This window comes from Humitalea rosea (genome assembly GCF_003253705.1).
Classification (GTDB): domain Bacteria; phylum Pseudomonadota; class Alphaproteobacteria; order Acetobacterales; family Acetobacteraceae; genus Humitalea; species Humitalea rosea.
In genome coordinates this window covers 115,343-172,152 of record NZ_QKYU01000006.1, presented here as the reverse complement: position 1 = coordinate 172,152, position 56,810 = coordinate 115,343, and the positions used below count along the sequence as shown (strand labels likewise).

General features: G+C 68.7%; 53 protein-coding genes (1 of these 53 cut by a window edge). 22 read left to right on the top strand and 31 right to left on the bottom strand.

Annotated features, from left to right (window positions below; translation table 11 throughout):
• Nucleotides 1–397 (top strand): hypothetical protein (locus C8P66_RS23760; RefSeq protein ID WP_456303636.1); only part of this gene is annotated, 397 nt, incomplete at its 5' end.
• Nucleotides 398–425: 28 nt separating this feature from the next.
• A complete protein-coding gene (locus tag C8P66_RS07090; protein WP_111397536.1) occupies nucleotides 426–2,459 on the top strand; it encodes an O-linked N-acetylglucosamine transferase, SPINDLY family protein in 2,034 nt (677 codons plus the stop codon).
• 8 nt (nucleotides 2,460–2,467) lie between these two features.
• Here the strand turns inward: C8P66_RS07090 and C8P66_RS07085 are convergent, their stop codons facing one another.
• Together C8P66_RS07085 and C8P66_RS07080 are read right to left on the bottom strand one after the other, a co-directional pair.
• The gene (locus C8P66_RS07085) at nucleotides 2,468–3,448 is read right to left on the bottom strand and encodes a UDP-glucuronic acid decarboxylase family protein (protein WP_111397535.1); all 981 of its coding nucleotides are present in this window, start codon (nucleotides 3,446–3,448) and stop codon (nucleotides 2,468–2,470) included.
• A gap of 70 nt (nucleotides 3,449–3,518) precedes the next feature.
• Nucleotides 3,519–4,211, bottom strand: a complete 693-nt coding sequence (locus C8P66_RS07080; RefSeq protein ID WP_146422746.1) for a hypothetical protein — start codon at nucleotides 4,209–4,211, stop codon at nucleotides 3,519–3,521.
• 109 nt (nucleotides 4,212–4,320) lie between these two features.
• On the opposite strand from C8P66_RS07080, the gene C8P66_RS07075 reads away from it, so the two are divergent.
• Entirely contained in the window at nucleotides 4,321–6,528 is a 2,208-nt protein-coding gene (locus C8P66_RS07075) for a hypothetical protein (RefSeq protein WP_146422744.1), read from the top strand.
• Here C8P66_RS07075 and urtE read toward each other — a convergent pair whose 3' ends face one another.
• The 5 genes from urtE to urtA are packed head-to-tail and all read right to left on the bottom strand — an operon-like array spanning nucleotide 6,529 to nucleotide 11,829.
• The gene (gene urtE / locus C8P66_RS07070) at nucleotides 6,529–7,221 is read right to left on the bottom strand and encodes an urea ABC transporter ATP-binding subunit UrtE (protein WP_111397532.1); all 693 of its coding nucleotides are present in this window, start codon (nucleotides 7,219–7,221) and stop codon (nucleotides 6,529–6,531) included.
• 3 nt (nucleotides 7,222–7,224) lie between these two features.
• Entirely contained in the window at nucleotides 7,225–7,962 is a 738-nt protein-coding gene (gene urtD / locus C8P66_RS07065) for an urea ABC transporter ATP-binding protein UrtD (protein ID WP_111397531.1), read from the bottom strand.
• Nucleotides 7,959–9,011 carry an urea ABC transporter permease subunit UrtC gene (gene urtC / locus C8P66_RS07060; RefSeq protein ID WP_111397530.1) on the bottom strand — a complete coding sequence of 351 codons (1,053 nt, stop codon included), beginning with the start codon at nucleotides 9,009–9,011 and terminating at the stop codon, nucleotides 7,959–7,961. Before urtC ends, urtD begins: the two co-directional genes overlap by 4 nt.
• Nucleotides 9,008–10,549, bottom strand: coding sequence for an urea ABC transporter permease subunit UrtB (urtB, locus tag C8P66_RS07055; RefSeq protein ID WP_245903282.1), 1,542 nt, complete (start codon nucleotides 10,547–10,549; stop codon nucleotides 9,008–9,010). The genes urtC and urtB overlap by 4 nt, the downstream gene beginning before the upstream one ends.
• Nucleotides 10,550–10,581: 32 nt before the next feature.
• A complete protein-coding gene (urtA, locus tag C8P66_RS07050; RefSeq protein ID WP_111397528.1) occupies nucleotides 10,582–11,829 on the bottom strand; it encodes an urea ABC transporter substrate-binding protein in 1,248 nt (415 codons plus the stop codon).
• A 215-nt stretch (nucleotides 11,830–12,044) separates the two neighbouring features.
• On the opposite strand from urtA, the gene C8P66_RS07045 reads away from it, so the two are divergent.
• From C8P66_RS07045 to acnA, 8 genes are read left to right on the top strand one after another with little or no spacing between them, the layout of a single operon-like run.
• Complete coding sequence (locus C8P66_RS07045; protein ID WP_158537135.1) at nucleotides 12,045–12,875, top strand: urease accessory protein UreD; 831 nt, start codon at nucleotides 12,045–12,047, stop codon at nucleotides 12,873–12,875.
• 24 nt (nucleotides 12,876–12,899) lie between these two features.
• Nucleotides 12,900–13,202, top strand: a complete 303-nt coding sequence (locus C8P66_RS07040; protein WP_111397526.1) for an urease subunit gamma — start codon at nucleotides 12,900–12,902, stop codon at nucleotides 13,200–13,202.
• A complete protein-coding gene (locus C8P66_RS07035) occupies nucleotides 13,199–13,504 on the top strand; it encodes an urease subunit beta (RefSeq protein WP_111397525.1) in 306 nt (101 codons plus the stop codon). Before C8P66_RS07040 ends, C8P66_RS07035 begins: the two co-directional genes overlap by 4 nt.
• Nucleotides 13,501–15,210, top strand: a complete 1,710-nt coding sequence (gene ureC / locus C8P66_RS07030; RefSeq protein ID WP_111397524.1) for an urease subunit alpha — start codon at nucleotides 13,501–13,503, stop codon at nucleotides 15,208–15,210. The genes C8P66_RS07035 and ureC overlap by 4 nt, the downstream gene beginning before the upstream one ends.
• Nucleotides 15,210–15,734, top strand: coding sequence for an urease accessory protein UreE (ureE, locus tag C8P66_RS07025; protein ID WP_111397523.1), 525 nt, complete (start codon nucleotides 15,210–15,212; stop codon nucleotides 15,732–15,734). The genes ureC and ureE overlap by 1 nt, the downstream gene beginning before the upstream one ends.
• A complete protein-coding gene (locus tag C8P66_RS07020) occupies nucleotides 15,667–16,407 on the top strand; it encodes an urease accessory protein UreF (RefSeq protein ID WP_111397522.1) in 741 nt (246 codons plus the stop codon). Before ureE ends, C8P66_RS07020 begins: the two co-directional genes overlap by 68 nt.
• Nucleotides 16,404–17,015 (top strand): urease accessory protein UreG, encoded by a 612-nt coding sequence (ureG, locus tag C8P66_RS07015; RefSeq protein WP_111397521.1) that lies wholly within the window; start codon nucleotides 16,404–16,406, stop codon nucleotides 17,013–17,015. Before C8P66_RS07020 ends, ureG begins: the two co-directional genes overlap by 4 nt.
• A complete protein-coding gene (acnA, locus tag C8P66_RS07010; RefSeq protein WP_111397520.1) occupies nucleotides 17,012–19,552 on the top strand; it encodes an aconitate hydratase AcnA in 2,541 nt (846 codons plus the stop codon). The genes ureG and acnA overlap by 4 nt, the downstream gene beginning before the upstream one ends.
• 25 nt (nucleotides 19,553–19,577) lie before the next feature.
• Here acnA and C8P66_RS07005 read toward each other — a convergent pair whose 3' ends face one another.
• From C8P66_RS07005 to C8P66_RS06940, 14 genes are all read right to left on the bottom strand, one after another.
• The gene (locus C8P66_RS07005) at nucleotides 19,578–20,528 is read right to left on the bottom strand and encodes a Bug family tripartite tricarboxylate transporter substrate binding protein (RefSeq protein WP_111397519.1); all 951 of its coding nucleotides are present in this window, start codon (nucleotides 20,526–20,528) and stop codon (nucleotides 19,578–19,580) included.
• Nucleotides 20,529–20,549: 21 nt separating this feature from the next.
• Entirely contained in the window at nucleotides 20,550–21,596 is a 1,047-nt protein-coding gene (locus tag C8P66_RS07000; RefSeq protein WP_111397517.1) for a CaiB/BaiF CoA transferase family protein, read from the bottom strand.
• Complete coding sequence (locus C8P66_RS06995; protein WP_111397516.1) at nucleotides 21,586–22,578, bottom strand: CoA transferase; 993 nt, start codon at nucleotides 22,576–22,578, stop codon at nucleotides 21,586–21,588. Before C8P66_RS06995 ends, C8P66_RS07000 begins: the two co-directional genes overlap by 11 nt.
• Before the next feature lie 8 nt (nucleotides 22,579–22,586).
• Nucleotides 22,587–23,567: a Bug family tripartite tricarboxylate transporter substrate binding protein gene (locus C8P66_RS06990; RefSeq protein ID WP_158537134.1), complete on the bottom strand. Its 981-nt coding sequence runs from the start codon at nucleotides 23,565–23,567 to the stop codon at nucleotides 22,587–22,589.
• Between the two features lie 52 nt (nucleotides 23,568–23,619).
• Nucleotides 23,620–24,399, bottom strand: coding sequence for an enoyl-CoA hydratase/isomerase family protein (locus C8P66_RS06985; protein WP_111397513.1), 780 nt, complete (start codon nucleotides 24,397–24,399; stop codon nucleotides 23,620–23,622).
• On the bottom strand, nucleotides 24,396–24,815 hold the full coding sequence (locus C8P66_RS23495; RefSeq protein WP_158537133.1) for a Zn-ribbon domain-containing OB-fold protein: 420 nt from the start codon (nucleotides 24,813–24,815) through the stop codon (nucleotides 24,396–24,398). Before C8P66_RS23495 ends, C8P66_RS06985 begins: the two co-directional genes overlap by 4 nt.
• Nucleotides 24,812–25,963, bottom strand: coding sequence for a thiolase C-terminal domain-containing protein (locus C8P66_RS06975; RefSeq protein WP_211314062.1), 1,152 nt, complete (start codon nucleotides 25,961–25,963; stop codon nucleotides 24,812–24,814). The genes C8P66_RS23495 and C8P66_RS06975 overlap by 4 nt, the downstream gene beginning before the upstream one ends.
• 26 nt (nucleotides 25,964–25,989) lie before the next feature.
• Nucleotides 25,990–27,018, bottom strand: coding sequence for an NAD(P)H-dependent flavin oxidoreductase (locus C8P66_RS06970; RefSeq protein WP_111397511.1), 1,029 nt, complete (start codon nucleotides 27,016–27,018; stop codon nucleotides 25,990–25,992).
• Between the two features lie 107 nt (nucleotides 27,019–27,125).
• A complete protein-coding gene (locus tag C8P66_RS06965; RefSeq protein WP_158537132.1) occupies nucleotides 27,126–28,001 on the bottom strand; it encodes a LysR family transcriptional regulator in 876 nt (291 codons plus the stop codon).
• A gap of 73 nt (nucleotides 28,002–28,074) precedes the next feature.
• The gene (locus tag C8P66_RS06960) at nucleotides 28,075–28,527 is read right to left on the bottom strand and encodes a MaoC family dehydratase (RefSeq protein WP_111397508.1); all 453 of its coding nucleotides are present in this window, start codon (nucleotides 28,525–28,527) and stop codon (nucleotides 28,075–28,077) included.
• Nucleotides 28,524–30,071, bottom strand: a complete 1,548-nt coding sequence (locus C8P66_RS06955) for an acyl CoA:acetate/3-ketoacid CoA transferase (RefSeq protein WP_111397507.1) — start codon at nucleotides 30,069–30,071, stop codon at nucleotides 28,524–28,526. Before C8P66_RS06955 ends, C8P66_RS06960 begins: the two co-directional genes overlap by 4 nt.
• Complete coding sequence (locus C8P66_RS24310; protein ID WP_245903279.1) at nucleotides 30,068–32,110, bottom strand: ABC transporter ATP-binding protein; 2,043 nt, start codon at nucleotides 32,108–32,110, stop codon at nucleotides 30,068–30,070. Before C8P66_RS24310 ends, C8P66_RS06955 begins: the two co-directional genes overlap by 4 nt.
• A gap of 5 nt (nucleotides 32,111–32,115) precedes the next feature.
• Nucleotides 32,116–32,982, bottom strand: a complete 867-nt coding sequence (locus C8P66_RS06945; protein WP_111397504.1) for an ABC transporter permease — start codon at nucleotides 32,980–32,982, stop codon at nucleotides 32,116–32,118.
• Nucleotides 32,979–33,989, bottom strand: coding sequence for an ABC transporter permease (locus C8P66_RS06940; RefSeq protein WP_111397503.1), 1,011 nt, complete (start codon nucleotides 33,987–33,989; stop codon nucleotides 32,979–32,981). Before C8P66_RS06940 ends, C8P66_RS06945 begins: the two co-directional genes overlap by 4 nt.
• 80 nt (nucleotides 33,990–34,069) lie before the next feature.
• Here C8P66_RS06940 and C8P66_RS06935 point away from each other — a divergent pair, with 80 nt between their 5' ends.
• Entirely contained in the window at nucleotides 34,070–34,837 is a 768-nt protein-coding gene (locus C8P66_RS06935; protein WP_111397570.1) for an enoyl-CoA hydratase/isomerase family protein, read from the top strand.
• 2 nt (nucleotides 34,838–34,839) lie between these two features.
• Here C8P66_RS06935 and C8P66_RS06930 read toward each other — a convergent pair whose 3' ends face one another.
• The gene (locus C8P66_RS06930) at nucleotides 34,840–36,453 is read right to left on the bottom strand and encodes an ABC transporter substrate-binding protein (RefSeq protein ID WP_158537130.1); all 1,614 of its coding nucleotides are present in this window, start codon (nucleotides 36,451–36,453) and stop codon (nucleotides 34,840–34,842) included.
• 103 nt (nucleotides 36,454–36,556) lie between these two features.
• Here C8P66_RS06930 and C8P66_RS06925 point away from each other — a divergent pair, with 103 nt between their 5' ends.
• Together C8P66_RS06925 and C8P66_RS06920 are read left to right on the top strand one after the other, a co-directional pair.
• Nucleotides 36,557–37,588, top strand: a complete 1,032-nt coding sequence (locus C8P66_RS06925) for a Gfo/Idh/MocA family protein (protein ID WP_281271337.1) — start codon at nucleotides 36,557–36,559, stop codon at nucleotides 37,586–37,588.
• On the top strand, nucleotides 37,585–38,388 hold the full coding sequence (locus tag C8P66_RS06920; RefSeq protein WP_158537129.1) for a shikimate dehydrogenase family protein: 804 nt from the start codon (nucleotides 37,585–37,587) through the stop codon (nucleotides 38,386–38,388). The genes C8P66_RS06925 and C8P66_RS06920 overlap by 4 nt, the downstream gene beginning before the upstream one ends.
• Nucleotides 38,389–38,396: 8 nt before the next feature.
• Here the strand turns inward: C8P66_RS06920 and C8P66_RS06915 are convergent, their stop codons facing one another.
• The 5 genes from C8P66_RS06915 to C8P66_RS06895 form a co-directional block, all read right to left on the bottom strand.
• Complete coding sequence (locus C8P66_RS06915; protein WP_111397495.1) at nucleotides 38,397–39,263, bottom strand: amidohydrolase family protein; 867 nt, start codon at nucleotides 39,261–39,263, stop codon at nucleotides 38,397–38,399.
• 10 nt (nucleotides 39,264–39,273) lie between these two features.
• Nucleotides 39,274–40,284, bottom strand: coding sequence for a Bug family tripartite tricarboxylate transporter substrate binding protein (locus C8P66_RS06910; RefSeq protein ID WP_111397493.1), 1,011 nt, complete (start codon nucleotides 40,282–40,284; stop codon nucleotides 39,274–39,276).
• 114 nt (nucleotides 40,285–40,398) lie between these two features.
• A complete protein-coding gene (locus tag C8P66_RS06905; protein WP_111397491.1) occupies nucleotides 40,399–40,932 on the bottom strand; it encodes a 4-vinyl reductase in 534 nt (177 codons plus the stop codon).
• Between the two features lie 21 nt (nucleotides 40,933–40,953).
• Entirely contained in the window at nucleotides 40,954–42,066 is a 1,113-nt protein-coding gene (locus tag C8P66_RS06900; RefSeq protein ID WP_211314061.1) for an Ldh family oxidoreductase, read from the bottom strand.
• A gap of 213 nt (nucleotides 42,067–42,279) precedes the next feature.
• Nucleotides 42,280–43,266 (bottom strand): Bug family tripartite tricarboxylate transporter substrate binding protein, encoded by a 987-nt coding sequence (locus C8P66_RS06895; RefSeq protein WP_158537128.1) that lies wholly within the window; start codon nucleotides 43,264–43,266, stop codon nucleotides 42,280–42,282.
• A gap of 102 nt (nucleotides 43,267–43,368) precedes the next feature.
• Here C8P66_RS06895 and C8P66_RS06890 point away from each other — a divergent pair, with 102 nt between their 5' ends.
• Nucleotides 43,369–44,175 (top strand): GntR family transcriptional regulator, encoded by an 807-nt coding sequence (locus tag C8P66_RS06890; protein WP_111397487.1) that lies wholly within the window; start codon nucleotides 43,369–43,371, stop codon nucleotides 44,173–44,175.
• A 17-nt stretch (nucleotides 44,176–44,192) separates the two neighbouring features.
• On the opposite strand, the gene C8P66_RS06885 is transcribed toward C8P66_RS06890, so the two are convergent.
• Complete coding sequence (locus C8P66_RS06885; RefSeq protein ID WP_158537127.1) at nucleotides 44,193–45,614, bottom strand: MmgE/PrpD family protein; 1,422 nt, start codon at nucleotides 45,612–45,614, stop codon at nucleotides 44,193–44,195.
• A 125-nt stretch (nucleotides 45,615–45,739) separates the two neighbouring features.
• Between C8P66_RS06885 and C8P66_RS06880 the strand changes: the two genes are divergently transcribed.
• The 7 genes from C8P66_RS06880 (at nucleotide 45,740) to C8P66_RS06850 (ending at nucleotide 53,810) form a co-directional block, all read left to right on the top strand.
• Nucleotides 45,740–46,528: an enoyl-CoA hydratase/isomerase family protein gene (locus tag C8P66_RS06880; RefSeq protein WP_211314060.1), complete on the top strand. Its 789-nt coding sequence runs from the start codon at nucleotides 45,740–45,742 to the stop codon at nucleotides 46,526–46,528.
• Between the two features lie 14 nt (nucleotides 46,529–46,542).
• On the top strand, nucleotides 46,543–48,627 hold the full coding sequence (locus C8P66_RS06875; RefSeq protein ID WP_158537126.1) for an acetate--CoA ligase family protein: 2,085 nt from the start codon (nucleotides 46,543–46,545) through the stop codon (nucleotides 48,625–48,627).
• 32 nt (nucleotides 48,628–48,659) lie between these two features.
• Nucleotides 48,660–49,826, top strand: coding sequence for an acyl-CoA dehydrogenase family protein (locus tag C8P66_RS06870; protein ID WP_111397481.1), 1,167 nt, complete (start codon nucleotides 48,660–48,662; stop codon nucleotides 49,824–49,826).
• Between the two features lie 239 nt (nucleotides 49,827–50,065).
• Nucleotides 50,066–50,815, top strand: coding sequence for a GntR family transcriptional regulator (locus C8P66_RS06865; RefSeq protein WP_111397479.1), 750 nt, complete (start codon nucleotides 50,066–50,068; stop codon nucleotides 50,813–50,815).
• Between the two features lie 139 nt (nucleotides 50,816–50,954).
• The gene (locus C8P66_RS06860; RefSeq protein WP_111397477.1) at nucleotides 50,955–51,806 is read left to right on the top strand and encodes a fumarylacetoacetate hydrolase family protein; all 852 of its coding nucleotides are present in this window, start codon (nucleotides 50,955–50,957) and stop codon (nucleotides 51,804–51,806) included.
• A gap of 2 nt (nucleotides 51,807–51,808) precedes the next feature.
• Entirely contained in the window at nucleotides 51,809–52,795 is a 987-nt protein-coding gene (locus C8P66_RS06855) for a VOC family protein (RefSeq protein ID WP_111397476.1), read from the top strand.
• A 58-nt stretch (nucleotides 52,796–52,853) separates the two neighbouring features.
• On the top strand, nucleotides 52,854–53,810 hold the full coding sequence (locus C8P66_RS06850) for a Bug family tripartite tricarboxylate transporter substrate binding protein (protein WP_111397474.1): 957 nt from the start codon (nucleotides 52,854–52,856) through the stop codon (nucleotides 53,808–53,810).
• 354 nt (nucleotides 53,811–54,164) lie between these two features.
• Here C8P66_RS06850 and C8P66_RS06845 read toward each other — a convergent pair whose 3' ends face one another.
• The 3 genes from C8P66_RS06845 to C8P66_RS06835 form a co-directional block, all read right to left on the bottom strand.
• Nucleotides 54,165–55,217, bottom strand: a complete 1,053-nt coding sequence (locus C8P66_RS06845; RefSeq protein WP_111397473.1) for an aldo/keto reductase — start codon at nucleotides 55,215–55,217, stop codon at nucleotides 54,165–54,167.
• Nucleotides 55,218–55,240: 23 nt separating this feature from the next.
• The gene (locus C8P66_RS06840; RefSeq protein ID WP_158537125.1) at nucleotides 55,241–55,858 is read right to left on the bottom strand and encodes a TetR/AcrR family transcriptional regulator; all 618 of its coding nucleotides are present in this window, start codon (nucleotides 55,856–55,858) and stop codon (nucleotides 55,241–55,243) included.
• 78 nt (nucleotides 55,859–55,936) lie between these two features.
• Nucleotides 55,937–56,810, bottom strand: the 3' portion of a protein-coding gene (locus tag C8P66_RS06835) for a Bug family tripartite tricarboxylate transporter substrate binding protein (RefSeq protein ID WP_111397470.1). The gene runs 149 nt beyond the window's last position; only the last 874 of its 1,023 coding nucleotides appear in the window; its start codon lies beyond the right edge, outside the window; it ends in the stop codon at nucleotides 55,937–55,939.

The window sequence follows — 56,810 nt, the reverse complement described above, 5'->3', positions numbered from 1 at the left end:
CTCCGCCTCCCAGATCGGCGCGCTTTCGGCGAGCAGCCTCTCGGCCCTCGATGCCACCCAGGCCGGCGCGCTCACCGAGACCCAGATCAAGGGCGTGACCACCACACAGATCAAGGGCCTCTCGGAGACCGATGTCGCCGAGCTCTCCGCCACACAAATCGGCGCGCTCAACGCCTCCCAGGTCGGCGCCCTCTCGGCCGAGGCTGTGGATAGCTTCACGACCACTACCATCGGCGCCCTCAGTGCCACCCAGATCACCGGGCTGACGACCACGCAGATCGACTACCTCTCCACCACCAATATCTCCGCCCTGTCCGACACCCAGCTTGCCGGCTTCAACCAGACGCAGGTCGGCAGCATGTCGGATGAGCAGATCAACGCTTTCCTGCACCTCTGATCTGCACCCCATCATCCGCGAGGACAAAATGTCCGACCACATGCATCTCGCCTTCGGGCCGCTGCCCGACCTCGTGGCCACCGCCAGCCAACTCGTCGCCGCCGGACGGCAGCACGACGCCGAGCCCCTCTACCGCCAGTGGATCGAGGCCAGCACTGGACATCCGCAACTCTACCTCGCCTGTTTCAACCACGCCTGCTTGCTGGGGGAGATGGGGCAGAACACCGACGCTGCCGCAGCCCTGACCCGGGCACTCGCGCTCAACCCGGATTTTCTTCCCGCCCGCATCAACCTCGGCGGGCTGCTGGAACGCGGTGGCGCGGTCGAACGCGCCCTTGAACAATGGCGCGATGTGGCGCAGCGCATGGTGGCCGTCACCGGCCCGGCCATCACCTACAAGACGACCGCCCTGCGCCAAATGGGGCGGGTGTTGGCGGCGCATCAAGATCTCGCGGCCGCCGAGGCGGTCTTGCGGCAATGCCTCGAACTCCGCCCCAACCAGCGCGACGTCATCGAGCAGATCCTCGCGCTCCGCCTGGCCCAGTGCCACCACCCGGTGCTCGCCCCCATTGAGGGCACCGATCGCCGCAGCCTGCTGCGCGGGATGAACCCGCTCTCCCTGCTCGCCTTCTCCGACGATCCGCTGCTGCAACTCGGCCTCGCGCATGATTACGCGCGCAGCCTGGCCAACGAACATGCCGACCTCGGCCGCCACGATCGCCGGGACGCACGGATCGACTTGCGGGGCAGGCGACTGCGGCTGGGCTACGTGTCATCCGACCTGCGCGACCACGCGATCGGTTCCCTGATGGCCGAGGTCTTCGAGCTGCATGATCGCGGCAAGGTCGAGGTCTTCGCCTATGATTGCGGCCCTCACTCCGACAGCGCGATGCAGCACCGAATCCGCACCGCGACCGAACATTGGGTGAATATTCGGCGCCTGGACGACGATGCCGCTGCCGCCCGGATTTCGGCGGACGGGATCGACATCCTGATAGATGTCAACGGCCACACCCGCGATGCCAGGACCGCGATCTTCGCCCGCAGGCCAGCACCGATCCAGGTCAACTGGCTCGGCTTTCCGGGCACGCTCGGCACGCCGTACCACCACTACATCATCGCCGACGACTGGATCATCCCTCCCGAGCACGAGATCTATTTCTCGGAAGCTGTGGTCCGGCTCCCCTGCTACCAGCCGAACGACCGCAAGCGGGCGATCGGCGCGATGCCGACCCGCCGCGACGCAGGGCTGCCGGAGGATGCCTTCGTCTTCTGCTGCTTCAACGGATCACAAAAGATCTCGCGTTTCACCATGGCGCGCTGGCTCGACATTCTGCGCCGCGCGCCTGGCAGCGTGCTCTGGCTCCTGGACTCTGGGGAGGACATGCGGCGCAACCTGAAGCGCCTTGCCACCGAACAAGGCATCGCGGCCGAACGCATCATCTTTGCACCGAAGCGCGCCAATTCCGACCATCTGGCGCGGTATCGGCTCGCCGATCTGTTCCTGGATTCGGCACCCTATGGCGCGCATACCACCGCCTCGGATGCGCTCTGGCTCGGCGTGCCGGTACTCACGCTCAGCGGCCGCAGCTTTGCCGCCCGCGTCTGCGGCAGCCTGGTTCGCGCTGCCGGATTGCCGGACCTGGTCTGCGATGCGCCCGAGGCCTTCATCGCCCGCGCCGTAGCGCTCGCCAAGGACCGGGATGGCATCTCCCAGCTTCGGCAGAGGCTGAGCGACAATCGTGAAAGCTGTGACCTGTTCAACATGGAACGACTTGTCGACGCCTTGGAGACGCGTCTTGCGGCCATGGTCGAACGCCACGAGGCTGGTGCAACGCCGCAACCCAATCTCCAGAACCTTGACGCCTATCTCGATATCGGCCTCGGACTGGACCACGAAGCCAAGGAATTGCAGGGCTGCGTCACCTATCACGACCTCTACCGCGACGGGCTGCGGCGCCGTGATCGCGTCCGGCCCATTGCGCAGGATGGTCGCCTGTGGACGGCGCCGGCAGCAAGGCGGCGTGTCCGTAAACACGCCGCCGTAAAACTACCGGGCTGATCGGGCGCTCAACCCGCCAGCCGCAGCCCCTGCAGGCCCCAGGCATTCGTCTGTCGGCGAAAATAGGCGATGGTGCGCTCCAGCCCATCCACCAGGCGGATTGTCGGCGACCAGTTCAGCAGGCTTCGCGCCATCGCGATATCCGGACGGCGTTGCCGCGGATCATCCTCCGGCAGCGGCAGATGCGTGAGCTCAGACCGCGACCCGGTCAGTTCGACCACCAGCCGCGCGAGATCCCGCATGGTGAACTCCTCGGGATTTCCGAGATTCACCGGCCCCGTCACATCGCCGGGTGTGGCCATCAGCCGCATCAAGCCATCGACGAGATCATCGACGTAGCAGAAGGAGCGTGTCTGCGCGCCGTCGCCATAAAGGGTGAGCGGCTTGCCCGACAGCGCCTGCACGATGAAGTTCGAGACGACGCGCCCATCATGCGGATGCATCCGCGGCCCATAGGTGTTGAAGATGCGCGCGACCTTGATCGCCACCTTGTGCTGCCGGTGATAGTCGAAGAACAGCGTCTCCGCGCAGCGCTTGCCTTCATCGTAGCAGGAGCGCGGGCCGATCGGGTTCACATTGCCCCAATAGGCCTCGGGCTGCGGATGCACCGCCGGATCGCCATAGACCTCGCTGGTCGAAGCCTGGAGGATCCGCGCCCCGGTCCGCTTCGCCAGGCCCAGCATGTTGATCGCGCCATAGACCGACACCTTGGTCGTGGCGACCGGATCATGCTGGTAGTGGATCGGTGAGGCGGGACAAGCGAGGTTGTAGATCGCATCGATCTCGACATGCAGCGGAAAGGTGACGTCATGGCGCATCACCTCGAACTGCGGATGCGGCAGCAGATGAGCGATGTTGTCATGCGATCCGGTGAAGAAATTATCCACACAGAGCACGTTGGCCCCCGCGTCGAGCAAGCGCTCGCAAAGGTGGGAGCCGATGAATCCGGCCCCGCCGGTCACCAGAACACGTTGACGCAGATGCTTCATGCTATCTTGCCCTTTTGGCAGAAGCCGGAACGCGCCGGCCCGCTGTCGCCCCACCGCCTGACCATGATTCTCATGTGCTCTTGGCGATGGTTAAATCGGCGCTTTCCTTCGCGGCCCTGGGCGCCATAGCCGCCAAACGCTCCGCGATCTCCTCAAGGCTCTCAACCGAGGATTTGATCTCCTGCGCGGCGCTGCGGGCCACGCGGGTGGCAAGGATCTCACTCCGCTCGGTCGCATTCTCAAGGCGCGCCTCCGTCTGCGCAACCAGGCGCAGGAGTTCCTCGCTACTGGCGGCAAGGCGGTTGGCGGCATCGATTGTCCCGGTGTTGGTCCTCATCAGGAGAGCGCTGCCGTCGTGCAGCAGGCTCGCGAAGACCGTGACGGTGGCACGCAACTTCCGCATGTCCTCGACCGAAGGCGTATCCGCCGGCAATGGATCGCGCCGCCGCGATCGCCCCAGCGCGAAACCCGCCAGCCCAGCCGCCAGCACGACAGCGCCCGTTAGCAGTAGCAGCACCAGATGATGCCCCGGTGGCGGCGACGGGGTAAAAGCGCCCCATTCGGACAGCGCCGCAGGGCGGGCCTCCTCCGCCGGAATGAGCGGGACAGCCCGGCCAGCACCGCCACCCGATGCCGCAACCGTCGGCATCTGCAGCAGCACGACGGCGAGGATGACAAACCACACCGGCCACCGGCTCGGCGCAGGGCGCTTACCCGGACGCATCGGTCTGCTTGCCAGTTTTTGGCGGAGGCGATCAACCATTCAAGAAGGGTGCGGCACGACACCTTACCAAATGCTTGCTGGTTCAACGTTAAGCTGATCTTCAGGTCGCGGTCGCAGGCTGCCATCGTGAGACGAGGATGCGGCCAGAATGGTCACGACAGGATACGAGCAGGCGCTGGGTCACCTATTGGCGCGGCCGGGGCCGGTTGCGGTGCTGGAAATTGGCGCCGGCCCGCCGCGCCCGCCATCTCCGGGACTCCCTGCCGGTCGGCTCCAGGGCCTGATCCTGGAAGCAACGCGGGAGGGTCTGTCGGTGGCGCGGCAGGACATGGCGGCTCAGCCGGACCTCACCTGCCTGCACCGAACCATTGCGGCCACCGAAGGCGAGCGCCAGCTCTGGCGCTTCCCGCCACGGCTGCTCGCGGCTGGCCACCTGCCTCGCCCGATTGGGGAGATGCTGGTCAGTGACCGCGCGGTGCTGGTCGCGGCGGCACGCCGGCTTTGCGGCGAAGGACCGGATGTGCTCTCCGGGCTGATCGAAGCCGTGGCGGTGCCGGCCGGCCCGATGGAACCGCTGCTCTACCGCCAGGATCTGGCGCGGATCGACCTGTTGCGCCTCCGCGGGGCACCGGCTTTGGAGGCGTTGGATCGTCTCAACCCCGAAATCATCGTCCTGGAAGCGATGGAGCCCGAGGCAATGGCCCTGGCGGCGCCCCTGCTCATCCGCGCCGGCTATCGGCTGGACACGGTGGCGCATGGCGCCATCGGCCACCGCCAAGGCCCGCAGCGTCCCGGGGCGGCCGAACTGCGCCCCCTGGCGGAGATGGCGGAACGGATGCTGCGCGGCGCCTGCGCGGAGGACGGTCTGCTGCTGCTGCGGCATCTGGTCGCCCTGGACCCCAGTGACGACACCTGCCGGCGCCGCCTGGTCGAGGCCGCGACGCAGGCCGGGCATCTGCTCGAAGCCCTGTCCCATGTGCCGCGCGGCGAGGCCCTGCCCCGCCCCCTCCTGGATGCCGTCGTCGCCAGCTTCAACGCGGCGCGCGTGGCGGGTCGCCTCGACGAGGCAGAACGCTACGCCGCCGCCTTGGCCGCGGCGCGTCCGGGCAATGCGGCGGTGCTGGATCTTGCCCTCAGCTGCAACCTCGCCCTGGGCCAGCGTGGCCGAGCCCTGCGCTTTGCCCGTGAACTGGTAACAGTGGCGCCGGATCATCTGCCGGCCCAGGCGGCGTTGCTGGAGCAGCACGTCGCCCGGGGGGACCGGGCGGGCGAGCTGGCAAGCCGTCTCCGCCTCGCGCTCACCGCCACCGGAGCGCTGCACCCGCTGCGCCGGCTGCATGAGATCCACAAATCCCTCAGCCTGATCCTGCAAACACCGATGACGCCCGCCGATCGCCGATCCCTCGGCACTCTCGTCGACGCCGCGCGCGCCACCGATACCGAGGCCCTGCCGGCCGAGTTGCGGCATTGGGCGCGGCATTACCGGCTGCTCTCGCTTGCGGCTGAGCCCGCGCTGTTGGCGCAGGACTCGCCGCCGCCGCTCTCACGCCCCGGGTTCTGCGACGCCAAGGGGAAGCGGGTGGCCCTGGCCCATATCCGGCGCCGCCCGGCGGTGCGAACTGCGGAGATCGTCTTCCTGGTGGCGGCCGATGCGGCCTATGTCCGGCTCTATGGCCGCGCCTATGTCGCCTCCGTCCTGCGGCATTGCGATGTGCCCTGCGTGGTGGTCCTGCACGTCATTGGCGGCGGGGCCGGGATGCCGGAACTGGGGCTGGACGATCCGCGCATCCTGTTCAGCGCCGATGGGTTCGAGGCCGGCAAGGTCGCCTGCATCGGCCATGACAGCGACGGGCCGCGCGCGATCCCGGTCGCGCATCTCCAATCCATTCGCTTCACCTTGGGCGCGGAGATTCTCGCAGCCCTCGGGCGGCCGGTCATCATCTCCGATATCGACCTGCTGTTGCAGAGCGGCCTGCGCGACATGCTGGAGCAGCACGCCGGCGCGGATGTGGTGCTGAACCGCAATGCGGGGAGCGACAGCTTCGGCAGCCATCTGACCGCCAACCTCGCGATGATCGCACCGACCCCGGCCGGGGCCGCCTTCCTGGGCGATCTGCGGCGCTATCTGGAGCGGGCGCTGGCGGGCCCGCATGTCACGCGCTGGATCGACCAGTGTGGCTTGCAGATGTGCTGGCAGGCGCATCTGGCGTCGGCCACAACCCGCTTCGGCTGGTTCGACACCGCATCGGACATCAACAATGTGATGTACCGCAGCTATGCGCCGAACCCGTTCCGCTTCCTCTCGCTCTACCACGGCTTCGACATGGCGAGCCTGCCCGAGGCGATGCGTGGCTGATCAGACCGTCAGCAGCTTGCGTACCGCGGCCTCATCCAGCGCATCGGTCTTGCCGGCCAGGGCGACCTCGCCCCGCACCATCACCGTGATGGTATCCGCCAGGTCGCGGGCGAATTCGAAATATTGCTCGACCAGCACCACGGCGAAGCCGCGGTCGCGGGCCAGGTATTGGATGACCTTGCCGATGTCCTTGATGACATTGGGCTGGATGCCTTCGGTCGGCTCATCCAGGATCAGCAGCCGCGGCCGCGCGGTCAGCGCGCGGGCAATTGCAAGCTGCTGCTGCTGCCCGCCCGAAAGATCGCCGCCACGGCGCCGCAGGAAATCGCGCAGGATCGGGAACAGGTCGAAGACCTCGCCCGGCACCTTGCTGCCGCGCGGAGCGGCGGCCAGCGCCGTTTCGAGGTTTTCCTGCACGGTCAGGAAGGGGAAGATCTCCCGCCCCTGCGGCACGTAGCCGATGCCGCGCCGCGCCCGTTCGGAGGGTGCCAGGGTGCTGATATCCGCCCCCTCCCAGCTGATGCCGCCGCCGCCGATCCGCTCCAGCCCCATGATCGAGCGCAGCAGCGAGGATTTGCCGACGCCGTTGCGCCCCAGAACCGCGGCGACCTTGCCCGGCTCGACGCTGAGCGAGACCCCACGCAAGCAGCGGCTGGCGCCGTAGGAGAGGTCGATGGCGCGGACATCCAGCATGGTTCAGCGCCCCAGATAGACTTCGATCACGCGCTGATCATTCTGCACATGGTCGATGGAGCCTTCGGACAGGACCGAGCCTTCATGCAGCACGGTCACCCGATGGCCGAGGGCGCGGACGAATTCGAGATCATGCTCGACCACGACGACGCTGCGGGCGCCGGCGATGCCGCGCAACAGGGTGGCGGTCAGCTCGGTCTCATGGTCGGTCATGCCGGCCACGGGCTCGTCCACCAGCAACAGCTGCGGGTCCTGCATCAGCAGCATGCCGATCTCCAGCCATTGCCGCTGCCCGTGGGAAAGCAGCCCGGCGCGGTCGCGCGCGCGTTCGGTCAGGCCGATCTCGGCCAGGGTGCGCTCGATGGCGGTGCGGGCCTCGCCGTTCAGACGCCAGCGCAGGCAGGGGATGGGGCCGCGCGGGGCCTTGAGCGCAAGTTCAAGGTTCTCGAACACCGTCAGCGCGTCGAAGACCGTGGGCTTCTGGAACTTGCGCCCGATGCCGAGCATCGCGATCGAGGCCTCGTCCATCCGCGTCAGGTCGCTCTCGCCGAAGCGGACCGTGCCCTTGGTCGGGCGGGTCTTGCCGGTGATGACATCCATCATGGTGGTCTTGCCGGCGCCATTCGGGCCGATGATCGCCCGCAGTTCGCCCGGTTCGACCACCAGGGACAGGTTGTTCAGCGCCTGGAAGCCGTCGAACACGACCGAGACGCCGTCGAGATAGAGGGAGTTCCCGCTCATTTTCCGCCTCCACGCCGCAGCAGGCCGATCAACCCGCGCGGCAGCAGCAGCGGCACCGCGATGAACAGGCAGCCGAGCACGATCAGCCAGAGATCGGGGGCGAAGGAGGTCAGCCAGGTCTTGATGGCATTGACCGAGAAGGCGCCAAGGATGGCGCCGACGAGAGTCCCGCGGCCGCCGAAGGCGACCCAGACCACGGCCTCGATCGAGTTGCCCGGGCTGAATTCACCCGGGTTGATGATGCCGACCTGTGGCACGTAAAGCGCCCCGGCCACCCCCGCCAGCATCGCCGACAGCACAAAGACGAACAGCTTATGCTGCGTCACGTCATAGCCCAGGAAGCGCACCCGGCTTTCGGCATCGCGGATCGCCGTCAGCACCCGGCCGAATTTGGTCCGCGTCAGCGCCGCGCACATCAGATAGGCCAGCACCAGCACGACCAGTGAGGCATAGAACAGCACCGAGCGCGTCGCCGGCGTGTTCAGCGGCATCCCGAGCAATTCCTTGAAATCCGTGAAGCCGTTATTGCCGCCGAAGCCCATGTCGTTGCGGAAGAAGGCCAGCATCAGCGCATAGGTCAGCGCCTGGGTGATGATCGACAGATACACGCCGGTGATGCGGCTGCGGAAGGCAAGGTAGCCCACCACCAGCGCCAGCAACCCCGGCACCACCAGTGCCATCGCAAAGGCGAAGATGAACCAGTCGAAGCCGAGCCAATACCAGGGCAGCTCGGTATAGCCGAGGAAGACCATGAAATCCGGCAGGATCGGATGGCCATAGACCCCGCGCGGCCCGATCAACCGCATCAGATGCATGCCGATCGCGTAGCCGCCAAGGGCGAAGAACGCCCCGTGTCCGAGCGAGAGGATCCCCGCATAGCCCCAGGCCAGATCCAGCGCCAAGGCCAGGATCGCGTAGCAGATCCATTTCCCGCAAATGCTGACGATGAAGTCCGAGACATGGAACGGGCTGGCATCGGGCAGCAGGTTCAGGATCGGGATCAGCGCCAGCAGGACAACGCAGGCCAGGAGGACAAGACGACGCGTCATTGATCCGCCGCCCGGCCCTTGAGCGCGAAGAGGCCTTTGGGCCGGCGCTGGATGAAGATCATGATCGCGACCAGCACCGCCACCTTGGCCAGCACCACCCCGGCATAGGGTTCCAGCAGCTTGTTGAAGATGCCGAGGCTGAAGGCCCCGATCAGCGTGCCCATCAGGCTGCCGACGCCGCCGAAGACCACGACCATGAAGCTGTCGATGATGTAGCCGGTGCCGAGGTTGGGCGAGACATTGTCGATCTGCGACAGCGCCACCCCCGCCAGCCCGGCAATGCCCGAGCCGAAGGCGAAGGTCATCGCATCGACCCGCCCGGTGCGGATGCCCATGGTCGCCGCGATCCGGCGGTTCTGCACCACCGCCCGCATTTCCAGCCCGAAGCGCGTCAGCCGGATCGCGGCCAGCGTCGCCAGCAGCACGAACAAGGCGAACAGGATGATCCAGGCGCGGTTCTGAGTGATGGTGATCTCACCCGGCAGCACCAGGGTGCCCTGCATCCAGGGCGGGCTGATGACTTCCCGGTTCTGCGCGCCGAAGGTGAGTCGCACGACCTGCTGCAACACCATGCCGACGCCGAAGGTCAGCAGCAGCGTCTCCAGCGGCCGGCCATAGAGGAAGCGGATCAGCCCCCGCTCCATCGCCGCCCCGATCAGCGCCGTCACCATGAAGGCCGCCGGTACCGCCAAAGGCAGCGACCAGGGCGATAGCCAGGGGATGTCGCGGCAGAGTTCCTGCACCACGAAGGTCGTATAGGCGCCGAGCATAACGAATTCGCCATGCGCCATGTTGATGATGCCCATGACGCCAAAGGTCACGGCCAGGCCCAGTGCCGCCAGCATCAGCACCGAGCCGAGCGAGAGGCCCTGGAATGCCGTCTCGGCCGCGCGGCGCAGGGCCAGGCGCTGGTCGATGCTGGCGATCGCCGTGTCGATATCGGTGGCGAGGTCCGGGGTCGCGATGCGTTCCTGCAGCAGCAGCGCGCGCGCCTCGGGCGAGGTCGAGCGGCCAAGGGCCAGGATCCCGATGCGCTTGCTGGCCGGATCGGCCGCGGCAAGCCGCGCGCCGCCGAGGGCCAGCGCCAGCCGGTCGCGGATGCGCGCATCGGTCTCGCGGCCAAGGGCGGCTTCAAGAATGGGAATGTCGTCGGCGCTGCGGTTGCGCAGGATCGCCTCGGCCGCGCGCAGCCGTTCTTCGGGGTCGGGGGAGCCGAGTTGCAACCGGCCCAGCGCGCCGCGCAGGGCGCCGCGCACGCGGTTGTTGATGCGGATGACGTCGGAGCCCGGCGGCGGCTGCCCGGGGCTGACGATCACGGTGCCATCGGGCCCGCGCAGCAGGCGCGTATCGCCCAGCGCGCGCAGGAGCGGCAAGGCGCGTGGGTCGCCCAGCGCACCCAGGCGCTCCACCGTCTCGGCCTGTTGGGCGAAGCCGCCGGTCAGGCCCGGCAGCAGTTCGGAAAAGGCGTCCTGCGCATGGGCCTGGGGCGCCATGAGCAGGAACAGGAGCATCAGCAGACGCAGCATGAGGGGGGTCACGGGGGCTTTCGCCCCCGCTCCTTGCGCGTCGATCAGGGACGCCGCCGGTTGGCGTTCTCGGGAATGAACGGCGACCAGTTTTCCGCGGGGATGGCGGTCGGCGTCTTGCTGATGATGTTGAACTGGCCGTCGGCCTGGATCTCACCGATCATCACCGGCTTGGACAAGTGATGGTTGGCGTGCATCTCCTCGGTGTAGCCGCAAGGTGAATTCACCTTCTGGCCGATCATCGCGATGCGGACCGGGTCCACCGCGGTGGTGCCGGCCTGGGCCACGGCCTGGGCCCACATCTTGAAGCCGGTCAGCGTGGCTTCCATCGGGTCGTTGGTCACGCGGCGCGGGTTCTTGATATAGGCGCGCCACATCGCCAGGAACTCGGTGTTGGCGGGCGACTGCACCGACATGAAGTAATTCCAGGCGGCGAGATGGCCAACCAGCGGACGGGTATCGATACCGGCCAGTTCTTCCTCGCCGACCGAGAAGGCGACGCAGGGGATGTCCTCGGCCTTGATGCCCTGGTTGCCCAGTTCCCGGTAGAACGGGACGTTGGCGTCGCCATTGATGGTCGAGACGATCGCGGTCTTCTTGCCCTGGCTGGCAAAGGTCTTCACGCGGGAGACGATGCCCTGCCAGTCGCTGTGGCCGAAGGGGGTGTATTCTTCGATGATATCGGCGTCCGCGATGCCCTTGCTGTTCAGATAGCCGCGCAGGATGCGGTTCGTGGTGCGCGGGTAGACGTAATCGGTGCCGAGCAGCGCGATGCGCTTGGCGCCGCCGCCATCGGCCGACATCAGGTATTCGACGGCCGGGATCGCCTGCTGGTTCGGCGCGGCGCCGGTATAGAAAATGTTCTTGCTCTCTTCCTCGCCCTCGTACTGCACCGGGTAGAACAGCAGCCCGTTCAGCTCCTCGAACACCGGCAGCACGGATTTGCGCGAGACGCTGGTCCAGCAGCCGAAGGTCACATCGACCTTGGACACCGCCAGCAATTCACGCGCCTTCTCGGCGAAGAGCGGCCAGTTGGAGGCGGGATCGACCACGACGGCCTCAAGCCGGCGGCCGAGGATGCCGCCACGCGCGTTCTGCCATTCGATCATCATCAGCACGGTATCGCGCAGCGCCGTCTCGCTGATCGCCATGGTGCCGGAGAGGGAGTGGAGCACGCCAACCTTGATCGGCGTCGCCTGCGCGAAGGCGGGGCGGATCGCCGGGGCCGCCAAAGCGGCGCCGAGGCCGGCAAGGGCAGTACGGCGCGTGAGCGGAGGCAGCTTGTTGATCATTCTTGGGCCCTTCTTTCAGACGTGTTGTGGCAAGGCGTGCTCAGGGATGGATCGTCACGGCTTTGCGAGGCCTGTGCCAAGCGCCTGATTGGCCCGCCTGGGGCATGTCACGACAACGACTGCCCGATTTCGATGCACTTCCCTATCGCACCGCACAAGAAATGATCGCAAGTGTCTGGCCTATCCACGCCGCTGCATCGTGGCATTCTGCACGGGTGCTTCCCTCCCCCGCCCGACACCAACGCGCCGATGGCGGCGTCCTGGCCCGCTTCACCGCCGCCCCACGCGGTGCCGCCCCGGCAAGCCTGTACCAGACCGCCCCCCTGCGGCTGCTGCTGCCCGATCCCGAGCCGGATGAGGTGACCACGGCGGCGCTGCTCAACACCGGCGGCGGCCTGGCGGGCGGCGATGCGGTGCGGATCGGGCTGGATCTGGCGGCTGGTGCGCGGCTGACGGTCGCGACCGCGGCCGCGGAGAAGATCTACCGCAGCCTCGGGCCACCGACGCGGATCGCCGTGGAGCTGACCCTTGAGCCCGGCGCCGCGCTGGAGTGGATCCCGCAGGAGACGATCCTGTTCGACGGCGCCAGCCTCGCCCGCGCCACCACCCTGCGCCTGGCGCCCGGCTCGCGGCTGCTGGCCGCCGAGACGCTGGTCTTCGGCCGCGCCGCACGGAAGGAAACCGTGACCACGCTGAATCTGCACGATGCCTGGCGGCTGCATCTGGGGGACCGGCTCATCTGGGCCGATGCGCTGCGCCTGCGCGATGGCGCGGCGCTGGCGGATCGCTTCCGCTTCGGGGCCGCCGGGGCGCTGGCGACGCTGCTCTGCGTCGGGCCGGACCCGCTGGCGCTGCTGGCGGTGTTGCGCGGCGCCCTGGCGGGCCCGGCCCGCGCCGATGCGACCCAGCCGGCACCCGGCGTGCTGCTGGCGCGCATCCTGGGCGATGCGACGGCGGTGCGCGCAACGGTCGCGGCCGCCATCCTGGCGGTGCGCGCCCCTTTGCTCGGCCTGCCGTCGCGGCTGCCTAGGCTGTGGACGACCTGACGCGCATCGGGCCATGATGCCGCCATGCATCTCACCCCCCGCGAAAAGGACAAGCTGCTGATCGCGATGGCCGCGCAGGTTGCGCGGCGTCGGCTCGATCGTGGCCTGCGCCTGAACCACCCCGAGGCCGTGGCCTTGATCAGCGATTTCGTGGTCGAGGGCGCGCGCGACGGCCGCAGCGTCGCCGAGCTGATGCGCGACGGCGGCACCGTGCTGACCGCAGACCAGGTGATGGAGGGCATCCCCGAGATGATCCCGGACATCCAGGTGGAGGCGACCTTCCCCGACGGGACCAAGCTCGTCACCGTGCATCGGCCGATCCGATGATCCCGGGCGAGATCTTCCCCGGCCCCGGCGATGTCGAACTCAATGCCGGCAGCCCGGTCACGGAGCTGACCGTCGCCAATACCGGCGACCGCCCGGTGCAGGTCGGCAGCCATTACCATTTCTTCGAGACCAACCCGGGCCTGGAATTCGACCGCGCCGCCGCCCGCGGCAAGCGGCTGGACATCGCCGCCGGCACCGCCGTGCGCTTCGAGCCAGGGCAGACGCGGGTCGTGAAGCTCGTGCCCTTCGCCGGGGACCGGATCATCCACGGGTTCCGCGGCGAGACGGAGGGCAGGCTCTGATGCGTATTTCCCGCCACGCCTATGCCGGCATGTATGGCCCGACCACGGGCGACCGCGTGCGCCTCGCCGATACCAACCTGATCATCGAGGTCGAGCGCGACCTGACGATCTACGGCGAGGAAGTGAAGTTCGGCGGCGGCAAGGTGATCCGCGACGGCATGGGCCAGTCCCAGCGCTCGCGCGAACAGGGCGCCATGGACACCGTCATCACCAATGCGCTGATCCTGGATGCCGGCGGCATCATCAAGGCGGATGTGGGACTCAAGGACGGGCGCATCGCCATCATCGGCAAGGCGGGCAATCCCGACACCCAGCCGGGCGTCACCATCATCATCGGCCCGGGCACCGAGATCATCGCCGGCGAGGGCAAGATCCTGACCGCCGGCGGCATTGATCCGCATATCCATTTCATCTGCCCGCAGCAGATCGAGGAGGCGCTGGCCTCCGGCATCACCACCATGTTCGGCGGCGGCACCGGCCCCGCGCATGGCACGCTGGCGACCACCGCCACACCTGGGCCCTGGCACATGGCGCGGATGCTCCAGGCGGCCGAATCCTTCCCCATGAACCTTGGGTTCCTGGGCAAGGGCAATGCGGCGCTGCCGGCAGCGCTGGAGGAGCAGATCCTCGGCGGCGCCTGCGGGCTGAAGCTGCACGAGGATTGGGGCACCACGCCCAAGGCCATCGACACCTGCCTCTCGGTCGCCGATGCCTTCGATGTGCAGGTCGCGATCCATACCGACACGCTGAATGAATCGGGCTTCGTCGAGGACACGATCAAGGCCATCGCCGGCCGCACCATCCAGGCCTTCCATACCGAAGGCGCGGGCGGCGGCCATGCGCCGGATATCCTGACCGTCACCGGCCTGCCCAACGTGCTGCCGAGCAGCACCAACCCGACCATGCCCTATACGGTGAACACCGCCGACGAGCATCTGGACATGCTCATGGTCTGCCATCACCTCGATTCGCGCATCCCCGAGGATGTCGCCTTCGCCGAATCCCGCATCCGGCGCGAGACGATCGCCGCCGAGGATATCCTGCACGACCTTGGCGCCATCAGCATGATGTCCTCCGACAGCCAGGCGATGGGCCGCGTCGGCGAGGTCATCATCCGCACCTGGCAGACCGCGGACAAGATGAAGCAGCAGCGCGGGCGCCTCGCGGAGGAGACCGGCGACAACGACAACATCCGCGTCCGCCGCTACATCGCCAAATACACCATCAACCCCGCGATCGCGCAGGGCATCGCCGCCCATGTCGGCAGCGTGGCACCGGGCAAGCTCGCCGACCTGGTGCTTTGGGCGCCGGCCTTCTTCGGCGTGAAGCCGGAGATGATCCTCAAATGCGGCACCATCGCCATGGCGCCGATGGGCGATCCCAATGCCTCGATCCCGACGCCACAGCCGGTGCATTACCGGCCGATGTTCGGCGCCTATGGCAAGTCGATGGTGGCGTCCTCGGTGACCTTCGTCTCCGCCGCCTCGCTGGCCAACGGGATCGGCGGCCGGATCGGCCTCTCCCGCACCTTGCTGCCCGTGCAGAACACCCGGAGCGGCATCGGCAAGAAGGACATGGTGCTGAACAGCGCCACGCCGAAAATCGAGGTGAACGCCGAGACCTATGAGGTCCGCGCCGATGGCGAGTTGCTGATCTGCGAACCGGCAAAGATCCTGCCCATGGCCCAGAGGTATTTCCTGTTCTGATGCTGCGCGCCACCACCATCCTGCCGGCCGGGTCCTGGACCATCGATGCCGCCCGCGACACCGTCACCCTGACCTTCGACGACCGGTTCCGGCGCCGCAAGGCCTATACGGCGGAGGCCGGTCTCGCCTTCCTGCTGGACCTGCCCGAGGCGACGGTGCTGCGCGATGGTGACGCGCTGCGCCTCGACGACGGCAGCCTGGTTGCCGTGCGCGCGGCGCCAGAGCCGCTGATCGAGGTCACGGCGGGCGAGGCGATCGGCCTTGCGCGCCTCGCCTGGCACCTCGGCAACCGGCATCTGCCGGCCGAGATCGATGGCGCCCGCATCCTGATCCGCCATGACCATGTCATCGAGATCATGCTGCGCGGCCTGGGTGCCGGGGTGCGTGAGGTGATGGCCCCCTTCAACCCCGAAGGCGGCGCCTATGGCGAGCACAACCGCGCCGCCAGCCACCCGCATGCGCATCACCACGACGACCACGAGCACCCGCATGACCACGGCGATGGCCACACCCATCACCACTGAGGCCGATCTCGGACGGCTGCTGGCCTGGACCTCCCCGGCCTATCCCATCGGCGGCTTCTCCTACAGCCACGGCATCGAGATGGCGGTGGAGGTGGGCGCGCTGCGCAACCGCGCCGATCTGGTCGCCTATATCGCGGCGGTGCTGGCGGATGGCGCCGCGGCGGTGGATGGGCCATTGCTGGCCGCCGCATGGCGCGCCGCGCAAGCCGGCGATGCCGAGGCATTGGACGCGGTGGCGGTCCTTGCCGCCGCCTTCCGCGGCACCGCCGAAACCGCGCTGGAAAGCCTGCAACAGGGCGATTCCTTCGCCCGCATCACGCAAAGCGCCTGGCCGGATGCGGGATTCGCGGCGTTCGTCGCGCGGCATCCCGGGCGCCTCGCCCATGCCGTGGCCTTCGGCGCGGCGGCGGGGTTTTGCGCGCTGCCGCTGCGCGCCGCCTGCTACGCCTATCTGTCGGGCTTCGTCGCCAATCTGGTCTCGGCCGGGGTGCGGCTGGTGCCGCTCGGGCAGACCGATGGGCAGATCGCCACGGCCGCGCTGATCGCCGATGTCGCCCGCGCCACCGACATGGCGCTGACCACCGCCCTGGAGGAGATCGGCAGCGCCGCGCCGATGCTCGACCTCTTCTCCATGGCCCATGAAACCCAGTACACGAGGCTGTTCCGATCATGAGCAATGGACCTTTCCGCGTCGGCGTCGGCGGCCCCGTCGGTTCCGGCAAGACGGCGCTGCTCGACCGGCTGTGCAAGCATCTGCGCGACGACCACGACATCGCCGCGATCACCAACGACATCTACACGCGCGAGGATGCCGAATTCCTGACCCGATCCGGTGCGCTGTCGCCCGACCGGATCATGGGCGTCGAGACCGGTGGCTGCCCGCATACCGCGATCCGCGAGGATGCCTCGATCAACCTCGCCGCTGTCGCCGAAATGTCGGGGCGGTTCCCCAACCTTGAAGTCCTGTTCATCGAAAGCGGCGGCGACAACCTCGCCGCGACCTTCAGCCCGGAGCTTGCGGATCTGACGATCTACGTCATCGACGTCTCGGCCGGCGACAAGATCCCGCGCAAGGGCGGACCGGGGATCACACGCTCGGATCTGCTGGTCATCAACAAGATCGATCTGGCGCCGCTGGTCGGTGCCGACCTCGGGGTGATGGATCGCGATGCGCGTAAGATGCGGGGCACGCGGCCTTTCATCTTCACCAACCTCAAGATCAACCAGGGTGTCACCGAGATCGCCGATTTCGTGTTGGCGCAAGGCGGCATCGCACGGTGACCAACCCCTTCCGACGCCCCCTGCTGCCGGGCGTCGATCATGTCTCACTGGCGGCGGCGCAGGCCGAGGGGATCGCGGATTTCACCGGCCTGCCGGCCAGCCTGCGTATCCTCGCTGAGGATGCCCTGCGCCATGGCGAGCTTGACGCTGCCGCCGCCATTGCCGCGCGCTCGGCCACGGCCACGGTGCGGTTTTGCCCGGCGCGCATCCTGATGCAGGACAGTTCCGGCGTGCCGGTGCTGGCCGATCTCGCCGCGCTGCGTGACGCGGCCGCCGATCCCGCCTCGGTCGAGCCCGCCATCCCGGTCGATCTTGTGGTCGATCACTCGGTGGAGGTGGACCGCCACGGCACGCCGGATGCCGCCGAGGCCAACCTCGCCATCGAGTTCCGGCGCAACGCCGAACGCTACCGCTTCCTGCGCTGGGCCGAGGGCGCCTTCCGCCAGCTGCGCGTGGTGCCGCCCGGCGTCGGCATCTGCCACCAGGTGAACCTCGAAACCCTGGCGCAGGGCGTGGTGCTGCGCGACGGGCTGGCCTTCCCCGACACCATGCTCGGCACCGACAGCCACAGCACCATGGTCAATGCGCTCGGCGTGTTCGGCTGGGGCGTGGGCGGGATCGAGGCGCTGGCGGCGATGCTTGGCCGTGCCGTGACCTTGCGGGTGCCGCGCGTGCTGGGCCTGCGCCTCTCCGGCCGCCTCGGCGCGGTGGTGACGGCGACCGATCTTGCCCTGACCCTCACCGAGACGCTGCGTCGCCACGGCGTGGTCGGGAAGATCGTGGAATTCGACGGGCCGGGGCTGGACGCGCTCAGCCTCGCCGACCGCGCGACGATCGCGAATATGGCGCCGGAATACGGCGCGACCATGGGGTTCTTCCCGGTGGACGACGAGACCTTGCGCTATCTGCGCCTGACCGGCCGCCCCGCCGCGCAGGTCGCGCTGGTCGAGGCCTATGCCAAGGCGCAGGGGCTCTGGCGCGCGGATGACACGCGCCAGTTCGACGAGACGCTGGGTTTCGATCTCGGCAGCGTGGAAGCCTGCATGGCAGGCCCGTCCCGCCCGACCGAGCGGCGCCGCCTGTCGGAGGTGCCGGCGAGCCTGCCGGCCCCGCGCACGCCGCCCGAGGGCGCGGGGCTGCGCGACGGCGATGTGGTCCTGGCCGCGATCACCAGCTGCACCAATACCGCCAACCCCGCCGCCATGCTGCGCGCCGGGTTGTTGGCCCGCGCGGCGCGGCGGCGTGGGCTGGTGGCAAAGCCCTGGGTGAAGGCCTCGCTGTCGCCAGGGTCGCGCGTCGTCACCGATTATCTGGCCGAGGCAGGGTTGCTGGACGATCTCGCCACGCTCGGGTTTGCGCTGGCCGGGCATGGCTGCATGAGCTGCATGGGGAATTCCGGCCCGCTCGATCCCGCCATCGAGCAGGAGATCCGCGCCGGAGAGCTGAACGTTGCCGCCGTGCTCTCGGGCAATCGCAATTTCGAGGGGCGGGTGCATCCGCTCTGCCGCCTCGCCTATCTCGCCTCGCCGCCGCTGGTCGTCGCCTACGCACTGGCCGGCACGCTGCGCCTGGATCTGACGCGCGAACCGCTCGGGCATGACGCCAAGGGCCGCCCGGTCATGCTGTCGGAGCTATGGCCCGACGACGCCACCTTGGCGGAGGCGGAGCGCGGCTTGCGCCCCGCGCTCTACCAGGCCCGCGCCGCCGACACCTTCACCGGCCCGCCCGCCTGGCAGCGCCTGGCGGCACCGGTGGGCGCCCGCTTCCCTTGGGACCCCGCAAGCACCTTCCTGCGTCCGCCGCCCTTCGCCACCGGCCCGGTCGCGGCACCGCAGCTTCTGGCCGAGGTGACCGGGGCGCGAATCCTGGCCCTGCTCGGCGATGATGTGACGACGGACCACATCTCCCCCGTCTCGCGCATTCCGCCGGAATCCGAGGCCGCCGCCTTCCTGCTCGCGCAGGGAACGCCCGCGGGGGATCTGCAATCCTACAGTGCGCGCCGCGTGAACCATGCGGTGATGGCGCGCGGCAGCTTCGCCAATATCCGGCTGCGCAACCGGCTGGTGCCGGGGCGTGAGGGCGGCTTCACCCGAAGCCTGCCGGGCGGGGAGACGACCACCATCCATGCGGCCGCCTCCGGCTATGCCGCGGCCGGGGTGCCGATGGTGATCGTGGCCGGGCGCAACTACGGGGCCGGCTCCGCGCGCGACTGGGCGGCGAAGGGCACGCGCATCCTGGGCGTGCGTGCGGTGATCGCCGAAAGCTTCGAGCGCATCCACCGCGCCAACCTCGTCGCCATGGGGGTGCTGCCGCTCGCCTTCCCCCCCGGGGTGAACCAGGAGACGCTCGGGCTGACGGGGGATGAGGTGGTGGACCTCTCCGGCCTGCCCGGGGCGCTGCATCCGGGTGGCACAGTGCGGGCGCGGTTCCGGGATGATGCGCGCTGCCTGGAGGTGGCGCTGCTCTGCCGGATCGAGACGGCGGAGGAAGCCGAGGATCTGCGCCGCGGCGGCATCCTGCCGCGCATCGCCGCTTGAGCATCGGCGCCCTCCGGCGCCCGGCTCAGCCGCCGTCGAGCCGTACCCCGGCGCGCTGAAGCACATCCACCCAGCGCCGCATATCGGCATCGATCGATTGCGCGAGGCTGTCGCCAATCTCGTAGGTCGGCTCGAATCCCCGGGCCAGCAGCCCCTGGGTCGCCGGCCCATCCTCCACGACCGCCTTCGCGCCTTCCTCGATCCTGCGCAGGATCGGGTCCGGCGTGCCGTGCGGCGCGCTGACGGAATAGGTCAACTCCGCAGCATAGCCCGGGATGAATTCCCCGACCGTGGGAAGCGCCGGCAGCAGTTGCGAACGGCGAGCCGAAGAGGTCGCGAGGGCCTTGACCTTGCCCTCCTGAATCATCGGCAGCACCGCGCTGATCGAGGCGAACATCACCTGCACCTCATTGGTGAGGATGCCCACCACCGACGGGCCGGTGCCGCGGTAGTGCACGTTCTCGAGCTTCGTCCCCGCCATGAGATCGAACATCACAGCCGCCAGGTGCTGCGATGTCAGCGGCCCCGCAGTACCATGGTTCAACTGCCCTGGACGGGCGCGGACGTAATCGATGAATTCCGGGACGGTCGAGACCGGCACCGACTCGTTCACCACGAGGATGTTGTGCGACACCGCCACCCGCGCGATGTGCTGGATGACATCGCGCGGATCGAAGCCGTCGCGAACGATCGATGCCGTGCCGTTGAACAGCAGCGTATAGCCATCGGGCGCCGCCTGCCCGACGGCCCGCGCCCCGATCATGCCGCCCGCACCGCCGCGGTTGTCGATGACGAAGGGCTGCCCGTAGACCTCGGAGAACCGCTGCCCGATCAGCCGCCCCGCGATATCCGTGCCACCACCCGGTGGGAAAGGGATGACGAAGCGCACCGGCCGATTGGGCCAGGCGGCTTCCGCAAGCGCCGGCCGGATCAACGCCGCGCCGGCAAGGCTGCCCAGAAGAGCTCTTCTGTTCATGGTGGTTCTCCCTGTTGTTTTTTATTCGGATCGGGCACGCCGCGGCTGCGTCGCAACAATACCCGCCCGTTCCATGTCATCGATGTCGGAGCCGGTGAGGCCGGCTTCCAGCAGCACGGCCCGGTTGTCCGCGCCAAGCGTTGCGGCACCATGCGCGATGCCTGCGGGCCAGGTACCAAAGCCGAACGGCGTACCCTTGGCCGGTTGGCCGTCGGGCGCGTGCAGAATGGCCGTGCCCGCGACGAACTCCGCCGCGGTGGCGAGCGTGATCCCATCGCGCACCATGGCACTCCCGCTGGCCCAGACGGCGCGCCAACCGTCGCCATCGGGCACAACCACCTCATCCGGCTCGGCGGCGGTGGCGTTGCCCAGGCGTGGCGTCGGCACGCCGGCGGCGGCGGCGATGAGCTCCTCGCCGAGCAGGAAGCTGGTCAGCTCACGCTGCGAAAGATCGAGATGGGCGCCCGAACCCGTCCTGTCCCGCTGCGCCAGCGCCGCCACGATGGCACCGGTGGCGAAGAGGCAAACCACCTGGTCCGGGTAGTTGATGTTGCGTCCTGTCACCGCCGGATCGCCGTCTGCAGGACCGGTCAGCGAGGCAAGACCCCCCGTCGCTTCCAGCGTCGATCCGAAGGAGACCATGTCGCGCTCCGGCCCGTCCTCGCCTTGGGAGGAGATGCTGGCGATGACCAGCCGCGGGAAGCGCTGGCGCAGCATCGCGGGTGCGAGGCCGAAACCCGCCAGCACGCCACGGCGGTAGTTCTCGACCAGCACATCCGCCCCCTCCAGCACGCGGAACAGCGCCGCCAATCCGCGCGGGTCCTTGAGGTCGAGGCAAAGCGAGCGCTTGCCGCGGTTGGTGAAGTTGAAGAAGGGCGAATGGTTCCACCAATCGGTCCCGGCCTCGGCACCCGTCCAGTCGCGAAAGGGATCGAGCGCGCCCGGCCCTTCGACCTTCACCACATCGGCACCGAGGTCGAGCAGCATGGTCGAACTCGCCGCCCCCGCCGTCAGCCAGCCGAGATCGACGACCCGAACGCCCGCAAGCGGGCCGCCGCTACGTGACATGATCCATCTCCGCCATCACGCATGTCAGGGCCTCGCCGTCCCAGAGGACCGGCAGCCGCGGCACGCCCTGGGTGTCGAGGAAGCCGCGGCTGCGATGCTGGCGATCATCGAGCAGTTCGAGCGGCGTCAACACCGGCCCCACCGGGACGCGCTTCCGCTGTGTCGCCGCTGTGATCTCCGCCCGGCTGCGCCGCGCGAACCAGGGGGCCATCAGCGCATCCAACTCGGCCATGTGCTCGCCGCGCGCGCGCTGCGTCGCGAAGCGGGGGTCGTGCAGCCTTGGATCGCCGAGAAGGTCCCGCAGCGCCGGCCAATCCTTGGCCATATAGACCAGCGCGACATGCCCATCGGTGGCGCGCATGGTGTGCCAATCGGCACGCTGCATCTTGTCCCGCGCCACGGCTGCGCTGCCAAGCAGCAGAACGGTCGCGACCTCCTTCCAGTTCACCCAGCAAGCCGTGTCGAAGAGCGAGATCTCGGCGCGGTCACTCATTTCCGCCCGCAGCCCGGCCGCCAGTGCCGTGAAGGCGGCAAGCCCCGTGGCATAGGCGGCCTGGTGCCCCGCCAGGCGGTGCGGCACGCCGCCCTCGGGGTGCACCGCCGACAGGATGCCGGAGAGGGCCAGCAGGCCAAGCTCGCTCATCGGCGGATCCTCGCCCGGGCCGAAAACGCTGATGCGCACGGTCAACGCGGCATCGATGCCGACCAGTGCGCCAGTATCGCCGATCGCCGCGTCGAAGCGGCCCCGCCCGTCACCGGCTGTGCGGCCAGCGAGAAGAAAGCGCGCCAAGGCACTCGATCCATCGGGCAGGATGGGCGGCAGCAGAGCGAGGCTGTCGCCTCGCTCGGGGACCGGTCGTACCACCGTCGCGCCGAATTGCGCCGCAAGCTTGGCCGCCATGGCGATGGCAAGGCCGTGCGGCTGCTGCGCGGCAAGGGCCGACAGGTCGAGCACGCGCTTGCCGGCAAAGGGGGCGATCATGGGCTCTCCTATTCCGGGGTGATGCCGATACGTTGCAGCGCCGGCCCCCAACGCGACGCATCGGCCTCAAGCGCCTTGGTCAGGTCGCGGCTGCCGAGAAATTCGGGCTCGAAGCCGCGCTCCATCAGCAGTTGTTTGAAGGCGTCATCAGCCATCACGTCGCGCGCCGATTGTTCCAGGAGGGCGATCACAGCCTCCGGCGTCCGCGCCGGCGCGGCCAGGGTGTACCAAAGCTCCGCCGCATAACCTGGCAGCGCCTCCGAAATCGCCGGCAGGTTCGGCCAGGCGCGCGCGCGTTGGGCGGAGGTGGCCGCCAGGGCCCGGAGGCGGCCATCCTGGATGAAGGCTTCGACGGCGCTGACGCTGGCGAACATCGCCTGTACCTCACCGGCCAGCAGCCCGGCGACCGAAGGTCCGGTGCCACGATAGGGTACGTGCACGATGTTGGTGCCGGCCATGTCATCGAACAGCGCGCCGGCCAGATGCTGCGACGTACCGGCGCCGGGCGTGCCGTGGTTGAGCTTGCCCGGGTTGGCACGGGCATAGGCGATGAAGCCTGCAAGGTCCTGCGCCGGCACTGCGGGATTCACCACCAACAGCATCGTAGTGCTGGCGAAGCGCGCGACATGCACGAAGTCCCGCTTCCAGTCGAAGCCCGGGTTGCGGAACAGCAGGTCGCTGATCGCGATGCCATTGCCGGTGAACAGCAGCGTGTAGCCATCGGCCGGTGCCTGCGCCACCACGGTGGCACCGATGTTCCCGCCGGCCCCGCCGCGGTTCTCGATCACCACCGATTGCTTCAAGCGCTCCGACAATTGCCGCGCGACCAGGCGGCCAAGGTTGTCGGTGCCGCCACCGGGCGTGTAGGGCACGACCAGACGCAGCGGCCGTGTTGGCCAGGTTTGGGCCAAGGCCGCCGGCGCGGCGAGCAAGACTGGCAGGGCAAGCAATGATCGACGTTCGATGCCGCTGCGGCGTGTGTTGGACATGGTGTTCTCTCCCGATGCGCCCGTTGTTCGGGCTTGTGATTCAACCGCCGGTCTAAGTCCCCTGACCGGGATTCTTGATCCCGGCAGCGAAGCGCGCATTGCCTTCGGCCTGCGCTGTGGTTTTTGAGCGAATGGTGAGGTTGACCATCTGGCCGTGGTCCATCGCTCCCTGCCAATCGGTGATCGTTGCGGGGATCCGGTCGAGCGCCTTCTTGCTTTCCGCCAAGGCCATCGGATCGAAGCGCGCGACTTGCTCGGCGAGTGCGTGTGCGCGTGGTAGCAACTGCTCCGGCACCACACATTCGTTGACGAGCCCCCATCGTTCGGCGGTGGCGCCATCGATGCGGTTGGTGGTGAGGACCAGCCAGGCCGCCTGTTTGCGCGTGACGCCCGATAGCTGGATCGCGGGGCCCGCCATACCCGGGTAGGTCGAGAACCCCATCTCGGGACAGCCGATGCTGGCCTTGGTGCTGGCGATCGCGAGGTCGCACACACCGATCAGCGTGGCCCCACCCCCAAGAGCGATGCCGTTGACGGCAGCGATGAAGATCGCCGGATGCGCGCGGATCGCCAGGTTGACGGCGATCCACTCCTCCCCCGCGCCCTCGATGCCCGCCTTGCGGTCCTCCTCGCGTTCCTTCAAGTCCATGCCAGCGCAGAAGCTGGCACCGGTGCCGGTCAGCACGATGGCGCGCATCTCACCCCGCAGCGCGGCGAAGGCCTCCAGCAGCCCGTCGCGGCTCGCACGATTCATGGCGTTGCGTTTCGCGTCGCGGTCGATCCGCAGCTCGGCCCAGCCGTCGTGGCGGGTGATGACGATCGGGCCGCTCATGCCACGCCCGCCTCCGATCCGAATTGCGGCAAGGTGATGCCCTCCGGCCCACCGGGGAAGCGCACGGCGAGGCGCATTCCGATCTCGGCCTGCGATGCCTCCATCCCGTCGAGGTTGGTGAGCAGGAAAGGACCTTCTTCCAGCTTCACCATCACGACCGGATAGGGCAGTTCATCCTTCATCCCAGGGAAGTAGCTCTGGTGGAACACCACGAAGGACCACAGCTCGCCGCGGCCAGATGCGGTGATCCACTCCCACTCCGGCCGCCCGGTGAAGGGCGAGACCGGCGCCGGCGGGAAGAAACAGCGACCGGTCGCCGTGCAGCGTTGCAGCATGAGCCGCTGCTCGTTGCAGGCGTCCCAGAAGGGCCGATTCCAGTTGTCGATCTGCGGCCTCGGCCGCGTCGCGAGGCTCATTGGTCCCTCCGGAGGATCAGGCTCTGCGCGATGTTGGTGGCGCAGATGTATTGCATGGCCTGGGCATTCGGGATCTGCCGGGCGCCGCAGTCGTCGCGTAGCTGCCGCACGCATTCGGCGATGATGCCCCAGCCCTGCATGTAGCTGTCCGACAAATGCCCGCCCGAGGTGTTCGTCGGCCAACGCCCCTGGCCAAGACGCAGCATGCCGTCATGCACGAAATCGCCGCCCTCACCCTGTTTGCAGAAACCGAGGCCTTCCAGGCTGAACAGCACCGTCGGCGAGAAATTATCGTAGATGCCGAGGCCCTGGATATCCTCGCGCCCAATGCCGGCTCGGTCATAGACGCTGCGGCACGCCGAAAGTGTCGGGTGCCAAAAATCATCCGGCGGCGCGCTGCCATAGTGGAACGCATCCTGCCGCGCATAGCCGGAGAGCAGCACCGCCGGCCGCTTCATGTCGCGCGCCCGCTCGGCGCTGGTCATGATCCAGGCGACGGCACCATCGTTGATGAGGCAGTAGTCGAGCAGCTTCAGCGGTTCGCAGATCGGCCGTGCGCCGGCATGATCCTCCAGGGTGATAGGGCGGCCATGCATCACCGCATCGGGGTTGAGGCAGGCGTGGTCACGAAAGGCGAGCGAGACATGGCCGAGATCGGCATGACTCGTACCGAATTCATGCATGTGGCGGCGCCACATCATCGCGTGGATCGCGCCTGGGCTGGTCATGCCCCAGGGGCTCCATTGGCTGTCGCCGCCGCCGTAGTTCATGCGAACGGAACGGCCGTTGTTGCCATAGACCAGCGCCACGGTCTTGGCGGCACCGCTCGCGATCGCCTGCGCCGCCAAGGCGAGGGACACGCCGGAGAACCGTCCGGGCGCCTCGGTCAACAGGCAATACTGCGGGTTGATGCCCATCATCTCCGCGAAGCGCTCATAGGTCGGGATGCGATTGACGATGAGCCCATCGATATCCGATGGCTTCAGCCCGGCATCGTCCAAAGCCGCGTTGAGCGCCTCGCACCCCAGGCCGTAGCTGTCGGTCTCGGGGAAGTTGCCGTAGCGCGTGGTTCCGATGCCGGCGAAGGCGACCTTGTCGCGCATCGGCCAGGCCTCGGCGACGGAAGGCGCGGCCAGGGGTAAGTCCAAGGGCATTCTCTGTCTTCCAGTCATGGTCATGCAGGGGCCAAGGCGGGCATCAGCCGGTCGATACGCTCACGGCACTGGACCGCTTCGGTGATGATGTGGTCGATGATCTCCGACATCGGTGCGACACGATCGACGAAGCAGGCGGCCGGCCCCATCGAGAGCATGCCGCTATCGGTATCGCCATCGCGGTAGCAGCCATCGCGGGACAGCGTGCCGCGCAGCAGATCCGAAAACACGTCGAAGCCGTCGAGCCCCGCCGCCTCGCGCGTCCGCACCGTTCGGGCTGTCGCATTCGCCATCACCCGCCATGCGCCGCCCATCGGTTGGTTCCCGGCGAAGGCAACCAGGCTGTCGTCCTCGCCGGCCGCAATGACGCGTTGCTTGTAGGCGGGATGGGCATTGACCTCGGCCGCGGCGAGGAAGCGCGTGCCGATCACCACGGCATCGGCGCCCAGCGCCAGCGCCGCGAGCAACTGCCGCCCGGTGCCGATGCCGCCCCCGATCGCATAGGGGAGCCGCAGGCGCTCCTGAGCGATCGCGCCGCCGAGCATCGCCGGGACATCGAGGTTCACCCCTGGATGCCCGCCGCATTCCATGCCGACCAGCGCCACCGCATCGACACCAAGCCGCTCGGCCGAGAGTCCGTAGCGCAGCAGCGGCACCTTGTGGATGACCAGCGCACCCGCGGCATGGATGGCGGCGATCAGCGCATCCGCCGGGGCCCGGCCGGAGGTTTCGAAGAAGCGAACCCCCTGGTCCAGCGCGGCCTGCAAATAGGCCATGAGCGGCACGTCCGTATGCCGCGAGGTCGAAAGGTTCACGCCGAAGGGCACGCCGCCGGTCAGCGCCGCGCAACGTTCGAGTTCAGCCTGAAACACCCGCACCGAGGCGAAGGAGCGGGAGGTGATGAAGCCCATCCCGCCGGCATTGACCACGGCGGCGACATAATCCGCATCCGACAGCCACATCAGCCCGCCCGCGAGGATCGGATGGCGGATCCCGAACAGCTCGGTGATGCGGGTGCGGAAGCGCTGCGGCGCGCCGGTCTGGTTCACGCTGATCCTCCCGTGGTCGCCGGTGCCCGGCGTTCCTTGGAACGGAAACTGCGCTCAGCGGCGGCGCTTGTCGCGATGGTTTCGTCGCGGGGTAGGCCAACTGGAAGTTAGGCTATGCCTGTGCCCTCCTGCTGGCTGATCTCATGCAGCAGCCAGCCCGAGAACATCGCCGCCTCAGGCCGCACCTTGCCCAGGGGGAGGAGCAGCCAATAGAAATCCTGGGTATCGAGCGGTTCCGCCCCGACCGGGATCAACCGGCCTAGGCGGACATCCTCGGCCACCAGCATGGGCGAGGCGATCACCACGCCCATGCCCTGGATCGCGGCCTCGATCGCCAGGCTGGTGCTTTCGAAGAAGATCGGCCGGTCGGCCACCGCGATCCCATGCGCCGCCCCCCAGGCGGGCCAATCCTGCGGCCGTGCCAGGCTGGCAAGCTGCGTCGCAGCGGCGGGATTCGCGCGCGCTGCTTCGGCCAGGATGGGCGCGGCATAGGGCATCACAGCGTGCCGCCACAGTCGCGTCGCGCCGGGCAACCTTGCGTCCCCAGGCGCCATGCGCACCGCGACATCGACCGCATCGGCCGAAAAATCGACCGGCAGCAGCGACGTCGTCACCTCCACCGTGTGGTCCGACTGCAGGCGGTAGTATTGCGGCAGCCGCGGGATGAGCCACCGCAGCGCCCAAGTGGTATAGGCGCGCACCCGCAATGGGCCTGTCGCCGGCTTCATCAGGGCATCCGTGGCCCCCTGCAGCACGGCAAACCCCTCGCCGAGGGTCGTCGAAAAGGCGACTCCGGCCTCGGTCAGCCTGATGCGGTTCGCACGACGCTCCAGCAGCGGCCGGCCCACCCAAGCCTCAAGTGCCCGGATACGCTTGCTGACCGCGGGCTGCGTGACGTTGAGCAAGGCGGCCGCACGGGTGAGGCTCTGGGTCTTTCCGACCAGGGCGAAGGCCTGGAGATCGGCGAGTGGAGGCAGGCGCATGGGCATGGCTTGAGCCTAACTTGTACTTGGTCTGGCCGCCAGCGCGCGGTCCGGCTGCCCAAGGCACCGGGCCTCAGCCTGAAGGCGGGGCGGTGACCCAGGCGAGGATGTGGGTCGCGACAACGCAGATGTCTCCGGCAGCATTCGTCACCTCCACCTTCGCCCGCGTCCGCGCCGCCGCGTCATCCACGGATTCGATGGTGTAGCGCACGGTCAGGGTGTCGCCGGCGAAGACCGGGCGCGTGAAGCGCACGCGGTCATAGCCCGCCGATACCGGTGTCCCGGTCGCACCGCGATCCACCGAGCGCTTCGACATCATCGAGGCCGCGGCCGAGGGCAGGCCCATGACCAAGGCGCCATGCGCGATGATGCGACCAAAGGCCGTGGTCCGCGCGAACACCTCGTCGGTATGGACCGGATCGTGATCGCCGCTGATCTCCGCGAAGATCGCGATATCGGCGGCCGAGAGCGTGCGGGTGCATTCGACCCTGTCGCCGACGGTCAGGAAGGTCGGGCCGCCGCTCATTCCGCGGCCTCCGCAAAGCGCGCCAGGGCCGAGCGTGGCGGGCGCGGGGCCAGGGTTTCGGCCAGGCCCATCGGTCCATCGACGAAGAGGCGCCCATCCATCCGCCGCAGCGCCGGTGAAACGCGAGGGCGAAAACCCATGGCGGCGATCACGTCGGCTTCAAGATCGGCGCCAGGCGCGATCTCGATCAGTTCAGGCCCCTCGGCGCCCAGCCGGAACACCGCCCGCTCGGTGACGTAAAGCACCCGTTGATGACGCTCGCGCGCGTAGGATCCGGAGAAGGTCACCTGCTCGACCTTCGCGACCGCCTTGGGTGCGCCATTGGCGCTCAAACTGCCGCCGAAGACCACGGAGCCGGCCCCTTGCGAGATATTGATGAAGCCGCCCGGCCCCACGATGCGGCCGCCGAAGCGCGAGACGTTGACGTTGCCCTCGGCATCGAACTCGGCGAAGGACAGGAAGGCGAGGTCCAGCCCACCGCCATCGTAGAAGTCGAACTGGTAGGGTTGGTCCACCTGCGCATCGGGGGAGAGCGCGGCGCCGGCCTCATTCCCGCTCGCCGGCGCGCCGCCGATGTTGCCCTGCTCGTTGGTCAGGCAGATGCGGCGCAGGATCGCTTCTTCCGCCGCCACATTGGCGATGCCTGTGGAAATTCCGGAACCGAGGTTGCAGATGGCCCCTTCAAACAATTCCATCGCGCCGCGGCGGGCGACGATCCGGCGCGGGCCTGGAGGCAGCCGGGGAATATCCTCAAGTGCCACGCGGCTATGGCCGGAATAGGCCGGGCTGTTCTCGGTCTCGAAGGTCTGCCACTGTTCGGGCGCCACCACCACCGCATCCACCAGGATGCCGGGGATCTTGACCATCTTCGGATGCAGGCTTCCTGCGGGGACGATGCGCTTGACCTGCACCACGACAATGCCGCCGGCACGCCGGGCCGCCTGGGCCATCGAGAGCATTTCCAGCGTGACTGCTTCATGCTCCATCGAGATATTGCCATTCTCATCCGCCGCAGAGCCCCGCAGGAATGCGACATCCACGGCGAAGGGCCGGTAGAACAGATAGTCCTCGCCACGGAAGGACTGCAGCTCGACCAGATCCTCGGTCGCGCACCGGCTCTGCCGCCCACCGCCGAGACGCGGATCGACGAAGGTATGCAGGCCGATCTTCGTCAGCAGCCCCGCGCGCCCCGCCGCCATCTCGCGCATCAACTGCGACATCGCGCCTTGCGGCAGCGTATAGGCCTCGATCTTCTCGTCGAGCGCGAGGCGCGCGATCCCCGGCGAATTGACGAAGGTGCCCGAGACCGCGCGCTTCAGCAGCCCCTCCTGCGCCAGATGCCCGGCGCCGCGGGTCTTGCCGTCGCCAAGGCCGACCGGGTGCACGGCGGTCAGCCCCCGCGGCGCGCCGGATGTTCGAAAGCGCGCTCCCACCGCGGCGAGCAGCGCCTCGGGCACCGCATGCCCGCCGCCCGAGCCACCGATCAGCAAGGTGTCGCCGTCACGCAGCAGGGCAGCGGCTTCCGTCGCCGTGATGAATTTCATGACAGATGTCCTGGGCGAGAGAAGGAGCCGGGGAAATGGCAGGCGACGAGGCGGCCGGGGGCGATCTCGGCGAGCGGCGGCGGCACCTCGCAGGCTGGCCTTGCCACCGGGCAGCGACCACGGAACGCGCAGCCCGTCGGCAGCGACAGGGTGGAGGGCGGCTCGCCCCCGAGGATCACACGCTCCCGCCCAGCTTCGGGAACCGCTGAGGTCAGCGCGACCGTATAGGGGTGCAGCGGCTGCGCAAAAATGTCGAGAGCCGGCCCCTGCTCCACGATGCGGCCGAGATACATCACCGCGACGCGGTCGCAGAAGGCGCGCACCACAGCAAGATCATGCGCGATGAAGAGATAGGACAGTCCGAGCCGTTCGCGCAGTTCCAGCATCAGGTTCAGCACCTGCGCCTGGACATTCACATCCAGCGCCGAGACCGGTTCATCCGCCACCACCAGATCCGGCTGCAGGGCCAAGGACCGCGCGATGGAAATGCGCTGCCGCTGCCCACCTGAAAACTCATGCGGGAAGCGGCTGGCCCATTCGGGTTTGAGGCCGACGGTCGCCATCAGCTTCAGCACGCGTTCCCGCGCCTCCGCCCGCGTCGCGGCGCGGCGATGCGCCAGCAGCGGCTCGGCCAGCGCATCCGCGACCGTCATGCGCGGGTTGAGCGAGGCATAGGGGTCCTGGAACACCATGCCCATGCGGGGGCGTAGCGGCCGCATCTCGGCCGGGCTGGCATGGGTGATATCCTGCCCTTCGAAGCGGATGCGGCCGGCGGTCGGTTCATGCAGCCGGGTCACCAGGCGCGCCAACGTGGATTTGCCGCAGCCGCTTTCGCCGACGATCCCCAGCGCCTCGCCGCGACGCAGGCGCAGATCGACGCCATTCACCGCATGCACGATGCGCGACGCCCCAAAGAAGCCGTCGCGCCCGACCGCGAAATGCTTGACCAGGCCTTCAGCCTCCAGCAGTGGGCGCTCCTCGGGCGCTGCACTGCGCGGCGCGGCCTGGGCGGGGATGGGTGGCGCGGGCAAGCGCCTGCCATCGGCGGTGACCCAGCAGCGGGCACGGCGACCGGGTGCCACCTCCATCAGCGGCGGATGATCCGTGTCGCAGCGCGCGATCTTGAACGGGCAGCGCGGAGCGAAGCGGCAGCCGGGTGGAGGGTCCAGCGCATTGGGCGGCGCGCCCTCGATCGAGGTCAGCCGTGCGCCCGCTGGGCTATCAAGCCGTGGCACCGCGTTCACGAGCGCCCAGGCATAGGGGTGCCGCGGATCGGTCAACACGGCCTCGGTCGCCGCCTCCTCCACGATCTCGCCGGCGTACATCACGGCGACGCGGCGGCAGACGGTGCCGATGACGCCGAGATCATGCGAGATGAGCACGATGGCGGTGCCAAACTCCTCATTGAGGCTACGCAGCAAATCGAGGATCTGCGCCTGGATCGTCACGTCCAGCGCGGTGGTCGGCTCATCGGCGATCAGCAGCACGGGATCATTGGCGACCCCGATCGCGAGCATCACACGCTGCCGCATCCCACCGGAGAACTGATGCGGGAAGGAAGCGGCAGCGCGTTCCGGCGCCGCGATGCCCATGCGGCGCAGCAGCTCCACAGCGCGCACCCGCGCCGTCGCCGGGCTCTGGCGGCCATGGGAGACCATATGCTCAGTCACCTGGCGCAGAATACGCAGCACCGGGTTCAGCCCCGTCATCGGGTCCTGAAACACCATGGCGGCACGATCGCCGCGCCAGCCGCGCAGCTCGTCGGGACGCATGGCCAGCACATCGCGCCCCTGGAAGCGCACGCTACCGCCGATGATCCGCGCTGGTTCCTCCAGCAGCCGCATCAGCGAGAGCGCGGTCACGCTTTTGCCCGAACCGCTTTCGCCGACGATGCCAAGCGTCTCGCCGGGGCCAACGGTGAAGGAGACCCCGTCCACCGCACGCACCGCGCCGTCATCGGTCAGGAAGACGGTGCGCAGATCCTCCACCTCAAGCACCGGCTGGGTGCTTGCGGCCGTGACGTGCTCAGGCTGGGCCATATCCATCACCGGGAACGCGTCTTCGGATCGAGCCAGTCGCGCAACCCATCGCCCAGAAAGTTGAAGCCGACGACGACGGTCAGGATCGCGAGGCCGGGAAAGGTCGCGACCCACCATTGCTCGACGAGTTCGCGCCCCTCGGCGACCATCGAACCCCATTCCGGTGTCGGCGGCACCACGCCGAGCCCAAGGAAGGAGAGCCCGGCGAAGGTGAGGATCGCATTGCCGAGATCCAACGTCAGCAGCACCGCAAGCGGGCCAAAGGTATTCGGCAGGATATGGCGGCCGAGGATACGGATCGGGCGCAGCCCCAGCACCGTCGCGGCCTCGACATATTCCTGGCTGCGTTGCACCAGAGCCAAAGCGCGTGCGAGGCGCGCGAACTTCGGCCACCACACCACAAGCATCGCGAGAATCGTGTTGGTCGCGCCGATGCCCAGCGCGGCGGCGATGGCCAGTGCCAGAATGATCGGCGGGAAGCAGAGGACGAGGTCGGTGAAGCGCATCAGCGCCTCATCCACCAACCCGCGCGACCAGGCAGCGACGACGCCCACCGCGATGCCGATCGCGGCCCCCAGCAGCACCACCGTGAACCCCGCGAGAAGCGACAGCCGCGCGCCATGCAGAAGTCGTGAGAGCACATCCCGCCCCAGCACATCCGTGCCGAGCCAATGCGTCGCGGATGGTTCCGCCAGCCGATGCACGATGTCCTGCGCATCGGGTGGATACGGCGAGATCCATGACGCCAGGAGCGCCACGAGCAGCCACAGCAGCACCAGTGCCGAACCCGCCCAGGCCGGGCCGTAGCGCCGCAGACGCCGTCGCCACCGCGGGCGCGGTGCCGGCATGAGGACGATCTGCGTGGCACTCATCGGCGCACCCGTGGATCGAGCGCGGCGTAGGAGAGATCCACGGCCAAATTGACCAGAAGATAAGTCGCCGAAACCACCATGGTGATGCCGATGATCGCGGGGAAATCGAGTGCCGCCGCCGAACGGAACGTATACCGCCCGAGCCCGGGCCAGGAGAACACCGTCTCCGTCATCACCGCGCCCGCCAACAGATTTGCATAGGCGAGCCCGCCGAGGGTGACGACCGGCACCAGCGCATTCGGCAGCGCGTGCCGCAGCACGATCACCTGCGCCCGCAACCCCTTGGCCCGCGCGACGCGCACGTAATCCTGGCCAAGGCTGTCGAGCATCGCGGCGCGCGTGGTGCGGGTGATCAGGCCAATGGTCGCGGCGGCCAGCACCACCGCCGGCAGCACCAGATGCGCCGCGGCATCATGCCAACCCTCCCAATCCCCAGCCAAAGCCGCGTCGATCAGGAACAGACCGGTCGGCCCCTCGGGCGGGAATGCGATGGGATCGATCCGCCCCGGCCCTGGTGCCCAACCGAGCCAGCCATAGAAGATCGCCAGCATGATGAAGGCGAGCCAGAAGGTGGGCGAAGAAACCCCGAGCAGCGACACGATGCGTGCGGCGGAATCCACCCAGCTATCGCGCCAGACGGCCGCGGCGATACCAAGCGGGATACCGACGCCGATCGCGAGCAGGAACGAGACGGTGGCAAGTTCCAATGTCGCCGGTGCGTATTGCGCTATGTCCTCCAACACCGGTCGGCGCGTCGCGATGGAGATGCCGAGATCCCCATGCGCCAACCCGTTCAGGAAGATGCCGTATCTTTCCCACAGCGGAAGATCGAGCCCCCATTTCGCCCGCCATTCCAGCACCGTCGCCGGGTCGGACGCCGCAATGTCACCAAGCTGCGCCAGCACCGGATCGCCGGGCACAAGCGCGGAGATAAGGAAGATCACAAGGCTTGCCAGCACCGCCATGACCACAGCGGCCGCGAGACGGGTCGCGATGTAACGCAACACCTGGATGGGACCTCCCCCTTTTGATCTATCCTGCCCCTACTGGATCGATACAATCAAGGCGGGGAATGGAGGAGACGCAAATGGACGGTGAAGCGCGGATGTCGGTCACCGACGGTGTCGCGGAGCTGGTGCTCGACCGGCCCGCCAAACACAACGCCGTCACCCCCGCCATGGCCCGGCAGATCTGGGAACATGCCGCGGCGATCGACGCCGATGACGCGGTACGCGCGGTGCTGATCCGCGGCGCCGGCGAACGCGCCTTCTGTGCTGGCAGCGACCTCAATGCACTCGCTGCCTATGCCTCCGCATGGCATTTCCGCAACCGCGTCGAATATGCCACGGCGATCCGCGGCATCCGCAAACCCGTGGTGGCGGCTTTGCAGGGATGGACGCTGGGCGGCGGTGCGGAGATGGCGCTTTCCGCCGATCTGCGCGTCGCCTCCGAGACGATGCGGCTTGGCTTCCCCGAGGTGCAGCGCGGCTGGGTCGGCGGCGGCGGCGCATCGCAGATGCTGCCACGCATGATCGGCCAGGCCCGCGCCGCGCGCCTGCTGATGCTGGGCGATCCGATCGATGCGGCGGAGGCACGGCATCTTGGCCTGGTCGAGGAGATTGTGCCGCAGGCAGCGTTGCTGGAACGCGCACGCGCCCTTGCCGGGCGGCTCGCGGCGCTCAGCCCGGTAGCGGTGCAGTCGGTGAAAGCGGCGATGCGCATGGCGATGGAGGCCCCGCTTTCCGCGGGCCTGGCCTATGAGAATGAGATGAACGTGCTGTGCTTCTCCGCCGGTGATCATCTGGAGGGCATCCGCGCCTTCAACGAAAAGCGCGGTGCCTCCTTCGAACGCTAGGCTCAGGCCGGCTTCACCTGCCCCATGTCGAGCTGCCATCCCGCCGCCGTCAGCGGGAAATCCCGCACCGAGCTGCGGACCGCGATCTGGTAGATCGGCTGGAACAGGATGAAGTGGTTGGCCTGGTCAACAACCTTCCGCTGCCACTCAATCCAGAGCAGTGCCGCCTTGGCCAGATCCGGCTCCTCTGAGGCGCGTTTCACCAACTCGGTCATGTCCGGCGGCACCGGCCAATGGACGCGTCGCGCCACGCGCTCCACCACTGCACTGGCCCACAGATCGTTGGAGACCGCAGGCGGGTTCCAGAACGTCAGCAAACCGCCGGCATGGCGGCCCTGCGTATAGGTTGTGCGCAGGTTCACCTGGTCCATCGGGTTCAACTGCACACGGATCCCGACGCGGCCAAGGTCCGCTTGCAGTTTTTGGGCCAGCACCTGATAGGAGATTCCGGCGACGGCGGCGTTGCCGTAAGCGATCTCCATCTCGAAGCCATCCGGCACACCGGCCGCTTGCAACTTCTGGCGTGCCATATCCAGATTCTGATGGAACCCCACCTCGCGCGCGACCTGCTCCGTGCTGCCATTCACTCCGATCGGCAGGAAATGCGCCGGCCGCACCGCGCCGCCGCCGAGCAGGCTGCCGAGAATGCCGTCGTAGTCGATCGCATAGCCGATGGCATGGCGTGCTTCCTTCTTCGCCAGCACAGGATTCGCCTCGACGTTCTGCGTGACTGCCATGTACACGAAGTCGAGGCTTGGAAGACGATCGATCCGAACATTGGGCTCGCTGCGCAGGGTCGCGAGCTGCTCCGGTATCAGATTGAAGGCGGCATGGATATCGCCACGCCGGACAGCGAGGATCTGGGCCGCGCTATCGGACAAATGCCGGATCACGACACGATCGAAGGCCGGCGCGCCGCGCCAGTGATGCGGATTGGCGAGGAGCTGGATCTGCCCATTGCGCTCCCACCGCGCCAGGCGATAGGGACCGGTGCCGGCAGAATTGCCGTTCAGCCATTCCGTCGCGCGATCGGTATCCTTGGCGGCCACGCCCTGAACCGCGCCGTGCTGCAGCATCACCGCCTTTTCCAGCACCGAGCATCCGGGGTTGCAAAGGATCGGCAGGATCGGCGCATCCGGCGCGCTGAGGACGAAATCCACCGTCTGCGCATCGACCACCTCCACGCGATCGACGGCCTTGATGTATTGCTGCGTCTGCTCACGCATGTTGATAAGGCGGTCGAAGGAAAATTTTACATCCTCGGCCGTCATCGTGGCACCGCTGGCGAAGCGGACGCCTTGCCGCAAGGTGAAGCGCCAGCCATCTCCGCCGGGTCGCCGTGCCCAGGCCGTCGCCAATGACGGCTTGGGATTGATCAGGTCATCCGCGTTCAGCGTCAGCAGGCTGTCATAGCAGGCGGCCAGTGTCATCGGCGGCGTGTATTGTGCCTGGCGCACGGGATCGAGCGTGATGGTGTCGGAAATGTCGATCCCGATCACCAGCGTGCTCCCGCGTGCCTGCGCCAACGCGCGGCCGCCTCGCAGCATGGGCAGGGCCGCGGCCGAGGCGCCGAGCAGCCGGACCAGGTCGCGCCTTGAGAGTGAGATGACGGTCATGGACATTTCCCCTTGGTCGCCCGATGTTTGCCGGATCGTTCTTGTGCTTGGACGGTCGTTGCCGCCTGGGCGCCAAAAACAATAGGTCGTTGCGGGGGGCGCTGTGAAGAGCGAAGCGAGACGACCCTTCGGGGTCGGGATAATCGGCCTCGGCATGGCGGTGGCGCCACATATGCTGGCGTTGCGCGACCTGGAAGCGAGCGGACGGGCCGCGGTGATCGGGGGCCATGCTCCGTCGGCAGCGCGGCGTGAGGCCTTTGCGGCCCGTTGGGGCGCCAAGGTCTTCGCGGAACAGGCGGCGCTGCTGGCGGCGCCCGGCCTTGATCTGGTGCTGGTGCTCGCACCACCCGGCGCGCATCTGCCGGTGGCGCAGGAGTGCATCGCGGCCGGCAAGCACCTGATCGTCGAGAAGCCGCTGGAGCTCACCGTCGCGCGTGGTGAGGCGCTGGTGGCGCTGGCGGAGGCCGCCGGCGTGCGATGCGGCGTTTGCCTCCAGCACCGTTTCCGCCCCGCCAGCCTGCGCCTCAAGGAGGCGATGCTGGCAGGGGCGCTGGGGCAGCCGTTGTCGGCCTCGGCCAGCATCCGCTGGTGGCGCGACGATGCCTATTTCGCGCAGCCCGGCCGCGGCAGCATGGCGCGCGACGGTGGTGGCGTCCTGCTCACCCAGGCGATCCATACGCTGGACCTGCTGCTGCATCTGATGGGGCCGGTGCGGGATGCGGCGGGCTTCGCACTGACCTCGCCGCTACGGGCGATCGATACCGAGGATGTGGTCGCCGCCGCGCTGCGGTTCGAGAATGGCGCGATCGGCGTCCTCGACGCGACCTCCGTGGCGCGGCCGGGGTTTGCCGAGCGCATCGAGATCGCCGGCACGCGCAGCTCGGCGGTGCTGACGGCGCAGCGGCTGGAACTGCACGGCATCGATGGCGGCGCCCCCGCGGTATTCGGGGATGATGGCGCGGGCGGCGGCGGGGCCGATCCGATGGCCTTCGACCATGGCCCGCACCGCGCGCTGATCACCGAGATGCTCGATGCCATCGAGAACGGCCGCGCGCCATCATGCAGCGCGCGCTCGGCGCTGCCGGTGCAGCGGCTGATCGAGGCCGTGCTGGCCGATGCGGGGCGACGCGGATGACGATCACCGGCACGACACGGCTGTTCGGCATCATCGGCGATCCGGTGGCGCCGCTGCGCTCGCCGGCGCTGTTCAATGCGGCCTTCGCGCGGCTGGGGCGGGACGCCGTCTTGATCCCCATCGCGGTGCCCGAAGGCGGCCTGGCCGAGGCCTGGCGCGGGCTGGCCCTCTTTGACAACCTCGACGGGCTGGTCGTCACCATGCCGCACAAGACGGCCATCCTGCCCTTGCTCGATGCCCTCGGCCCGACCGCCCGCGCGACCGGAACCGTGAACACGGTGCGCCGCCGTGCCGAAGGCGGGTGGGAGGGCGAGATGTTCGACGGGGAAGGTTTTCGCGACGGGCTGGAGCGCGCGGGCCATGCGCCGGCCGGCGCGTCAATCCTGCAAATCGGCTGCGGCGCCGCAGGCCGCGCCATTGCCTATGCGCTCGCCCGGGCCGGCGCCGGGCGGCTCGTGCTGCACGACACGGCGCGGGACCGCGCGGAGGCGTTGGTGGTGGCGCTGCGGGCCGCATATCCCGCCTTGCAGGTGGCGGTGGGGCCGCCCGATCCGGCGGGGTTCGGGATCGTGGTGAACGCGACCCCGCTCGGCCTGCGGCCGGGCGACCCCCTGCCGCTGGACCCTGCGGCGCTGCGTGCCGGGCAGGTGGTGGCGGATGTGATCCCGAACCCCGAAGTCACGCCACTGGTCCTGGCGGCGCGCGCGGCGGGCTGCGCCACGGTCACCGGCCGCGCGATGCATGAGGGGCAGGCGCGGCTGGCAGCCGCCTGGCTGGGGATCACCGGCTGGGAGGGCTGAGCGGCCGGTTAAGGCAGGTCGTAAAGCGCGCGCGCATTGTCCGAGAGGATGCGGTTCCGCACCCCCTCCTCCGGCGCCCAGTCGAGCATCTGGTCGAGCAGGTCGCCATCATTCGGCATCACCCGCCCCTGCATGTTCACATGTGGCCAGTCGGAGCCCCAGACCAGCCGCTCCGGCGCATGCGCGACCAGCGCGCGGGCCATGGGCGCGACCGAGGGATAGGGGAAATCCTCCTTGGTGCAGCGCATCGGCCCCGACAGCCGCACCCAGACCCGGCCGCTGTCCAGCATGCGCAGCATGGTCTTGAAGGCGGGCTGGTCGATCCCCCCCGCCGCCGGCACCGCGCCAAAATGGTCGAGCACCACCGGCCCGGGCAGCGCCATCAGCCGGTCGGCGAAGTCCACAAGATCCTGGGTCGAGGGGTAGAACTGCACCACCCAGCCCAGCTCCGCCGCCATCGCCGCCATCGTCTCGGACAGATGCGGCAGATGCGTGCCGTGATGCGGGCTGACGAAGCGCAGCCCGCGCACGCCGAGCGTGTGCAGTCGCGCCATCTCCGCCTGCGTCGTGCCCGGCGGCAGCAGCGCCACGCCCCGGAACCTGTCAGGGAAACGCTTCAGCGTATCCTCCAGGTGCCGCGTGTCCATGCCATAGCCGCCGCCGCTGACGATGACGGCGTAAGACAGGCCGAGCGCGTCCTGCATCGCGATGCTGTCCTCGGGCAGCGCATCCTCGGAGATGTATTTGCTGCCCGGATCGAAGGGATATTCGGCGGCCGGGCCGAACAGATGGACCTGGCAATCCACCGACCCCGGCGGGCAGACCAGTTTTGGCGTCTTTGGGTGGCGGTCGGGCGGCGGGGTCAGTGGCGGCATGGGTCTGGTCTCACTCGGCTCGGATGTTGGCGTCACGGATGACCTGGCGCCACTGCGGGATCTCGCGGGCGATGATGTCGCGGAAGGCTTCGGGCGTGGTGCCGACGGCCTCGACGCCGGAGGCTGCGAGATGCGCCACCACCTCGGGGGCATGCGCCGCGGCGATCAGCGCGCGCGACAGCGTGGCCACGACCTCGGGCGGGGTGCCGGTCGGCGTCACCACCCCCATCCACAGGATGCCCTCGAAACCCGGCAGCCCCATCTCGGCGATGGTCGGAACATCGGGCAGTTGCGCCAGGCGCTGGGCGCTGGCGACGCCGATGGCGCGGATGGTGCCGGCGCCCAGATGCGGGGCGGAGGTGGCGAGGCTGTCCAGCTTCAGCACCACCCGCCCGGCGATCAGATCGGTCAGCGCCGGCGCGGCGCCGCGATAGGGCACATGCAGCACATCCAGCCCCAGCCGGTGCAGCATCAGTTCCATGGTCACATGCGGATGCGAGCCGACCCCGGCCGAGGAATAACTGAGCTTGCCCGGGTTGGCGCGGGCATAGGCGACGAATTCGGGGAAGGTCGTGAAAGGGGCCGAGAGCGGGCTGATCAGCAATTCCGGGATCTGCGCGACCAGCGAGACCGGCACGAAATCCTTCTCGGCATCGAAGCCGCTATTGGCCATCAGGCTCGGGTTGATGGTGAGGTTGGGGGCGGTGAACAGCAGCGTGTAGCCATCCGCCGCCGCATGCGCCACGCGCTGCGTGCCGACATTGCCGCCCGCGCCCGGCACGTTCTCGATGACGATGGAGGCGCCGCCGAGCAGTTCCGTCACCTTGCCGACGATCAGCCGCGCGGTGACATCGACGGTGCCGCCGGGCGGGAACGGCACCACGAGGCGGATGGGGCGGTCGGGGTAGCCCGCGGCCCAGGCGACCGGTGCGCCCAGGGTGGCGAGGGCCAGCGCCCCGGCTCCGAGCGCTCTGCGGCGAACGAGTCCTGCCGATGTGGCGGCGTGTATGGTCCGGACCATGGTGCGTCTCCCTCTGGTGCCCAGCCTTGCCGGCTGATGCGAGGGGGCCACCCTTGCGCCGTCCCGCCAGCCCGGCAAGAGGCGGGACGGTGCATGGCAAGGAGGCAGGCGGCGTCAGGCCACCGCGTCGCAGCGCAGTTCAAACCGGCATTCGGGATGGCCATCGGCGGCGCAGGCCACCTCACGGCATCGCGGCTCCCCGTCCCGCCCGGCCTTCTCCAGCACGTAGCGCATGCCGCCGGCGAAGCTGCCCTCGAACACGTAGCAGACAGGCCGCCCCGTCTCCGAGCCATAGCCAAGCGCGAAGGCGGAGTTGCGCACGGTGATGGTGGCGGTCCCGGCCGCCTCGTCCAACGCGGTGATGTCCAACAGGCCATAGCCGCGCTGCGACAGCCGTTTGAGGTAGTGCCGGAAGGTCTCGACCGGCGTCAGCCCATGGGTCTTCGCCTCCTCCCGGCACCATTGCAGGGCGGAGAGATCGCTGGAGCCGTACAGCATGTCGCGATACGCCTCGGCCCCGATGGCGGCCTCGACGCCCTTTTGCATGTTCACCAGGAAGTGACGCGGCAGATAGATCATCGGCAGGCCATCGGTGCGCCAGATGCCGGTTTCAGGGTCCACGTCGATCGGAACTTGCGGCTGAGCCATGGTATGCGCCTCCGAAAAAAATCAGCCGAGCAGGAAGGGCACGCCGCAACGGTCGCAGATCTCGCGAAGCTGGGCGCCGAGCATCGCGGGAATTGGAATGCCGTCCTTCAGCCGCCGTATCCGCGCGGCTTCCTCCGGGTCGCCGGCGACCAGCACCTTGCCGCCGGGCTGGGCCGGCGGCGTCGCGTGGAGTTCGTCGATGACATCATTCAGATCCGCCTCGAACGCGCCCTCGTCACGAAACGCGCGGGGATCGATCGCCATGAAGAAATGGCCGAGATCATCCGGCGCAGTCCCCGTCTGGGTACGGTTGCGGATTGGCGAGAAGGAGGCGCCGGTCAGCGTGCCGCCGAGGATATGCGCCATCATGGCCAGACCGTAGCCCTTGTGGCTGGCCATATCGGCAGTGCCGCCGAGCGGGGTGATCCCGCCCTCGGGCCGCGCCGTGACCTGCCTGTGCGCCTCATGCGGGTCGGTGATGGAGCGGCCCTGCCCATCCACCACCCAGCCATCCGGCAGCGGCTTGTCGTTCAAATGGTACACCTTGACCTTGCCCGAGGCGACGGTCGTCGTCGCCATGTCCAGCACGAAGGGCAGGTTGCGCTGCGTCGGTGCCGCGAAAGCGATCGGGTTGGTGCCGAGCACCGGCACGCCGGCATTGGTCGGCACCATCGCGACGCCACGGGTCGCGCTGGTGACCATGCCGATGGCGCCACGGCGCGCCGCGATCCGCGCATAGACCCCGGCGGCACCGAAATGATGCGAGTTGCGCACCCCCACCACCGCCATGCCGACCTGAAGCGCCTTATCCACCGCCATGGTCATGGCCATCGTCGAGACCGGATGGCCAAGCCCGGCGCCGGCATCCAGCAGCGCCATGCAGGGCGTCTCCCGCACCACCTTCGGCCGGGCGGTCAGGTCGAGCTTGCCCGCGCGCCAATGCGTCTCATAGCCCATCAGCATGGAGATGCCGTGGGAATCGACGCCGAGCAGGTCGGTCTCGACCATCGCATCGGTGGTGGTCTCCGCGAGGTCGGCCGCCATGCCCCAGGCGAGCAGGATGCTGTGGATCTGGGCGCGGACATCCTCCGCACGCGCCATCACCGTGCCGGGGGCGTTGGGTTTGCCATCCATGGGTCGTTCTTCCTCCGCTACGGCACGCCTGCCCGCATTCACGCGGCCGGCCTGCCCGTCGGAGGCACCATGGCCTAGCGGATCGCGCGAGTCAGGGGGGCCGAGCCGTAGTTGTTGGGCTCAAGCGTCGGATGTCATTTGCCGTTCAGGCGGCTTCAGTCGCCGAGGCCAGGCGTCGGCCTGGAGAAAGGCATGGCGCCGCCCAGGCGCCACTCAGTTCGCCTGGATGCCCACTTCATTGGCCAGATGCCGCCAGCGCAGGATATCCTCACGCACCATCTGGCTGAATTCCGCGACGCTGGAGGGAGCGGGTTTGGCGCCATCGGCCGCAAGGAAGCGAGTATAGGAGTCTGAGGCCGCAGCGCGGGTGATCTCGACGTTCAGGCGCTCGCGCACGCCTGCCGGGATGCCGCGCGGCGCCAGAATGCCCCACCAGACATTGACGCCGAAATCCACGCCGAGGACTTCCTTGATCGTCGGCACATCCGGCATCGCGGGCGCGCGCGTCGGGCTGCTGACCGCGATCACCTTCACGGTGCCCGCTTCCACCAGCCCGCGCACCGAAGCAAGGGTGGTCATCAGGAAGTCGATACGCCCGGCCACAAGGTCGATCGAGGCGGGGCCGATCCCGGAATAGGGAATGGCCTCCATCCGCAGCTCCGCGGTGCGGTTGAACAGCTCCTGGGTGAAGTAGCCAATGCCGCCCATCCCGGCCATGCCATATTGCAGGCGGCCTGGATTGGCCTTCGCGAAGGCCACCAGCGCGCGGATGTCGGTGAAGCCGCCCGGCTTGGTCACCACCAGCATGGGGGCATCGCAAATGCTCGCGACCGGATCGAAGCTCTCGATCGCATCGAAGGTGGTGCGGCGCATGGTCGAGGCGGTGGCGAAGGAGGATGAGGCGAGCAGCAGCGTGTGCCCATCCGCCGGCGCATTGGCGACGACAGCCGCGCCGATGGCGCCGGTCGCGCCCGGCCGGTTCTCCACCACCACGGTGCGGCCGAAGACGTCCTGCAATTTCTCGGCGATGGGCCGGGCGACCGCGTCATTGCTGCCGCCAGGCGTGTAAGGCACCACAAGGCGAATGGCCTGGCTCGGCCAGGCGATGTCGCTGGCGCGTGAGGCGCGCGCGCCCACGGCGCCGAGCAGACCGGCGGCGCCGGCCTGGATGGCGGCGCGGCGGAGGATTGGTAACGTCACGACATCTCCTCGGGGGGTGGGAGGCACAGCCCGGTAAGGCAGGCCTTCTTGTTTTCTTGTACGTACAACACCATAAGGTTTGGTAACCCGGAGTCAACGACCATGTCGCGACCGCGCGCCATCGACCAACAGCCGCGGCCCTCCTCAGCCGCCGCCGATGCCGCCCTGCTTCTCGCCGGAACCCAGCCCCGGTATGCGAGCGTCGCCACAGCCGTGGCGACGGAGATCCTTGAAGGGCAGCGCCCGATCGGCTCGCTGCTGCCCAGCGAGCAGGATCTTTGCCTGCGCTTCGGCGTCAGCCGTTCGACCGTGCGCCAGGCCCTGCGCCGGCTGGGTGAGCTGGGCCTGGTGGCCGGGGCGCAAGGCGTCGGCACGCGCGTCATCTCCGACCAGCCGCGCGGCCAGTATGTGCTCGCGGTACGCTCGGCGACGGAGGTGATGGGCTATTCGATGCGCACGCGGCTGGACATCCGCTCGCGTGCGCCGCTGGTGGCCGATGGCGCGCTCGCCAAGCGCATCGGCTGCGCGGCGGGTTCGGCCTGGCGCCATGTCGCCGGGATGCGCCGCGATGCGGAATCGGATGCGCAGATCTCGATCTGCGACCTCTACATCGCCGAGGAATTCGCCGCGGTCGCCAACATGCCCGATCTCGCCAGCACCCCCGCCTACCGCCTGATCCGGCGGCAGCTCGGCATCGCCGTCGAGGTGGTGACGCAGAACATTTCGGCCATCGCCCTCGATATGCACCAGGCCGAGGCGCTCGGCGTTCCGATCGGGTCCCCGGGGCTGTTCATCCGCCGGCAGTTCCTGGCTGCCGGCGGGCGGATGATCGAGGCGACGACCAATGTCCACGCATCGGCCGAGGAATTCGTCTATTCGCTGCGCCTCGGCCCGCCCGAGGAGGGCTGAGCCGGGCACAGCCTGGATCACGCCGCCAGCGCCTCGGCCAAGGGGGCGACATCCGCCAGGCCGTCCACCGCCCAGAGCGTCTCCAGGACCTTGCCTGCACGGGTCTCGCCAAGCCGCGGCGCGGCCAGCTCCATGAACTTCGTGGCCACGGCCGCATCGCTCAAGGGATTGGCGGCGGAGCCATAGGGCTCCGTCACATGCCGGTCGAAGCGGCGGCCGTCGCGCGTGGTCACGACGACCTTCGCCGCACGCAGGCGCGGATAGGCGGCCTCGCATTCGGCATCCACGCCGGCATGCACGCGTCCGGTCAAGGCCAGGACCGCCGGATCGGCGCGTTCCGCCGCGCCGAAATCCGCAATGCTGGCGCGCCGCCGCAGCAGGGCGGTGGCGATGACGAAGGGGAAGCTCATCTGCGCCGTGGTCATCTCGCTCCAGCCCACCGCGGCGTGGGAGGCGGCGACGGCATAGGTGCCGATCTCGACGCGCTCCACCTGCGCCGCCGCCAGATCCTCGGCGGTGACGATGTCCACCACCGCATCGATGGCGGCGTGGATGTGCCGGCAGCAGGCATGCGGCTTCATGTAGCAATTGGCGACGGCGAAGGGCGAATGCAGCCCGGGGCCGCCGGCTGCCATGAGGTCGAGGCGGCGGTAGTCCACCTCGCCGGTGTCGCCGCCGGCATAGGCGTTGAAGTAACCCTCCTTCAGCTCCAGCGCGCCGCGCGGGGCGGAGAGACCCGCCTCGGTCAGCAGCGCGGCCATCACGCCCTCGCGAGCGGCATGGCCCGAATGGGTGCGCTTCACATCGCCGCCGGCCAGGAAGGTGAACAACCCCGCGGCGGAGGAGGCCGCGGTGCCCAGCGCATTCTCCACCTGGTCCGCATCGAAGCCCATCAGCACACTGCCCGTGGCGGCGGAGGCGAAGACGCCCGCCGTGCCGGTATTGTGGAAGCCGCGCCAGCGCGCGCGCGGATGGCTGGCCGCCGAGATCCGGCAGGCCGTCTCGTAGCCGGCGATGACAGCGAGCAGCAGCGCCTCGCCGGAGCTGTGACGGGCGGCACCGAGGGCGAGTGCCGCCGGCACGACCACCCCGCCGGGATGGACCGATCCGGCGCGGTAGCCGTCATCCAGCTCAAGCCCATGGCTCGCGGTGCCGCCGATATAGGCGGCCGAGAGGACGTCATACCGGCGCTCCACCCCCGCCATGGGGATCAGCCCCGGCATCACCCCGGCGAGGTCCAGCGCGCGCTCCACCGAGCGGGTCGCATCCTGCGTCGCCCCGGCGATCATGGCGCCGAGCGTGTCGATCAGGTGCCGCCGCGCGGCATGGCGGGCGACCGCATCGACCTTGCCCAGGGAGAGCCCCGCGATGAAATTCGCCAGGGTACGGGTTGGACCAACGGCGGTGGTGGCCGGGGCGTCGAGGACGGGCATATCCATGGGCTTTTCCTCTCCGGGACACCGTGATCCGAGCATGATCCGGGTCCGTTGTCATCTTGTACGAACAAGATTAAGACCAAGGACGAGGGGCACGCAAGCGGCCCGTGTCACGAGAGGATCGCGTTTTGGCCACACCGCCCCCCGACATGCTGACCGAAGGCCGCGACGGCCCCGTCGTGACGCTGACCTGGGACCGGCCGCCCAACAATCACATCACCCGCGCGCTGGTGGTGGCGCTGGCGGAACGGCTTGAGGCGCTGGACCGGGATGCAGACTGCCGCGCCGTGGTGATGACGGGGGCGGGCCGGCACTTCTGCGCGGGTGCGGATTTTTCGGGCGGTGATTCCGGCGGGCTGGCGTCGCCCGAGGGCGAGCCCGGCCGCACCCTGTATGTCGAGGCGGCACGGCTGTTCCGAACCCGCAAGCCGATGATCGCCGCGGTGCAGGGGGCCGCGATCGGCGCCGGCCTCGGCCTGTCGCTCGTCGCGGATTTCCGCGTGGCCTGCGCGGAGGCGCGCTTCTCGGCCAATTTCACCCGGCTTGGCTTTCACCCTGGCTTTGGCTTGTCGATGACGCTGCCACGGCTGATCGGCGAGCAGCAGGCCGCACTGCTGTTCTACACCGGCCGCCGCATCGGCGGTGAGGAGGCGCTGCGGATCAACCTCGTCGACACGCTGGCGCCGCAGGATGAGGTGCTGTCCGCAGCACAGGATCTGGGCCGGGAGATCGCGACCTCCTCCCCGGCCGCCGTGCAGGGGCTGCGCGCCTCGCTCCGCCGCGGCCTCGCCGATGCCTTCGAGACGGCGACGGAACGCGAATTCCAGCAGCAGAGCTGGCAGCGCCAGATGGAGGATTTCGATGAGGGCCGGCGTGCCATGGCCGAACGGCGCCCGCCGCAGTTCATGGGGCGCTGAACATGGACCAGCCGATGCCCGCACGCTTGGCCGAAATCGCCGAGGCGATCTTCCGCCCCCGCGCCATCGCCCTGATCGGCGCCACGCCCGACCAGGCCAAGAACAACTCCCGCGCCCAGCGCGTGCTGCAGAAGGCCGGCTACAAAGGCCGCATCCTGCCGATCAACCCGGGCCGGTCGGAGATCATGGGCGAGACCGCCTATCCCGACATCCGCGCCGCACCCGGTCCGATCGATCACGCCTTCATCATGGTGCCGGCGGCGGCGGTGCCGGAGGCGATTGCCGGCTGCATCGCCCAGGGGGTGAAGGTCGCGACCCTTTATTCCGCGGGCTTCGCCGAGATGGGCGCCGAAGGGCGCGCGGCGCAGGACCACATCGTCGCCATGGCCCGCGCGGGCGGACTGCGGCTGATCGGGCCGAACTGCCTCGGCCTTGTGAACGTCACCGATGGCGTCCCGATCACCAACAATGCGGCGGTGGAGGCGGAGACGATCCCCGCCGGCGGCATCGCCGTGGCCTCGCAATCCGGCAGCATGATGGGCGCGCTGCTGACCCGCGCGATGGCGCGTGGCCATGCGTTTTCCAAGCTCGTCTCGGTGGGCAATGAAAGCGACCTCGGCATCGGTGAGATCACCGAGATGCTGGTGGAGGATGAAGCGACGCGCGTCATCCTGCTGTTCCTGGAGACGCTGCGCGATGCACCGAACCTGGCGCGGGCTGCGCGGCGGGCGCATGAGCTCGGCAAGCCGGTGATCGTCTACAAGCTCGGCCGGTCCGAGGTGGGACGCCGCATCGCCGTCTCCCATACCGGGGCGATGGTGGGCGCGGATGAACTGGCCGCGACCTTCTTTCGCGAGAACGGCATCCTGCGCGTGGATACGCTGGAGGCGCTGGTGGAACTGCCGCGGCTGGTGATGGGCCGCAGCCCGCCGAAGGGCCGGCGTGTTTCCGTCATCACCGGCACCGGCGGCGGTGCGGCGATGATCGTGGACCGGCTCGGCAGCCTGGGCGATGAGGTGGTGGGCCCGTCGCCGGAAATGCAGGCACGGCTGGCCGGACAAGGCATCATGCTGGGCGATTCACCGCTGATCGACCTGCCGATGGGCGGCGGGCGCGGGCATTACACGACGGTGCTGCAAGAGCTTGTCGCCTCCGAGCACTGCGATGCCGTGGTGGCGGTGCTGGGCAGCACGGCGCGGCTGCGCCCGACCCAGGTCAATGAGAACATCCTGGACGTCTATGACGGCAGCAAGCCCATCGCCGTCTTCGCCGCACCGCAGGCGGATGCGGCCTTGCGCATCCTGGATGACGCCGATGTCGCCGGCTTCCGCACGCCGGAATCCTGCGCCGATGCGCTGCATGCCTTCCTCAACTGGCGCGCCCCGGCGGCGCCCGAGACGATCCCGCCCGCGCTGTGGCGGAGTGCCGCGGAGCGCCTGGCGGCGAGTGTCGCGACCACGCTCGATGAGGCGGAGGCCTGCGCGGTATTCGCAGACCTCGGCATCGAGGGCCCGGGCAGCCGCATCATAACCTCACCCGAGGAAGCAGCGGGCATCGAGGGGCCGGTGGTGGTGAAGATCCTCTCCCCCGACATCCTGCACAAGACCGAGGCGGGGCTCGTGCGCCTCAATGTCACCGGCGCCGATGCGATCCAGGACACCGTCCGCGACGTGCTGGCGATGGCGCGCAAAACCTTCCCCGCGGCCAGGCTGCGCGGCGCACTGGTCGCACCCATGCATCACGGCCTCGCCGAGGTCATCCTCGGCTTCCGCCGCGATCCGGAGGTGGGGCCGATCATCATGCTGGGCATGGGTGGCGTGCTGGCGGAGCTGCGGCGATCCTTCTGCGTCCGCCTCGCGCCGGTGAGCTTGGCGACGGCGAGGGAGATGATCGAGGAACTGCCGGAGCTGCGCATGCTGCGCGGCTTCCGCAACCTGCCGCGCGGCGATGTCGCGGCGCTGGCAAGCGCGATCCGCGCCCTCTCGCTGCTCGCCTGCATCGACAGCCCGGCGGTCCAGGAGGCGGAGATCAATCCGCTCTTCATCCGCCCCGAGGGGCAGGGCGTCGTGGCCGTTGACGGGCTGATCGCGCGCGGCTGAGCCTGCGAAGAATGAGAGAGGAAGTCTGGTCCATGACAAACGCCACCGCATCCGAAGAACATCGGATGTTGCAGGAGCTGGTCGCGAAATTCGTCGAGCGGGATCTGATGCCGCTGGAGCCGGTCATCCTGGCGCGTGAGGCCTCGGGCGGGAAATACGCGCTGACGGAGGAGGAGGAGGCACCGCTCCTCGCGACATGCCGTGAGCTTGGCCTCTGGGGCCTCGATGTGCCCGAGGAGATGGGGGGTGCGAACCTGCCCGCCGTCGCGCGTATGCTGGTGGAGGAGGAGGTCTCGCGCACCATCGTCCCCTTCGAGTTCCCGCCGGATAGCCCCAACCTGCATATGCTGATGGCCGCGGCGAACGCCGATCAGCGGGAGCGCTATCTGAAGCCCTATGCCGAGGGCCGCGCGAAATCCGCGATCGCGATCTCCGAGCCCGGTGCCGGTGGCGACCCGGCCGGCATGATCACCCGCGCCCGCAAGGAGGGCAGCGACTGGGTCATCAACGGCCGCAAGATCTGGGTCAGCCGGGTTCCCTATTGCGACTTCATCATCCTCATGGCGCGTACCGGCGAGGGCAAGCGCGAGGAAGGCATGACGGCCTTTCTTGTCGATCGCGGCACGCCAGGCTTCATCATCGAGCGCGAGATCGCGATGATCGGCGGCAGGCAAACCTATGAGCTGGTCTTCGACGAATGCCGCCTGCCGGAAAGCCAGATTTTGGGGGAACTCGGTCGCGGCTACGTGCCGATGCAGCTGCGCCTGAACGTGCGGCGCCTGCAGCTGGGCGCGCGCTGCGTCGGCATCAGCAGCCGGGCGCTGCAGATGATGAGCGTGCATGCCAAGCAGCGCGTGACCTTCGGCGTGCCTCTCGCCGACCGCCAGGCGATCCAATGGTGGATTGCCGATGCCGCCATCCGGATCCACGCCTGCCGGCTGATGGTGATGTCCGCTGCCGCCAAGCTGGATGCGGGCGGAGACGTCCGCAACGAAGCCTCGATGATCAAGGTCTTCGCCACGGAGATGGTCCAGGAGGTGGTGGACCACGCCATGCAGGCCTTCGGCGCCATGGGGATGACGAAGGAACTGCCGTTGCAGCTTTTCGCGCAGCAGGTGCGGCTGATGCGGATCTACGAAGGCCCGACCGAGGTGCATCGCATGGCCATCGCGCGTCGGGCGCTGCGCGAGGTGAAGTGAGACGCCCGCTGCGCGTCATGGGGCAGGTTGCGGTGCGGATGCGGATGGACCCGGCGGCGTCGTCGCGACTCTCGGTGATGAGGTCGCGCGCCCCGGGCGTCTATGACGGCGCCGCGCCCGCCCGGGGCCAGGGGGCGATGACCGGGATGGATGGTCGGACACCCCGCTCCGGACGCTCAGAAAAAAGATAATCGATTTTTTCTTGCGCCGCTCCCGGGCCGGGCCCTAGGCTCCGCTGCATGCCGCGTCCGCCCCTCACCGATATCGCCTGGGATCCCCCCGCCATGCTGGGCGCACCGCCGGTGCGTAGCCTGACCTCGGCGGTCTTCCACCGACTGCGCGCCGAAATCCTCGGCTGCCGCATCGCGCCGGGCGAGAGGCTGCGGCCGACCGAGATCGCGCGCGCCCTGGCCGTCAGCCTGTCCGCGGTGCGGGAGGCCCTGTCGCGCCTCGCCGCCGATGGGCTGGTGCAGATCGAGGACCAGAAAGGCTTCCGGGCCAGTCCGGTCAGCATCACCGACCTCCGGGACGTCACCCGCACCCGCGTTGACATCGAGGGGCTGGCCCTGCGCCGCGCCATCGACCGGGGCGATGCAGCCTGGGAGGATGGCATCCGCGCGGCACTCGACACGCTTTGCGCGACCCCCTCCCGCCGCGCCGACGATCCCCTGGTGCCAAACGAGGCCTGGGCGGTGCCGCATGAACGCTTTCACCTGGCCCTGCTCGCGGCCTGCGGCTCGGAGTGGCTGCTGCGGTTCCGCGCCACGCTTTTCTCGCAGAGCGATCGCTACCGCCGGCTGAGCGTGCCCGCCGTACCAACCGATGCCCGTGACGTGGTCGGCGAACATCGGGCCATCGCCGCGGCGACACTGGCGCGGGACGCCGATGCGGCGGTGGCGGCACTTGGCCGGCACTACGAAACCACCATGCAACGGGCGCTGGCCGCCATTTCCGAGGCGCTGGACCCGGACGAGCCCGGCAAGCCATAGCGGCGACGAAACCCACACACGAGGGGAGAACAAGAATGGGCAACAGACCCGACACCCCGCGCAACTGGCGCCGGACGATGCGGGCTGCCGGGCGCGCGCCCCTCCCCCAACCACCATTGCCCCGGAGCCCGGAGATTTCATGAAGCTCATCTCGTTCCTCTACCCCGACGACCAGCCCGGCTTCGGGATCGTCTCCGGCGATGGCGTGGTCGATCTGACCCCGCGCTTTGCCGGCCGGGCGACGGGGCTGCGCGGCCTGCTGGCGGCCGGTCTGCTGGCGGAGGCGCGCGCGACCGCCACCGCCCCCGTGGATTTTCCGCTGGCGGGGCTGCGCCTGCTGCCGGTGATCCCCGACCCCGACAAGATCATCTGCGTCGGGTTGAACTATCGCGACCATGTCGCCGAAACCGGCCGCACCGTCACTGAGAAGCCCGCGCTCTTCGTCCGCTTCGCCGGCAGCCAGGTCGGCCATGGCGCGCCGCTGGTGCGCCCGCATGTCTCGACCGATTTCGACTATGAGGGGGAGCTCGCCGTGGTGATCGGCACCGCCGGCCGGCATATCGCGCCCGCACAGGCGCTGGCGCATGTCGCGGGCTACGCCTGCTACAATGAAGGCAGCATCCGTGACTGGCAGCGCCACACCAGCCAGTTCCTGGCCGGCAAGAGCTTTGCCGGCACCGGGGGGTTCGGGCCCTGGCTGGTCACGGCCGATGAGATCCCCGATCCCTCCACCCTGACCCTCGAGACACGGCTGAACGGCCAAATGGTGCAGCACACCACGACGGATCTGATGATCACCCCCGTCCCTGCCCTGATCGCCTACATCTCCACCATCCTGCCTTTGCTGCCCGGCGATGTGATCGTCAGCGGCACGCCGGGCGGCGTGGGGATGAAGCGGACACCGCCGCTGTGGATGAAGCCTGGCGACGTCGCCGAGGTCGAGATCTCCGGCATCGGCATTTTGCGCAACCCGGTGGTGCAGGAGGATTAGTGATGGCCATCACCGCCCTTGGCTACATGGTCGTCGGCTCCGACCGCCCGGATGACTGGGACGGGTTCGCGACGCGGCTGCTCGGCATGCAGCGCGTGGACCGGGGCGGTGGCCTGCGTGCCTTCCGCATGGATGACCGGCGGCAGCGACTGATCGTCGCGAATACCGGCAGTCCCGCGGTGATCGGCTGGGAAGTTGCCGATGCCACGGCGCTCGATGCCCTGGCAGCGCGGTTGGAGGCTGCGGGCACGCCCGTCACACGCGGCTCGCGGCGCCTTGCTGACGAACGCCAGGTCACCGAGCTGATCGCCTTCCAGGACCCCCAGGGGACAGCGCTGGAGGTTTTTTGGGGGCCAGCCCTGGCCGATACGCCCTTCATGCCGGGCCGGCCGATCACCGGCTTCCGGACCGGGCCGCTGGGGATGGGGCATGCCGTGCTGCATGTCGCGGATGCCGAGGCGCTGCTGCCCTTCTACCGCGACATCCTGGGCTTCGGGGTGACGGATTGGTCGCGCACACCCTACCCGCTCTACTTCTTCCACGTGAACGGGCGGCACCACAGCTTCGCCATGGTGGGCTCCGGCCGGTCCGGGCTGCATCACTTCATGGTCGAGCTCGGCAGCCTCGACGATGTCGGCCAGGGCCATGATCTGGCGGCGCTGGAGGAGGGGCGGCTGGCCTATACCCTCGGCCGCCACACCAACGACCACATGACCTCCTTCTACGCCAACAGCCCCTCCGGCTTTTTCGTCGAATATGGCTGGGGCGCCCGCGTCATCGACCCTGCGACCTGGGCGCCGCACGAAACCCATGACGGGCCGAGCCTCTGGGGCCATGAGCGGCTGCATCTGCCGCCCGAGGCGCGGGCCCGGATGCGCGCATTGGCCGTGGAGGCCGCGGCGCGCGGCGTGCGCGCCCCGGACCCAATGCCTGGCCCCTGGCCCAATACCGGCTGCGCCTGGGCCGATGCGGTCATCCTGCAGGAATAGCGCCGTGCGGCCCTGACCCTATCCCGGCGAACCGGCCGGAACCAAAGGAGGAAACAAAGTGAGCCCACGCAAGCTTCTTGCCACGGTCGCGCTCGGCCTGGCCTGTCTTCACCCCGCCCTGGCGCAGGAGGCCTATCCCTCCCGCCCCATCCAGGTGATCAACCCCTACCCGCCCGGCGGCGCCACGGATCTGATGACCCGCGCCATGGCCTCGGTGCTGGCGCAGCGGCTCGGCCAGCCGGTGGTGGTGGTGAACCGCGATGGCGCGGCCGGCGCGGTCGGCACCGCGGTGGCGGCGCGCGCCACGCCGGATGGCTATACCCTGGCCTTCGTGCCGGCGCTGGTGCTGTCGGTGCTGCCGGTGACACAGCCGAACTCCGGGCTGCACTCGGACTCCCTGGTGCCGGTCTGCCAGATGTTCTCGAACGGCCAGGCGATCGCGGTGCGCCAGGACTCGCGCTTCCATTCCCTGGCCGATGTCGTCGCCGCCGCCAAAGCCGCGCCGGGCAGCCTCACCTATGGCACGCTCGGCATCGCCTCCATCCCGCATCTGGCCATGCTGCAATGGTCGCGCGCGGCCGAGGTGGCCATCACCCATGTGCCCTATCGCGGCGATGCCGCGGTGATGACGGATGTGCTGGGCGGCAGGCTCGATCTGGCGGCCATCGTGCTCGCCTCCGCCTCCGGCCGCAGCGACATGCGGTTGCTGGCGGTGTTCGACACCACGCGCAACCCGGCCTTTCCGGATGTGCCCACGGCGATCGAACAGGGTTTTGATGTCGCCCCCACCAGCTTCGGCGGGTTGATGGCGCCCAAGGGCACGCCGGCGGATCGCATCGCGCTGCTGGAGGCGGCCTGTGCCGTCGCGGCCGAGGATGAGGTCTATCGCGCCGCCATACGGCGGGCGTTGCAGCCCGCAATCTACCATACGGGCGCAGAGGCCTTCGGCCGCCGCCTGGCCGCCGATATCGCGCAGAAGGCTGTTCTGCTGCGCAGCATCAACCCGACGGAATAGCCCGCCCGGCCGGCTGCCGCGGCCAAGCACGCCCGACGAGATCCCGCACAAATTCAATGAGGGCCTTGGTCTGCCCAAGCGCGAGGCGCTCGGGCAGTTGCAGCGAGGGCTGCAATACCTGCGTGCTGTGGAACGTGAGTCCCGAAGACCGGATGCGACCCGAGGGCTGGGTCGCGCAGGCCTTGCAACTGTGCTTCGCCGAGACGCATGCGCTGATGGTGCTGCATGACCTGCCGGCCGGAGCGGTAGGCAATCTCGACCGATTTTTCGTACCCTTGCGGTCCGATCGAACGCGGGCGGATCACCTGCGCCATCGAGCCCCATGTCACGGAAGCCGCCGCGTAACGCCCGGCGTCAGAGTCCCACCCGCTCAAGCCGAGGCCCGGTCTTCGGCACATGCGAGCCGGGCGGCGTACGGCCCTCCAGCGGGAAGGCCGGATCATTGTAGCCGGGGGTCGAGGGGTGCCCGGCCGGGACCAGCCCATCCACCAGCGCCTCATCCTCCGCGGTGAAGCGGTAGGCCAGGGCGCCGACATACTCCTCCCACTGCGCCTCGGTCCGTGGCCCGGCGATGGGGGCGGTGATGATGCCGTTGTTCAGCACCCAGGCCACGGCGAATTGCCCGGCGGTGATGCCCCGCGCCTCGGCATGCTCGCGGAGGGTCTGCGCGATCGCGAGGCTTTCCGGCCGCCACTCCGTTTCCATGATCCGCCGGTCCGAGCGGCCGGCGCGCGAATCGCTCGGTGGCGGCGCCTGTGTCGCGTATTTCCCGGTCAGCACCCCCCGCGCGAGCGGGCTGTAGGGCACCACGCCAAGGCCGAAATACTCGCAGGCCGGCAGATGTTCCACCTCCGGCATCCGGTTGAGCGCGTTGTAGTAAGGCTGGCTGACCACGGGCCGCCCGATCCCCGCCGCATCGCTGAGGCGGCAGATTTCCCCGACCCGCCAGGCGCGGTGATTCGACAGCCCGAAATAGCGGATCTTCCCCGCCTTCAGCAGATCGGCCATGGCGGCGACGGTTTCCGCCAAGGGCGTCGCGTGGTCCTCCTTGTGCAGATAGAGGATATCGACCGTCTCGGTGCCCAGGCGGCGCAGACTGTCGTCCACCGCCATCTGGATGTGCCGCCGCGACAACCCGCGGTCGTTCGGCCCTGGCCCCACCGCATTGGCGAGCTTGGTCGCCAGGACCCATTCCGACCTGCGCCCGCGGATGGCGCGGCCGACGACCTCCTCCGACCGGCCGGCGCTATAGGCATTGGCGGTGTCGATGAAGTTGATGCCCTGCTCGCGGGCGCGATCGACGATGCGCGCCGATGTCGGCTCATCGGTCGCGCCGCCGAACATCATGGTGCCGAGGCAGAGCGGCGAGACCTTCAGCCCGCTGCGGCCAAGATTGCGATACTCCATAAGGATCCCCCCGATGCCTGTCGTTATTCCGCCCCGGGTTTGGCACCGAAGGCGATGAAGGCCGCATCCACGATGCGGTCGATGAACTCATCCGTCACAGGCTCACCCGACACGACCTTGCGGTAGTAGAGCGGGCCGTAGATCGCATCGAGGAAGACGTCCGGATCCGTCCCCGCCGCGATCTCGCCCGCGCGCGTCGCCTGTTGCAGCAGCATCCGGGTCTGCGCGCGCCGGGGCCGCGCGATCTGTTCCGAATAGGATTGTGCCAGCGCGGGATCGGTCTGCTTTGCCCCGATCAGCGCCAGGATCGCCTGGCCCTGCGGGCTGTTGAGCAAACGGATGGTCGCCTTGAGCTGACGCCGGAACCGCTCGCGGAAACCGCCCATGCCGGCCTCGTCGGCAATCGGCGTCATCCGCGCTGAAACGCAGTCCAGCGCCACCGCCGCCCGGTTGGGCCACCAGCGGTAGAGCGAGGTCTTCGCCACCCCGGCCCGTGCCGCAACCGCCTCCACGGTGACGGCCTGGAACCCGCCTTCGGACAGCAACTCCTCGGTGGCGGCCAGGATCCGCTCCCGCACCTCCGGACTGCGCGGCCGGCCGCGGCGGGGGGCGGCGGCCGGCGCTGTGTCCTTGATCCGCATGAAAGGCCCTCCGAAGTCCGGGCCCCTCTTTGTCGATCCCTCCATGGGAATCAAGGCGCGTTCACGGCGGCACCCCGCCTACTCCAGCCGGGCGCCCGAGACACGGACCAGTTCCTCCCAGACCGGCACCGAGCGCTCGATGTAGCTGGTGAAGGCCGCGGGCGAGGCATCGGTGATCGGCGTGAAGCCCAGCGGCTGCAGCCGCGCCTCGTAATCCGGCTGCTTCGCCGCCTGCACCGTCGCATTGTAGAGCTTGGTCGCGACCTCGGGCGGGAGCCCGGCGGGGCCGTCGATGGAGTACCAGAACTCCATATCCATGCCCGAACCAGGCAGCAGCTCGCCCATGCTGGGCACGGTTTCGAGCCCGGGCACGAAGGTCACGCGCTTGTCGCTGCCCACCGCCAAGGCGCGGAGACGCCCCTCGCGCACATGCGGGATCAGCGCGGGAATGCCGTCGAACATCATGTTGACGGTGCCCCCGATCAGGTCGTTCAGCCCCGGCGTCAATCCGCGATAGGGCACATGGGTGATCTCCACCCCGGCCGATTGCATCAGCTTCGCCAGGCTCAGATGGCTGATCGTGCCCTGGCCGGAGGAGGCCATGGTGATCCGGCCCGGATTCGCCTTCGCCGCGGCGATGAGTTCACCGAAGGTCTGCCAGGGCTCGCGGGCGTTGACGACCAGCAGGGTCGTGCCGATCGAGACGCGGCTCAGATGGGTGAAATCGGTGATGGGGTGGAAGGGGATGCGGCCGCCATAGAGCGCCTTGTTGGCGCAGAAGATCGTCGCGCCACCAAGGAAGGTCGTGTAGCCATCAGGCTCGGAACGGGCGACCACCTCGGCCGCGATGTTGCCGCCGGCGCCGGGGCGGTTGTCCACTACCACCGGCTGGCCGAGGATCGCCGACATGCGTTCCCCTATCAGCCGGGCGGTGATGTCGGCGGCGCCGCCA

Excerpts from the sequence above, each read along its gene's own strand:
- C8P66_RS06885 (WP_158537127.1), bottom strand. The coding sequence starts at position 45,614 with ATGGATATGCCCGTCCTCGACGCCCCGGCCACCACCGCCGTTGGTCCA.
- C8P66_RS07005 (WP_111397519.1), bottom strand. The coding sequence starts at position 20,528 with ATGAACAGAAGAGCTCTTCTGGGCAGCCTTGCCGGCGCGGCGTTGATC.
- C8P66_RS24310 (WP_245903279.1), bottom strand. The coding sequence starts at position 32,110 with ATGGCCCAGCCTGAGCACGTCACGGCCGCAAGCACCCAGCCGGTGCTT.
- C8P66_RS07020 (WP_111397522.1), top strand. The coding sequence starts at position 15,667 with ATGCGCATCACCACGACGACCACGAGCACCCGCATGACCACGGCGATG.
- urtE (WP_111397532.1), bottom strand. The coding sequence starts at position 7,221 with ATGCTGGATGTCCGCGCCATCGACCTCTCCTACGGCGCCAGCCGCTGC.
- C8P66_RS06865 (WP_111397479.1), top strand. The coding sequence starts at position 50,066 with ATGCCGCGTCCGCCCCTCACCGATATCGCCTGGGATCCCCCCGCCATG.
- C8P66_RS06995 (WP_111397516.1), bottom strand. The coding sequence starts at position 22,578 with ATGATCGCCCCCTTTGCCGGCAAGCGCGTGCTCGACCTGTCGGCCCTT.
- C8P66_RS06990 (WP_158537134.1), bottom strand. The coding sequence starts at position 23,567 with ATGTCCAACACACGCCGCAGCGGCATCGAACGTCGATCATTGCTTGCC.
- C8P66_RS06905 (WP_111397491.1), bottom strand. The coding sequence starts at position 40,932 with ATGGCTCAGCCGCAAGTTCCGATCGACGTGGACCCTGAAACCGGCATC.
- C8P66_RS06965 (WP_158537132.1), bottom strand. The coding sequence starts at position 28,001 with ATGCGCCTGCCTCCACTCGCCGATCTCCAGGCCTTCGCCCTGGTCGGA.
- C8P66_RS06945 (WP_111397504.1), bottom strand. The coding sequence starts at position 32,982 with ATGAGTGCCACGCAGATCGTCCTCATGCCGGCACCGCGCCCGCGGTGG.
- C8P66_RS06855 (WP_111397476.1), top strand. The coding sequence starts at position 51,809 with ATGGCCATCACCGCCCTTGGCTACATGGTCGTCGGCTCCGACCGCCCG.
- C8P66_RS06860 (WP_111397477.1), top strand. The coding sequence starts at position 50,955 with ATGAAGCTCATCTCGTTCCTCTACCCCGACGACCAGCCCGGCTTCGGG.
- C8P66_RS23495 (WP_158537133.1), bottom strand. The coding sequence starts at position 24,815 with ATGAGCCTCGCGACGCGGCCGAGGCCGCAGATCGACAACTGGAATCGG.
- ureG (WP_111397521.1), top strand. The coding sequence starts at position 16,404 with ATGAGCAATGGACCTTTCCGCGTCGGCGTCGGCGGCCCCGTCGGTTCC.
- C8P66_RS06920 (WP_158537129.1), top strand. The coding sequence starts at position 37,585 with ATGACGATCACCGGCACGACACGGCTGTTCGGCATCATCGGCGATCCG.
- C8P66_RS06930 (WP_158537130.1), bottom strand. The coding sequence starts at position 36,453 with ATGACCGTCATCTCACTCTCAAGGCGCGACCTGGTCCGGCTGCTCGGC.
- C8P66_RS06840 (WP_158537125.1), bottom strand. The coding sequence starts at position 55,858 with ATGCGGATCAAGGACACAGCGCCGGCCGCCGCCCCCCGCCGCGGCCGG.
- C8P66_RS06910 (WP_111397493.1), bottom strand. The coding sequence starts at position 40,284 with ATGGTCCGGACCATACACGCCGCCACATCGGCAGGACTCGTTCGCCGC.
- C8P66_RS07085 (WP_111397535.1), bottom strand. The coding sequence starts at position 3,448 with ATGAAGCATCTGCGTCAACGTGTTCTGGTGACCGGCGGGGCCGGATTC.
- urtA (WP_111397528.1), bottom strand. The coding sequence starts at position 11,829 with ATGATCAACAAGCTGCCTCCGCTCACGCGCCGTACTGCCCTTGCCGGC.
- ureE (WP_111397523.1), top strand. The coding sequence starts at position 15,210 with ATGCTGCGCGCCACCACCATCCTGCCGGCCGGGTCCTGGACCATCGAT.
- C8P66_RS06915 (WP_111397495.1), bottom strand. The coding sequence starts at position 39,263 with ATGCCGCCACTGACCCCGCCGCCCGACCGCCACCCAAAGACGCCAAAA.
- C8P66_RS06900 (WP_211314061.1), bottom strand. The coding sequence starts at position 42,066 with ATGGATGGCAAACCCAACGCCCCCGGCACGGTGATGGCGCGTGCGGAG.
- C8P66_RS07075 (WP_146422744.1), top strand. The coding sequence starts at position 4,321 with ATGGTCACGACAGGATACGAGCAGGCGCTGGGTCACCTATTGGCGCGG.
- C8P66_RS06870 (WP_111397481.1), top strand. The coding sequence starts at position 48,660 with ATGACAAACGCCACCGCATCCGAAGAACATCGGATGTTGCAGGAGCTG.
- C8P66_RS07080 (WP_146422746.1), bottom strand. The coding sequence starts at position 4,211 with ATGGTTGATCGCCTCCGCCAAAAACTGGCAAGCAGACCGATGCGTCCG.
- C8P66_RS06985 (WP_111397513.1), bottom strand. The coding sequence starts at position 24,399 with ATGAGCGGCCCGATCGTCATCACCCGCCACGACGGCTGGGCCGAGCTG.
- urtD (WP_111397531.1), bottom strand. The coding sequence starts at position 7,962 with ATGAGCGGGAACTCCCTCTATCTCGACGGCGTCTCGGTCGTGTTCGAC.
- C8P66_RS06845 (WP_111397473.1), bottom strand. The coding sequence starts at position 55,217 with ATGGAGTATCGCAATCTTGGCCGCAGCGGGCTGAAGGTCTCGCCGCTC.
- C8P66_RS06935 (WP_111397570.1), top strand. The coding sequence starts at position 34,070 with ATGGACGGTGAAGCGCGGATGTCGGTCACCGACGGTGTCGCGGAGCTG.
- C8P66_RS06890 (WP_111397487.1), top strand. The coding sequence starts at position 43,369 with ATGTCGCGACCGCGCGCCATCGACCAACAGCCGCGGCCCTCCTCAGCC.
- C8P66_RS07090 (WP_111397536.1), top strand. The coding sequence starts at position 426 with ATGTCCGACCACATGCATCTCGCCTTCGGGCCGCTGCCCGACCTCGTG.
- C8P66_RS07040 (WP_111397526.1), top strand. The coding sequence starts at position 12,900 with ATGCATCTCACCCCCCGCGAAAAGGACAAGCTGCTGATCGCGATGGCC.
- C8P66_RS06960 (WP_111397508.1), bottom strand. The coding sequence starts at position 28,527 with ATGAGCGGCGGCCCGACCTTCCTGACCGTCGGCGACAGGGTCGAATGC.
- urtC (WP_111397530.1), bottom strand. The coding sequence starts at position 9,011 with ATGACGCGTCGTCTTGTCCTCCTGGCCTGCGTTGTCCTGCTGGCGCTG.
- C8P66_RS06955 (WP_111397507.1), bottom strand. The coding sequence starts at position 30,071 with ATGAAATTCATCACGGCGACGGAAGCCGCTGCCCTGCTGCGTGACGGC.
- C8P66_RS07000 (WP_111397517.1), bottom strand. The coding sequence starts at position 21,596 with ATGTCACGTAGCGGCGGCCCGCTTGCGGGCGTTCGGGTCGTCGATCTC.
- C8P66_RS06875 (WP_158537126.1), top strand. The coding sequence starts at position 46,543 with ATGCCCGCACGCTTGGCCGAAATCGCCGAGGCGATCTTCCGCCCCCGC.
- C8P66_RS07035 (WP_111397525.1), top strand. The coding sequence starts at position 13,199 with ATGATCCCGGGCGAGATCTTCCCCGGCCCCGGCGATGTCGAACTCAAT.